40 protein-coding genes and 2 pseudogenes (1 of these 42 cut by a window edge) are annotated in these 57,671 nt (G+C 73.1%); 18 read left to right on the top strand and 24 right to left on the bottom strand.

Features of this window, described 5'->3' with window-relative positions; translation table 11 throughout:
* The first annotated feature begins 29 nt into the window (after window positions 1–29).
* From BLV72_RS41300 to glpK, 4 genes are all read left to right on the top strand, one after another.
* Window positions 30–479 (top strand): Zn-ribbon domain-containing OB-fold protein, encoded by a 450-nt coding sequence (locus tag BLV72_RS41300; RefSeq protein WP_093468905.1) that lies wholly within the window; start codon window positions 30–32, stop codon window positions 477–479.
* The gene (locus tag BLV72_RS41295; RefSeq protein WP_093468904.1) at window positions 476–1,666 is read left to right on the top strand and encodes a lipid-transfer protein; all 1,191 of its coding nucleotides are present in this window, start codon (window positions 476–478) and stop codon (window positions 1,664–1,666) included. The genes BLV72_RS41300 and BLV72_RS41295 overlap by 4 nt, the downstream gene beginning before the upstream one ends.
* A 246-nt stretch (window positions 1,667–1,912) precedes the next feature.
* Window positions 1,913–2,677: an MIP/aquaporin family protein gene (locus tag BLV72_RS41290; protein WP_093468902.1), complete on the top strand. Its 765-nt coding sequence runs from the start codon at window positions 1,913–1,915 to the stop codon at window positions 2,675–2,677.
* Between the two features lie 14 nt (window positions 2,678–2,691).
* Window positions 2,692–4,224: a glycerol kinase GlpK gene (glpK, locus tag BLV72_RS41285; RefSeq protein ID WP_093468900.1), complete on the top strand. Its 1,533-nt coding sequence runs from the start codon at window positions 2,692–2,694 to the stop codon at window positions 4,222–4,224.
* 73 nt (window positions 4,225–4,297) lie between these two features.
* On the opposite strand, the gene BLV72_RS41280 is transcribed toward glpK, so the two are convergent.
* The 4 genes from BLV72_RS41280 to BLV72_RS41265 are packed head-to-tail and all read right to left on the bottom strand — an operon-like array spanning window position 4,298 to window position 8,402.
* Window positions 4,298–4,891 carry a GTP-binding protein gene (locus BLV72_RS41280; RefSeq protein WP_093468899.1) on the bottom strand — a complete coding sequence of 198 codons (594 nt, stop codon included), beginning with the start codon at window positions 4,889–4,891 and terminating at the stop codon, window positions 4,298–4,300.
* Window positions 4,872–5,267 (bottom strand): DUF742 domain-containing protein, encoded by a 396-nt coding sequence (locus tag BLV72_RS41275; RefSeq protein ID WP_059145437.1) that lies wholly within the window; start codon window positions 5,265–5,267, stop codon window positions 4,872–4,874. Before BLV72_RS41275 ends, BLV72_RS41280 begins: the two co-directional genes overlap by 20 nt.
* Before the next feature lie 16 nt (window positions 5,268–5,283).
* Window positions 5,284–5,712 (bottom strand): roadblock/LC7 domain-containing protein, encoded by a 429-nt coding sequence (locus BLV72_RS41270; protein WP_078645849.1) that lies wholly within the window; start codon window positions 5,710–5,712, stop codon window positions 5,284–5,286.
* On the bottom strand, window positions 5,709–8,402 hold the full coding sequence (locus BLV72_RS41265; protein WP_093468897.1) for a sensor histidine kinase: 2,694 nt from the start codon (window positions 8,400–8,402) through the stop codon (window positions 5,709–5,711). Before BLV72_RS41265 ends, BLV72_RS41270 begins: the two co-directional genes overlap by 4 nt.
* 363 nt (window positions 8,403–8,765) lie before the next feature.
* Here BLV72_RS41265 and BLV72_RS41260 point away from each other — a divergent pair, with 363 nt between their 5' ends.
* Window positions 8,766–9,185, top strand: coding sequence for a hypothetical protein (locus BLV72_RS41260; RefSeq protein WP_093468896.1), 420 nt, complete (start codon window positions 8,766–8,768; stop codon window positions 9,183–9,185).
* On the opposite strand, the gene BLV72_RS41255 is transcribed toward BLV72_RS41260, so the two are convergent.
* Both BLV72_RS41255 and BLV72_RS41250 read right to left on the bottom strand, forming a co-directional pair.
* Window positions 9,133–10,335, bottom strand: a complete 1,203-nt coding sequence (locus BLV72_RS41255; RefSeq protein ID WP_093468894.1) for an NAD(P)/FAD-dependent oxidoreductase — start codon at window positions 10,333–10,335, stop codon at window positions 9,133–9,135. The two genes, BLV72_RS41260 and BLV72_RS41255, sit on opposite strands and share 53 nt — an antisense overlap.
* Window positions 10,332–10,694: a bifunctional 3-phenylpropionate/cinnamic acid dioxygenase ferredoxin subunit gene (locus BLV72_RS41250; protein WP_093468893.1), complete on the bottom strand. Its 363-nt coding sequence runs from the start codon at window positions 10,692–10,694 to the stop codon at window positions 10,332–10,334. Before BLV72_RS41250 ends, BLV72_RS41255 begins: the two co-directional genes overlap by 4 nt.
* 151 nt (window positions 10,695–10,845) lie before the next feature.
* On the opposite strand from BLV72_RS41250, the gene BLV72_RS41245 reads away from it, so the two are divergent.
* The 6 genes from BLV72_RS41245 (at window position 10,846) to BLV72_RS41220 (ending at window position 19,399) form a co-directional block, all read left to right on the top strand.
* Window positions 10,846–11,643, top strand: coding sequence for an IclR family transcriptional regulator (locus BLV72_RS41245; RefSeq protein WP_059145443.1), 798 nt, complete (start codon window positions 10,846–10,848; stop codon window positions 11,641–11,643).
* Window positions 11,644–11,967: 324 nt separating this feature from the next.
* A complete protein-coding gene (locus BLV72_RS41240) occupies window positions 11,968–13,053 on the top strand; it encodes an S-(hydroxymethyl)mycothiol dehydrogenase (RefSeq protein ID WP_093468891.1) in 1,086 nt (361 codons plus the stop codon).
* On the top strand, window positions 13,050–15,524 hold the full coding sequence (locus BLV72_RS41235; RefSeq protein ID WP_093468890.1) for a GcvT family protein: 2,475 nt from the start codon (window positions 13,050–13,052) through the stop codon (window positions 15,522–15,524). The genes BLV72_RS41240 and BLV72_RS41235 overlap by 4 nt, the downstream gene beginning before the upstream one ends.
* A gap of 220 nt (window positions 15,525–15,744) precedes the next feature.
* Complete coding sequence (locus BLV72_RS41230) at window positions 15,745–16,956, top strand: aromatic ring-hydroxylating oxygenase subunit alpha (protein ID WP_107417523.1); 1,212 nt, start codon at window positions 15,745–15,747, stop codon at window positions 16,954–16,956.
* Window positions 16,898–18,364, top strand: coding sequence for an aldehyde dehydrogenase family protein (locus tag BLV72_RS41225; protein WP_093468888.1), 1,467 nt, complete (start codon window positions 16,898–16,900; stop codon window positions 18,362–18,364). Before BLV72_RS41230 ends, BLV72_RS41225 begins: the two co-directional genes overlap by 59 nt.
* 363 nt (window positions 18,365–18,727) lie before the next feature.
* Complete coding sequence (locus BLV72_RS41220) at window positions 18,728–19,399, top strand: Ig-like domain-containing protein (protein ID WP_167746505.1); 672 nt, start codon at window positions 18,728–18,730, stop codon at window positions 19,397–19,399.
* 10 nt (window positions 19,400–19,409) lie between these two features.
* Here BLV72_RS41220 and BLV72_RS41215 read toward each other — a convergent pair whose 3' ends face one another.
* From BLV72_RS41215 to BLV72_RS41180, 8 genes and pseudogenes are all read right to left on the bottom strand, one after another.
* Window positions 19,410–24,836: a hypothetical protein gene (locus tag BLV72_RS41215; protein WP_093468885.1), complete on the bottom strand. Its 5,427-nt coding sequence runs from the start codon at window positions 24,834–24,836 to the stop codon at window positions 19,410–19,412.
* Between the two features lie 62 nt (window positions 24,837–24,898).
* A pseudogene (locus tag BLV72_RS41210) lies at window positions 24,899–25,767 on the bottom strand (hypothetical protein).
* Window positions 25,768–25,825: 58 nt separating this feature from the next.
* On the bottom strand, window positions 25,826–27,358 hold the full coding sequence (locus BLV72_RS41205; RefSeq protein WP_093468884.1) for a hypothetical protein: 1,533 nt from the start codon (window positions 27,356–27,358) through the stop codon (window positions 25,826–25,828).
* A 129-nt stretch (window positions 27,359–27,487) separates the two neighbouring features.
* Complete coding sequence (locus BLV72_RS41200) at window positions 27,488–28,471, bottom strand: DUF2891 domain-containing protein (RefSeq protein ID WP_093470835.1); 984 nt, start codon at window positions 28,469–28,471, stop codon at window positions 27,488–27,490.
* A 128-nt stretch (window positions 28,472–28,599) separates the two neighbouring features.
* On the bottom strand, window positions 28,600–29,244 hold the full coding sequence (pcp, locus tag BLV72_RS41195) for a pyroglutamyl-peptidase I (protein WP_093468882.1): 645 nt from the start codon (window positions 29,242–29,244) through the stop codon (window positions 28,600–28,602).
* An 11-nt stretch (window positions 29,245–29,255) separates the two neighbouring features.
* Complete coding sequence (locus BLV72_RS41190) at window positions 29,256–30,224, bottom strand: DUF979 domain-containing protein (RefSeq protein WP_093468881.1); 969 nt, start codon at window positions 30,222–30,224, stop codon at window positions 29,256–29,258.
* Window positions 30,221–30,943 carry a DUF969 domain-containing protein gene (locus BLV72_RS41185; RefSeq protein WP_093468879.1) on the bottom strand — a complete coding sequence of 241 codons (723 nt, stop codon included), beginning with the start codon at window positions 30,941–30,943 and terminating at the stop codon, window positions 30,221–30,223. Before BLV72_RS41185 ends, BLV72_RS41190 begins: the two co-directional genes overlap by 4 nt.
* 141 nt (window positions 30,944–31,084) lie before the next feature.
* Window positions 31,085–31,804: a GntR family transcriptional regulator gene (locus BLV72_RS41180; protein WP_093468878.1), complete on the bottom strand. Its 720-nt coding sequence runs from the start codon at window positions 31,802–31,804 to the stop codon at window positions 31,085–31,087.
* Between the two features lie 236 nt (window positions 31,805–32,040).
* Here BLV72_RS41180 and BLV72_RS41175 point away from each other — a divergent pair, with 236 nt between their 5' ends.
* The 3 genes from BLV72_RS41175 to BLV72_RS41165 are packed head-to-tail and all read left to right on the top strand — an operon-like array spanning window position 32,041 to window position 34,399.
* Window positions 32,041–32,820, top strand: a complete 780-nt coding sequence (locus tag BLV72_RS41175; protein WP_093468876.1) for a LamB/YcsF family protein — start codon at window positions 32,041–32,043, stop codon at window positions 32,818–32,820.
* Window positions 32,817–33,485 (top strand): 5-oxoprolinase subunit B family protein, encoded by a 669-nt coding sequence (locus BLV72_RS41170; protein WP_093468875.1) that lies wholly within the window; start codon window positions 32,817–32,819, stop codon window positions 33,483–33,485. The genes BLV72_RS41175 and BLV72_RS41170 overlap by 4 nt, the downstream gene beginning before the upstream one ends.
* Entirely contained in the window at window positions 33,482–34,399 is a 918-nt protein-coding gene (locus BLV72_RS41165; RefSeq protein WP_093468873.1) for a 5-oxoprolinase subunit C family protein, read from the top strand. The genes BLV72_RS41170 and BLV72_RS41165 overlap by 4 nt, the downstream gene beginning before the upstream one ends.
* Before the next feature lie 222 nt (window positions 34,400–34,621).
* On the opposite strand, the gene BLV72_RS41160 is transcribed toward BLV72_RS41165, so the two are convergent.
* The 6 genes from BLV72_RS41160 to BLV72_RS41135 all read right to left on the bottom strand — a co-directional run bounded on the left by BLV72_RS41160 (window position 34,622) and on the right by BLV72_RS41135 (window position 44,309).
* Window positions 34,622–34,888: a WhiB family transcriptional regulator gene (locus BLV72_RS41160; protein ID WP_078645830.1), complete on the bottom strand. Its 267-nt coding sequence runs from the start codon at window positions 34,886–34,888 to the stop codon at window positions 34,622–34,624.
* Between the two features lie 205 nt (window positions 34,889–35,093).
* Window positions 35,094–38,714 carry a hydantoinase B/oxoprolinase family protein gene (locus BLV72_RS41155; RefSeq protein WP_093468872.1) on the bottom strand — a complete coding sequence of 1,207 codons (3,621 nt, stop codon included), beginning with the start codon at window positions 38,712–38,714 and terminating at the stop codon, window positions 35,094–35,096.
* On the bottom strand, window positions 38,711–39,967 hold the full coding sequence (locus BLV72_RS41150) for an SGNH/GDSL hydrolase family protein (RefSeq protein ID WP_093468870.1): 1,257 nt from the start codon (window positions 39,965–39,967) through the stop codon (window positions 38,711–38,713). The genes BLV72_RS41155 and BLV72_RS41150 overlap by 4 nt, the downstream gene beginning before the upstream one ends.
* The gene (locus BLV72_RS41145; RefSeq protein ID WP_093468869.1) at window positions 39,964–41,193 is read right to left on the bottom strand and encodes a glycosyltransferase; all 1,230 of its coding nucleotides are present in this window, start codon (window positions 41,191–41,193) and stop codon (window positions 39,964–39,966) included. Before BLV72_RS41145 ends, BLV72_RS41150 begins: the two co-directional genes overlap by 4 nt.
* Before the next feature lie 211 nt (window positions 41,194–41,404).
* Complete coding sequence (locus BLV72_RS41140) at window positions 41,405–42,571, bottom strand: glycosyltransferase family 4 protein (RefSeq protein WP_093468867.1); 1,167 nt, start codon at window positions 42,569–42,571, stop codon at window positions 41,405–41,407.
* Between the two features lie 313 nt (window positions 42,572–42,884).
* Window positions 42,885–44,309, bottom strand: a complete 1,425-nt coding sequence (locus BLV72_RS41135; RefSeq protein ID WP_093468866.1) for a hypothetical protein — start codon at window positions 44,307–44,309, stop codon at window positions 42,885–42,887.
* Between the two features lie 314 nt (window positions 44,310–44,623).
* Between BLV72_RS41135 and BLV72_RS41130 the strand changes: the two genes are divergently transcribed.
* Window positions 44,624–46,147 (top strand): PP2C family protein-serine/threonine phosphatase, encoded by a 1,524-nt coding sequence (locus BLV72_RS41130; RefSeq protein ID WP_093468864.1) that lies wholly within the window; start codon window positions 44,624–44,626, stop codon window positions 46,145–46,147.
* Between the two features lie 165 nt (window positions 46,148–46,312).
* Here BLV72_RS41130 and BLV72_RS41125 read toward each other — a convergent pair whose 3' ends face one another.
* Window positions 46,313–47,821 carry a DNA-binding protein NsdB gene (locus tag BLV72_RS41125; protein WP_093468863.1) on the bottom strand — a complete coding sequence of 503 codons (1,509 nt, stop codon included), beginning with the start codon at window positions 47,819–47,821 and terminating at the stop codon, window positions 46,313–46,315.
* A gap of 246 nt (window positions 47,822–48,067) precedes the next feature.
* Between BLV72_RS41125 and BLV72_RS41120 the strand changes: the two genes are divergently transcribed.
* On the top strand, window positions 48,068–49,171 hold the full coding sequence (locus BLV72_RS41120) for an aminoglycoside phosphotransferase family protein (protein ID WP_093468861.1): 1,104 nt from the start codon (window positions 48,068–48,070) through the stop codon (window positions 49,169–49,171).
* Between the two features lie 160 nt (window positions 49,172–49,331).
* Complete coding sequence (locus BLV72_RS41115; protein ID WP_093468860.1) at window positions 49,332–51,356, top strand: N-acetylmuramoyl-L-alanine amidase; 2,025 nt, start codon at window positions 49,332–49,334, stop codon at window positions 51,354–51,356.
* 116 nt (window positions 51,357–51,472) lie between these two features.
* Here the strand turns inward: BLV72_RS41115 and BLV72_RS41110 are convergent, their stop codons facing one another.
* Together BLV72_RS41110 and BLV72_RS52265 are read right to left on the bottom strand one after the other, a co-directional pair.
* Window positions 51,473–51,973 carry a hypothetical protein gene (locus BLV72_RS41110; protein WP_093468858.1) on the bottom strand — a complete coding sequence of 167 codons (501 nt, stop codon included), beginning with the start codon at window positions 51,971–51,973 and terminating at the stop codon, window positions 51,473–51,475.
* Between the two features lie 61 nt (window positions 51,974–52,034).
* Window positions 52,035–54,972: pseudogene (locus tag BLV72_RS52265) on the bottom strand (ATP-binding protein).
* Window positions 54,973–55,220: 248 nt separating this feature from the next.
* On the opposite strand from BLV72_RS52265, the gene BLV72_RS41100 reads away from it, so the two are divergent.
* Window positions 55,221–56,297, top strand: a complete 1,077-nt coding sequence (locus BLV72_RS41100) for an isoafricanol synthase (protein WP_244321263.1) — start codon at window positions 55,221–55,223, stop codon at window positions 56,295–56,297.
* 129 nt (window positions 56,298–56,426) lie between these two features.
* Here the strand turns inward: BLV72_RS41100 and BLV72_RS41095 are convergent, their stop codons facing one another.
* Window positions 56,427–57,671, bottom strand: partial view of an AMP-dependent synthetase/ligase gene (locus tag BLV72_RS41095; protein ID WP_093468857.1) — the 3' portion only. Its footprint extends 588 nt past the window's final position; only the last 1,245 of its 1,833 coding nucleotides appear in the window; its start codon lies off the right edge, out of view; its stop codon occupies window positions 56,427–56,429.

Below are 57,671 nucleotides of genomic sequence, written 5' to 3'. Positions count from 1 at the left end.
TCGTCAGTTACCAGGTATCGGGAGGGGCCGTGTCCCCCACGCGTGTGCCCGTGGTCGACGGGTGGTTCAGCTCCGAGGGCGGGGAGTTCCGGCTGCTGGGGACGGGCTGCCGGGGCTGCGGGGCAGTGTACTTCCCGCGGGAGGACGCCTTCTGCCGCGCCCCGGGCTGCGCGGGCACCGAGCTGGCGGAGGTGCCGCTGTCCCGGCGCGGCCGGGTGTGGTCCTACACCGACGGCCGCTACCGGCCGCCCGCCCCCTATCCGTCAGGACCCGAGGGCGAGTGGCGGCCGTACACCCTGATCGCCGTGGAGCTGGCCGCCGAGCGGATGGTGGTGCTGGGACAGGGCGCCCCCGGGGTGACCGTGGCCGATCTGGTTGTCGGGATGGAGGTCGAGGTGGTGCCCGGGGTGCTGGGCGCGGAGGGCGGGCGCACCCTCACCACCTGGCATTGGCGGCCCGTCGCTGAGGAGGCGTCATGACCGGTGAGGTGGCGGTGCTCGGCGCCGGGATGCACCCGTGGGGGAAATGGGGCCGCAGCTTCGTGGAGTACGGCACGAAGGCGGCGCGGGCCGCGCTCGCGGACGCCGGGCTCGAGTGGTCCGCGATTCAGTCCGTGGTGGGTGCCAACACCGTGCGCTGCGGCTATCCCGGGCAGGTCGCGGGCGCGACCTTCGCCCGGGCGCTGGGCTGGCAGGGCGCCCGGGTCACCAGCGTGTACGCGGCCTGTGCGTCCGGTGCGCGGGCCATCGACACCGCCCGCGCCCAGATCCTGTCCGGTATGGCGGACACGGTGCTGGTGGTGGGCTCCGACGCGGCGCCCAAGGGCTTCTTCGCCCCGGCGGGCGGTGAGCGGCCGGACGATCCGGACTGGCTGCGCTTCCGGGTGCTGGGCGCCACCAACCCCGCCTATTTCGCGCTCTGGGCCCGCCGCCGGATGGCGATGTACGGCGACACGGCCGAGGACTTCGCGCGGGTGAAGGTGAAGAACGCGGCCGCCGGCGCCGCCAATCCGTACGCCCGCTACCGCTCCCCCGTCACCGCCGAGGAGGTCGCCGCGTCCCCGGTGGTCGCCGATCCGCTGCGGCTGCTGGACATCTGCGCGACCTCCGACGGGGCGGCGGCGCTGGTGCTCGGCAGCATGGAGACGGCGCAGCGGCTCGGGATGAGGCGCCCGGTGCGGATCCGGGCGGTCTCATCCGTCTCCCCCAGCCATCCGCGCACCGCACTGGATCTGCCGGACATCGCCACCGACTCGGCCCCGCCGGGCTCCCCCGCGTCCGATCCGTTCCGGCCCTCCATCGCCCGGGCGGCGTACGAGGAGGCGGGGCTGGGGCCGGAGGATCTGTCGCTGGCCGAGGTGTACGACCTGTCCACCGCCCTGGAGCTGGAGTGGTACGAGGACCTCGGGCTGTGCGGGCCCGGGGAGGGCGCGAAGCTGCTGCGCGAGGGGGCGACGGCGCTGGGCGGGCGGATTCCGGTCAATCCGAGCGGGGGGCTGGCGTCCTTCGGGGAGGCGGTTCCCGCGCAGGCCATCGCCCAGGTATGCGAGCTGACCCAGCAGTTGCGCGGGCAGGCGGGCGAGCGGCAGGTGGCGGGGGCGAGCGCCGGAATCACCGTGAACCAGGGGCTGTTCGGGCATGGCTCGTCGGTCGTCGCGGTCCGCTGAGGGGTGCCCGAGCGTCCGCCGGTGCCAGGGCAACGTCCTTACGGTTGTCACGAACACCGTTGCCGTCCATCACCTTGACGCCCCCTGACCACCGGTGAACACTGCTGCGGTGTCAGTCGGCGTCGCCGCGCGCAGGCTCTCTTGACGTTCACCCCCCATGGGCGATTCCGATGCACCCGCACGCTCGAAACGACCCAGCACGGAGGACCGGGGCCACCCGCCCCGGGCGAGGTCCTAGGAGCCGACATGAGCAATGGGGACATCTTCACCGGTGAGGTCATCGGCACCGCGATACTGATTCTCTTCGGGGCGGGCGTCTGCGCCGCCGTCACGCTGAAGCACTCCAAGGCCAAGGCGTCGGGATGGATCGTCATCGCCTTCGGCTGGGGCTTCGGCGTCATGGCCGGCGCCTACACCGCCGCCCCGCTGTCCGGAGCCCATCTGAATCCGGCGGTGACCGTGGGCGTCGCCGTGGACACCGGCGACTGGGACAAGGTGCCGCTCTACATCCTCGGGCAGCTGATCGGCGCCGTGATCGGCGCGGTGCTGGCCTGGGCGCTGTACTACGCGCAGTTCGCCGCCAACGCGGACGAGAAGACCGCCCTTCCCACGCTCGGGGTCTTCTCCACCGTTCCGGAGATCCGGAATCCGGTGGCCAACCTCGTCACCGAGATCATCGCGACGGCCGCGCTGGTGCTGCCGCTGCTCGCGTTCGGCAAGGTCGACGGCATCGGGGTCGGCCCGGTCACCGAGGGCGGCGGCACCGTGGTCCTCGGCTCGGGCATCTCCGTCCTGCTCGTCGCGTTCCTGGTGGTCGGCATCGGCCTCTCCCTGGGCGGGCCCACCGGCTATGCCATCAACCCGGCGCGCGACCTCGGGCCCCGCCTCGCCCACGCCCTGCTGCCCATCCCCAACAAGGGGACCTCCGACTGGGGTTATGCCTGGGTCCCGGTGGTGGGTCCGCTGATCGGGGCCGTGCTGGCGGGTCTCGTCTTCAACGCAGCCTTCTGACCGAAGGAGACGTCATGCCGCATCCGACGGACACCTACGTCGCCGCGATCGACCAGGGCACCACCTCCAGCCGCTGCATCATCTTCGACCGCGACGGCGCGATCGTCGCCGTCGACCAGCGCGAGCACCGCCAGATCTTTCCCAAGCCCGGCTGGGTCGAGCACGACGCCACCGAGATCTGGGCCAAGGTGCAGGCCGTGGTGGCCGGTGCGCTGGCCAAGGCGGGGCTGCGGGCCGACGAGCTGACCGCGCTGGGCATCACCAACCAGCGCGAGACGACGGTCCTGTGGGACCGCCGCACCGGCAAACCGGTGCACAACGCGATCGTCTGGCAGGACACCCGCACCTCCGGACTGTGCGCCGAACTCGGCGGCGAGGTGGGACAGGACCGCTTCCGGGACACCACCGGGCTGCCGCTCGCCAGCTACTTCTCCGGGCCCAAGGCCGCCTGGCTGCTGGACAACGTCCCCGGGCTGCGCCACCGTGCCGAGCTGGGCGAGATCGCCTTCGGCACCATCGACTCCTGGCTGATCTGGAACCTCACCGGGGGCACCGACGGCGGAGTGCACGTCACCGATGTGACCAACGCCGGACGCACCCTGCTGATGGATCTGCGGACCCTCCAGTGGGACACCTCCATCCTGGCCGCCATGGGCCTGCCCGAGGCGATGCTCCCGGAGATCCGCTCCTCCGCCGAGGTGTACGGCACGGCGGTCGGGCAGTTGGCCGGTGTGCCGGTGGCCTCCGCGCTCGGCGATCAGCAGGCCGCCGTCTTCGGCCAGACCTGCTACGGCGTCGGCGAGGCCAAGAACACCTATGGCACCGGCAGCTTCCTGCTGCTGAACACGGGTGACCGCCCGGTGCCGTCCAAGAGCGGGCTGCTGACCACGATGGGCTACCAGCTCGGCGGTGAGCGGCCGGTCTACTGCCTGGAGGGATCGATCGCGATCACCGGGGCGCTGGTGCAGTGGTTCCGTGATCAGCTGGGCATCATCCGCTCCGCCGACGAGATCGAGCCGCTCGCCGCGAGCGTGGACGACAACGGCGGGGCGTATATCGTCCCGGCCTTCTCGGGTCTGTTCGCCCCGTACTGGCGCTCGGACGCCCGTGGCGTGATCACCGGCCTCACCCGCTATGTCACCAAGGCACATCTGGCCCGGGCCGTCCTGGAGTCGACGAGCTGGCAGACGCGCGAGGTGGTCGACGCGATGTACCAGGACTCCGGGGTGCGGATCAGCTCGCTCAAGGTCGACGGCGGAATGACGGCGAACGGCCTGCTGATGCAACATCAGGCCGATGTGCTGGGCGTTCCGGTGATCCGCCCGGTGGTCGCCGAGACCACCTGCCTGGGCGCGGCGTACGCGGCGGGGCTGGCCACCGGCGCCTGGCAGGACCTCGACGAGCTGCGGGCCCACTGGAAGCGGGACACCGAGTGGACCCCGGGGATGTCCGAGGAGGAGAGGACGCGCGAGTACGGCAACTGGCGCATGGCGGTGGAGCGCAGCTTCGGCTGGCACAAGGAAGGGCAGCCGGCCGAGGGCTCCTGAGCCGCGTACGGTGCCATCGCTCGCGAACGGCGGCCCGTACCCCGGACGGCGGGGTACGGGCCGTGCCGCGCGGTCAGCCCCGGGGCGCGGTGGCCAGCATCGCGTGTTCCACCACCGAGATCAGCACATGCTTGACCGACTCGCGCTCCCGGGCGTCGCACAGGACGACCGGGGTGCCCGGGTCGAGGTCGAGCGCGTCGCGCACCGAGTCCTCCGGATAGCGGTCGGCGCCCTGGAAGCAGTTGACCGCCACGGTGAAGGCGATGTCCCGCCGCTCGAAGTAGTCGATGGCGGCGAAACAGTCCTCGAGACGGCGGGTGTCGGCCAGCACCACCGCGCCCAGCGCGCCGGTGGCCAGCTCGTCCCACAGGAACCAGAAGCGGTCCTGTCCCGGTGTGCCGAAGAGGTACAGCACCAGGTCCTCGCGGAGCGTGATGCGCCCGAAGTCCATGGCGACGGTGGTGGTCGTCTTGGACTCCACCCCCGCGATGTCGTCGACCGGCCGGCCCGCCTCGGTGAGCAGCTCCTCGGTGCGCAGCGGCCTGATCTCGCTGACCGCCCCCACCAGGGTCGTCTTGCCCACCCCGAAGCCGCCCGCCACCAGTATCTTCAGCGTGACCGGTTCGACGACATGAGGGCGAACCAGGTCAGAGTGCCCGTAGCCCATTGATCACCTCGCGCAGAATCCTCTCGTCCGGCAGTTCCGCCGGAGGTACGGGCCGCGACACTCGGACGAGTGCGGCGTGGAGCAGATCGCCGATGAGCACACGGATCACGCCGATCGGAAGGTCGAGTTCCGCCGCCAGTTCGGCGACGGACTGCGGACTGTCCCGGCTCAGCTCGACGATGTCGATGTGCTCCGGGGACAGCATCTGGTCGGCGACGGTCCGGTGGTTCGCGCTCTCGGCGACGACGACCGCGATCAGATCCAGCTTCTCCTCCGCGGCGCTGCGGGTGCGTCCCCGCGTCATCGCATAAGGTCTGACCACCGGTCCCGCCGCGTCGTCGAACCACCGGGCGGCGCTTTCCGGGTCTCCGCTCATCTTCCCCCGGCCTCCGTCACCCGCTGGAGCGCGGAGCCGAGCCCAGATGCACGCCCACCCGCTTGACCAGCAGCGTCATCTCGTATGCTATCTGACCCACATCGGAGTCGGCGTCGGCGAGGACGGCGAGACAGCTACCGTCGCCCGCCGCGGTGACGAACAGGAAGGCGTCGTCGAGTTCGACGATGGTCTGACGGACCCGGCCGACGTCGAAGTGGCGGCCGACGCCCTTGGCGAGGCTGTGGAAGCCGGAGGCCACGGCGGCCAGATGCTCACCGTCCTCCCGGGACAGATCGCGTGAGCCGCCGGTGGCGAGCCCGTCCCCGGAGAGCACCAGCGCCTTGCGGATGCTGCCCACTCTTCCGACCAGTTCATCGAGCAGCCAGTTGAGTTCGCCCGATCCATTCGGCGAGCCGTTGGATGCTGCGGCGTTCGATGCGGTCATCGACCGTCCCCCTCATGTGTCGTTCCCGGTGCTGTGCCCGCATCGCCGGATCCGGTGGCCGACTGCCGCCGACCGCGCTGCCAACCCCGTTGCAGCGAGGCCATGGTGGCCCTCGCCTGCTCGGCTTCGCGCTCGGGATCGATCTCGGCAGCGGTTCGGTCCGCCTCGTCCGGGGGTGCGGGGTCGTTCTTCAACTGCGGGGCCAGGCTGGCCTGCCGTACCCGCTTGGGGAGGCCGGAGGCCGCCCGCTGGGTCGGCACCGGGCTCTGCTCCGGGCCCTTGCGCTCCGGCCCCGTGCGCCGCGGGCCCTGGCCCTGGGCCTGGTCCTGGCCCTGGCGTTCGGAGCGGTCGGCCCACGACGGCTGTCCCGGGCCCTGGATACGGCTGTGCCGTCCGCCGGACGTGCCCTCGACCGGTCGGCCGTGGTCGGCGACCAGTACCGGCGGGACACGGCGGGGCAGCGGCGCGGGGCCACCGCCCGGTGCCGGGTCCGGGCCGTCCGGAGTCTGCTGATGCTGCTCCACGGTGGACGGGGCGGGCCCGGTGCGCGTGGACTGACGCGCCTTCAGGCCGCGGGCCCGGAAGATCCCGCCCACTTCCTCGTCCTCGTCGGCGCCATCGTGCCCCTCATGTGCGAAGGACGAGGTCAGGGAGGCGAGCTGCGAGGCCGGCCCGGCCTCGTCCACGGGCCCGAGCCGGACGTCGCCCACACCGCGCCGCGCGGTGTCGGCGAAGCGGCCGCCGGTGTCCCGGCCGCCGCTGTCGCGGTCGTCGGGCTCCCCCCGGCCGCCCTCGTCGGTGAGCAGGTTGGAGGGGATGAGCACGATGGCCGTGGTGCCGCCGTACGGGGAGGGCTGCAGCGAGACCCGCGCCCCCTGCCGCTGGGCGAGCCGGCTGACCACGAACAGTCCGAGCCGGTCGGTGTCGGAGAGCTGGAACTCGGGGGTCTCGGCGAGCCGGAGATTGGCCTCCAGCAGCGCGTCCGGCGTCATGCCCAGACCACGGTCGTGGATCTCCAGGGTGAAGCCCTTGGCGACCCGCTCGCCGTGCACCTGGACGGCGGTGTGCGGCGGCGAGAAGACGGTCGCGTTCTCCAGGAGTTCGGCGATCAGGTGGGTGAGGTCGCCGACGGCCGGGCCGACGGCCGCGATCCGGGGCAGCCGGCGGACCTCGATCCGCTCGTAGTCCTCCACCTCGGCGACGGCGGCGCGCACGACATCCATCAGCTGGATCGGCTTGCGCCACTGCCGGGAGGGTGCGGCGCCGGAGAGGATGACCAGGCCCTCGGCGTGCCGCCGCATACGGGTGGTCATATGGTCCAGACGGAACAGATCGGCGAGCTCGTCGGTGTCCTCGGTGCGCCGCTCCATGGTGTCGAGGAGGGTGAGCTGACGGTGCAGCAGCACCTGGCTGCGGCGGGCGAGGTTGACGAAGACCTCGGAGACGCCCTGGCGGAGCTCGGCCTGTTTGACCGCGGCCTCGACGGCGGCCCGCTGGAGGGTGTTGAGGGCCTGGCCCACCTGGCCCATCTCATCGGGGCCGTAGTCCAGCCGGGGCGCCTCGGTCTCCACGTCGATCTGCTCGCCCGCGCCGAGGCGGCGCATCACGCTCGGCAGCCGGACGCTGGAGACCTCCTGGGCGTCCCTGCGCAGCCGGGACAGATCGCGGACCAGGCTGCGGCCGATCCGGAACGAGACGAAGACGGAGACGATGAGCGCGATCAGGCCGAGGACGCCGGCGATCCCCGCCTTGAGCAACACGCTGCTGGCCACCGGGTCGATGCGCTTCTTGAGCCGGTCGGTGGCCTCGTCGCCCAGCCGGTCGTAGTCGTTGAGGACGGGGTGGGCCGCGGCCTCCCAGTGCTCCTGGTCCAGGGCCCGGATGGCCGTGGCGGGGTCCATCGAGGAGAGCACCTTGCCCTCGGCCACCCGGAGGGCGGCGGGGGCGGCGTTGGTGCGCCGGTAGTCGGCGAAGACCTTCTGCTCGGAGTCGGGGAGGATCGGCAGGTTGATCTCGTAGAGCAGGGTGCGCTCGGCGATGAGGTCGGACATCGCCTGGAGGTCCGCCATCGTCATCTTGCGCGCCGTCAGCGCCGAGACATACAGCGCGTCCTCGCGGGAGAGCGCCTCCCGGGCGCGGATCATGGCGACCAGCGCGCGGCCCTGTTTGTCGAGGTCGGTGTCGGGCACCGCGTGGAGGGAGCTGCGGAAGGTGTAGCAGAGGTCGACGAGCTTGTTGTAATACTCATATGCCTGAGTCGAGGAAATGCCGTCGTCCTCGGCCTTGCGGCGCAGGCTGTCCAACCCGTCGGCGGCCTTGAGGATGTTGTCGAGCTGTTCCTCGGAGTCGTCGTTCATCTTGCCGTGCATATCGCCGTCCGACTCGGCGGCCCGTAGTTTGTCGATGGCCTGGTCGGTTTTGCGCTGCAGGGAGTGGAGCACGGGCAGGGCGTCCGACTGCCGCGGATCGGCCAGCAGGATGAGCGTCTGCCGGCGTTCCTTCTGGACGGCGTGCACCGCGTCCTCGGCCGGCTGGCCCGCCTTGTCGATGATGTCGGCCGCGTCCAGCAGTTGGATCGCCTCGCGACCGGTGATCACCGTGGCGAAGGCCCATATCGCCGTCAGCGACACGAGCGGCACCAGCAACAGCGCCACGATCTTCCTGCGGATGGACTTACCGCGAAAGCGCATGGCCTCCCTAACGTCAACCCCGAATTCCGGGGGCGGTGTTCCGAGTTCCGACAACGAGCGGCGCGAGCCTACTACTGCCAGTTGGACATATCGAAGGCATGTCCACTTGATGCAGGGAACTCCTTACACTGCGTGATCAGGAGTTGTCGGGTGATTCCCCGACTTACCCCCCGCGCTCGGCGCTCTTCTCCCGGGCACCGCATGCGGCCATTCGGCCGCGGTTGGCTGGTTTTCCCCTCCCCAGGGGAACCTCGGGTCGGTGCCATTCGTGATCCAAAGGGGCACACTAGGGGGGCATACAACCCAAGTCCCGCTATCTGACTCGGCCGCACCGGGGCAGCCTTGGAAAGGGGTGGGAGCGTCATGGACGCGATGGACAAGGATCGCGACATCCCGGCACACGGGGCCCGGCCGTTGTGGACCGAGGAGCCGGCGCGCAGGCGGCGGCTGCCCGATCCGGTCCGCGCCGCGGCGGTGCGGGCGGTCATCATCATCGCCGTGACGCTGGTTCAGACGATGGTCGCCCTTCTGTGCACCCTGGCCGGCTCATGGTCCGCCTTCCCCACCGTGCTCGCCACGGTGGCGAGCACGGTGGTGGCGACCTGGGGCGTGCTGGACGTGTGGGTGACCCGGCAGGTCTGGCGCCAGCGGTACGGAGTGGTGTCCCGGCCCAGCAGCACGGCCCGGGAGTTGCGCCGGCAGCGCCGCCGGGCCGGTGAGGCGGAGCCGGTCACCTCCCGGCCGGCTGCGGAGCACGGGCCAGCTCGCGGCGCAGCCGCATAAAGGGCCTGGGCCGGTCGACGCCGAGGGCGGCGGTGGAGATCCCGCCACGTTCGTAGACGGCGAGGAAGCCGCCGCCGTCGGCCGGGTCGCCGTCGACGATCCGGACGGTGTCGCCGGGTGCGCGCCGCCCGGCGTACTGGATACGGGCGCCGTACTGGTCGGACCAGAAGTAGGGCAGCGCCTCGAAGGGTTCGACGGTGGACCCGGCGAGCAGATTGCGGGCGGCGACGGCGCCCTGCAGCATGCCGCTGGTCCAGTGCTCGGCCCGGACGGTGCGCGCGGTGCCCGGCTGGGCCAGCCGGGCCACGTCCCCGACGGCCACGACATTGGGCAGCGCGGTGACACAGCCCTCATCGCACCGCACCCCGTCCTCCAGGGCCAGACCGGAGCCTTCCAGCCACCCGGTGACCGGACGCACCCCGACGCCGACGACCACCACATCGGCGGGCAGCACCCGCCCGTCAGTGAGCTCCACGCCGGTGACCCGGCCGCTGCCGCGCAAGCCCTCGACGCCGGTGCCGCACAGCAGGGCGGCCCCGCCCCGCGCGTGCAGCCCGGCGCACACCCGGGCCATCTCCTCGCCCAGTTGGGGCACCAGCGGCAGCGGCGCGGCCTCCACAACGGTGACATCGAGCCCGAGGGCGGCACAGGAGGAGGCCACTTCGGCGCCGATGAAGCCCGCGCCGATCACCACCACCCGGGCGGTGCCCGCGCGCAGCGCGGCGCGGAGCCGGGTCGCGTCGTCGAGGGTGCGCAGGGTGTGCACCCCGTCCAGCCGCGGAAGCCGCAGCGTTCTGGGGGTGGCCCCGGTGGCGATGACGACGCCGTCGGTGCGCAGGGCGCGGCCGCCGGTGAGACGGATCTCCCCGGCGGCGGTGTCCAGCGCCTCGGCCCGGACGCCGAGCAGCCATTCGGCGTCGAGCTCGGCCTCCTCCTCGGGGTCGGTCAGGGCGAGGCGGCCCGGTCCCTCGCCCGGGTCGCCGTCGCCGGTCAGGAACTCCTTGGACAGCGGCGGGCGGTCGTAGGGGCGGTGGCGCTCCTCCCCGACGACGACCAGCCGCCCGTCGTATCCCAGGGAGCGCAGGCCGCGCGCCGCGTGCAGTCCCGCGAGCGAGGCCCCGACCACCGTGACCGTGGTGAGCGTCGTCATGCCACGGCTTCTTCCGGTGCCGCGTGCACGGGCTCACCGGGAACGGTGCGCACCGCGGGGTGGACATACAGCATTCCGTCCACGACCGTGACAGCGTGGGTCCGTACGGGCTTGCGGGCGGGCAGACAGGTCGGCTCGCCGGACCGCAGATCGAACAGCGCGGCGTGCAGCGGGCATTCGACGTAGCAGCCCTCCAGCCACCCTTCGGAGAGGGAGGCGTCCTGGTGGCTGCAGGTGTCATCGATGGCGTAGAACGCTCCGTCGGTGTGGAACACCGCGATCGCCGCGGTGGCGTCGCCGGACTCGACACGCAGCGACTCACCCTCCGGCAAGTCCTCGATACGGCAGACGGGAATCATTGGCCCCCCTCACGTTGATCGGTATCATGCGTTGTGGATAGTGCACTGAAAAGCGCGATGCGCAACAGAATCCAGATCGGGAAGGCAGCCGTCAAGAGTTCCCCGGACCGAGGGGCCCCACGCAGAGCCACCGGATGGTGAGATCAGACCCATGACGAACACGACCGAGGATCGGGCCGAGGAGAAGCGGGGGGCCGCCGGGGCAGTGCAGTCGGTGGACAGGGCGGTGAGCGTCCTGGAGATCCTTGCCAGGCTCGGCGAGGCCGGAGTGACCGAGATCGCCGACGAGCTGGGGGTCCACAAGTCGACCGCCTTCCGGCTGCTCGGCGTTCTGGAGAACCGCGGACTCGTCGGGCAGGAACGCGACCGGGGGAAGTACTACCTGGGCGCCGGAGTGCTCAGACTCGCCGGCGCCGCCGCCATCCGCCTGGACATCTCGCAGGAGGGCGCCCCGGTGTGCCGGGCGCTGGCCGACGAGACCGGCGAGACGGCCAATATCGCCGTTCTGGACGGGGACGCGGCGGTCAACATCATGCAGGCGCGCGGCGCCGCGGCGGTGACCGCCTTCAACTGGCTGGGGCGGCGCACCGCGCTGCACGCCACCGCGAGCGGCAAGGTGCTGCTCGCACATCTGTCGGGCGAACGCCGGGAGCGGCTGGTGACGCGGAAGCTGCCGCGGTTCACCGAGCACACCATCACCACCTCCGCCGAGCTGCGGCAGCAGCTGGAGACGGCGGCCGAGCGCGGCTACGCCTACTCCTGCGAGGAGTTGGAGATCGGGCTGAACGCGGTGGCGGCGCCGGTGCGCGGCCACGACGGCGCGCTCATCGGGGCGATCGGCGTCTCGGGCCCGGCGTACCGGATGGCGCAGAGCCGGCTGCCCGATCTGGCCGAGTACGCCGTGAAGACCGCCGAGGAGCTGTCCCGGCGGATGGGCTTCCCCGGCTGAGCCGCCACATCACCCCACCCACCCGACGAGGGGGCCGGAGAACTCCGGCCCCCTCGTCGCGTCCGTGGCCAGGGGCGCCGAGGAGCGTGTGACCGACGCGAAACCCCCAGTCAGCGCCGGTTTACAGGCGGTTTTCGCGAACCCCTTGACCGCACGGGGCGGCGACTTTCAGGATGTCTCTCATCGCGCAACATGCCGCGCTATACGCAACTGGATGGTAACCGGCGGCCGTTGGAACGGCCTCGGCCTCACCCTCCATCGAGGCAGTCATGCCAGCTCCCGTGCACCGGTCCCTGCGATCGCAGGAGAACAGAGGAGTGAGCCATGCCGCAAGAAGCCCGCGCCGTCGTCGCGGTCAAAAAGGGCGCCCCCGTGGAGGTGCTCCCCGTTCTCGTGCCCGAACCCGGCGCCGGTGAGGTGCTGGTGGGAGTCCAGGCGTGCGGGGTGTGCCACACCGACCTGCACTACCGGGACGGCGCGATCGGTGACGAATTTCCGTATCTGCTCGGGCACGAGGCGGCCGGAATGGTCGAGGCCGTGGGCCCCGGCGTCACCGGACTCGCACCCGGTGACTATGTGGTCCTGGCCTGGCGGGCGCCGTGCGGCGGCTGCCGCTCCTGCCGCCGGGGCCGCCCGTGGTACTGCTTCGACAGCCGCAATGCCGCCCAGCCTATGACCCTGACCGACGGCACCCCGCTCAACCCGGCGCTGGGTATCGGCGCGTTCGCCGAGAAGACGCTGGTCGCGGCGGGGCAGGCGGTGAAGATCGACCCCTCGGCACGCCCCGAGGCGGCGGGGCTGATCGGCTGTGGGGTGATGGCCGGCTACGGCGCGGCCGTGCACACCGGCGGGGTCTCCAACGGCGACACGGTCGCGGTCATCGGCTGCGGCGGCGTCGGCAACGCCGCGATCGCCGGGGCCTCGCTGTCCGGGGCGCGCCGGGTGATCGCGGTGGACATCGACGACGCCAAGCTGGACGCGGCGACCCGCTTCGGCGCCACCGACACCGTCAACTCCCGTGGTACGGACCCGATCGAGGCCGTGCGCGAGCTGACCGGGGGCTTCGGCGCGAATGTGGTCATCGACGCGGTGGGCCGCCCCGAGACCTACACCCAGGGCTTCTACATGCGCGACCTGGCCGGGGTGCTGGTGCAGGTCGGGGTGCCGGATCCGGAGATGCGCATCGATCTGCCGCTGATCGATCTGTTCTCGCGGGGCGGTGCGCTCAAGTCGTCCTGGTACGGCGACTGCCTGCCCAGCCGCGACTTCCCGGTCCTGGTCGACCTCCACCTCAGCCGCAAGCTGGATCTGGACGCGTTCGTCAGCGAGACGATCACGCTGGACGAGGTCGAGACCGCGTTCGCCAAGATGCAGCGCGGCGAGGTGCTGCGGTCGGTGGTGGTCCTGTGAACGCCCGGAACAAGCGTGTCGTCATCGTCGGTGCCGGGATCGTCGGCTGCTCACTCGCCGATGAGCTGACCGCCCGCGGCTGGCGGGACATCACCGTCCTGGAGCAGGGCCCGCTGCTCGCCCCCGGCGGCTCGACCTCGCACGCCCCCGGACTGGTCTTCCGGACCAGCCCCTCCAAGACCCTGACCGACTTCGCCACCTACACCGTCGAGAAGTTCTCCTCCCTGGAGGTCGACGGGCTGCCCTGCTTCAACCCGGTGGGCGGCCTGGAGATCGCCACCAGCGAGGAGCGCTGGGCCGATCTGCACCGCAAGGCCGGGCTGGCGGCCTCCTGGGGCGTGCGGGGCGAGTTGCTCGGCCCGGCCCAGTGCGCCGAGCTGTGGCCGCTGCTGGACCCGGACCGGATCCTGGGCGGTTTCCACACCCCGGACGACGGGCTGGCCCGGGCGCTGCTCGCCTCCCGCGCCCAGATGGAGCGGGCCACCGCGCACGGCGCCCGCTTCCTGGAGCGGCACACCGTCACCGCCATCGAGCGGGAGGACGGCCGCGTCACCGCCGTCGTCACCGACCGGGGCACCTTCCCCGCCGACATCGTGGTCTCCGCCGCCGGGTTCTGGGGCCCGCTGATCGGCGCGATGGCGGGGGTCCCCGTCCCCCTGCAGCCGCTGGCCCACCAGTACGCCAGGACCGGGCCGCTGCCCGAGCTCGCGGGGCTCAACGACCCCCGTACGGAGGCGAGCCGGCCGATCCTGCGCTTCCAGGACCGCGACCTCTACTTCCGCGAGCACACCGACCGCATCGGCATCGGCAGCTACGCCCACCGCCCCCTCCCCGTCGACCCGGCGCGGCTGCCCGCGTACGACGAGGCCCCGGTGATGCCGTCCTCGCTGCCGTTCACCGCCGAGGACTTCGCCCCCAGCTGGGACGACAGCGTCGAACTGCTCCCCGCGCTCGGCGCGAGCCGGGTCGAGGAGGGCTTCAACGGCGTCTTCTCCTTCACCCCCGACGGTATGCCGGTCATCGGCGAGTCCCGCGAGGTGCGCGGCTTCTGGCTGGCCGAGGCGGTGTGGGTGACCCACTCCGCGGGTGTCGCCCGGGCCGTGGCCGAGTGGATGACGGACGGGCGGCCGGGCATGGACGTCCATGAATGCGATCTGTACCGCTTCGAGGACGCGCAACGCTCCCCCGCCTACGTCGCCGAGCGCGGGGCCCAGAACTTCGTCGAGGTCTATGACGTCATCCATCCGCTGCAGCCGATGGAGCAGCCGCGTCCGCTGCGGGTCAGCCCCTTCCACCTCCGGCAGCGGGAGCTGGGCGGGTACTTCCTGGAGGCCGCGGGCTGGGAGCGGCCGCACTGGTACGAGGCGAACGCCCCGCTCGCCGAGTCGATCGACCTGCCCCCGCGCGACGCCTGGTCGGCCCGCTACTGGTCGCCCATCGCCGCCGCCGAGGCCAGGGTCACCCGGGAGCGGGTCGCGCTGTACGACATGACCCCGCTCAAGCGGCTGACGGTCACCGGCCCCGGGGCGCTGGACTTCCTGCAGCGCATGACCACCAATCAGCTGGCGAAGAAGCCCGGTGCGGTCACCTACACCCTGCTGCTGGACGAGGCCGGGGGCATCCGCAGCGACCTCACCGTCGCCCGGCTGTCGGAGCGCCACTTCCAGGTCGGCGCCAACGGCGGACTGGACCTGGACTGGCTGCTGCGCCACGCAGCCGAAGGGGGCACCTCCCGGTCGAAGACGGGGGGAGTCCATATCGCCGACATCACCCCGGGCACCTGCTGCATCGGCGTGTGGGGCCCGCTCGCCCGGGATCTGGTCCAGCCGCTGACCCGGGACGACTTCTCGCATGAGGCGTTCGGCTACTTCAAGGCCCGGCAGACGTATATCGGCCATGTCCCGGTGACCGCGATGCGGCTGTCGTACGTCGGCGAGCTCGGCTGGGAGCTGTACACCACCGCCGATATGGGGCTGCGGCTGTGGGACACCCTGTGGGAGGCGGGACAGCGCCACGGGGTGATCGCCGCCGGGCGCTCGGCCTTCAACAGCCTGCGGCTGGAGAAGGGCTATCGCGCCTGGGGCCATGACATGACCACCGAGCACGATCCCTACGAGGCCGGGGTCGGCTTCGCCGTCCGGATGGACAAGGGCGATTTCGTCGGGCGTGCGGCGCTCGAGGGCCGCGGCGCGGAGACGGCGGCGCGCAGGCTGACCTGTCTCACCCTGGACGACCCGGCCGCGGTCGTCATGGGCAAGGAGCCGGTGTACGCCGATGGCGTCCCGGCCGGCTATGTGACCAGCGCGTCCTACGGCTACACCATCGGCCGGACCGTCGCCTACGCCTGGCTGCCCGCCGCGGCCGCGGTGCCCGGCGCCCCGGTCCATATCGAGTACTTCGGCGAGAAGGTCCCCGCGACCGTCGCCGCCGAGCCCCTCTTCGACCCGCGCATGGAGCGGATCCGCCGCTGACGCGAGCGCGTGCCGAGAGCGCGTGCCGAGAGCGCGTGCCGAGAGCGCGTGCCGAGAGCGTCCGCGAGCGCGGGAATCGAACCGCTTGGAGGACCCCTGATGGTCCCCACCCTCGCTGTGATCGTCCCGGGCCCCGGCGGCATGGGCCCTGCCCCCGCCCACCCCCTCGAACTCTTCGACCCCCGCCGGCTGATCGCCGCACCCGCCTGAGGAGAACCCCATGACTGTGGCTCCCGAGTCCCCCGCCGCCACGCCCCCCAGTCTGCTCGCCACTCTCCCCGGCCACTGGTACACCGCTCCCGGGATCTTCCGGCGGGAGCAGGAGCACCTGTTCGAGGCCATGTGGTTCTGCGCGGTGCGCGGGGCCGACCTGGACCGGCCGGGTGCGTTCCGCACCGTGCAGATCGGCCGGGAGAACGTGCTGATCACCCGCAACCGGCAGGGTGAGCCGCGGGCGTTCCTCAACATCTGCCGCCACCGCGGCGCCCGGCTGTGCACCGAGGAGTCCGGGACGGTGCGGCGCTCGCTGCAGTGCCCGTACCACGCCTGGACCTACGATCTGGACGGCAGGCTCACCGCCGCCCCCAACCTATCGAAGATGCCCGATATCGACCGGGTCGAGCGCGGACTGGTGCCGGTGCGGCTTCGCGAATGGCTCGGCTATGTCTGGGTCTGCCTGGCCGAGGAGCCACCCTCGTTCGAGGAGACGGTCATCGGGGCGGTGGCCGACCGGCTCGGCGACGCGGCATCCGTGGAGCGCTACGACGTGGCGGGGCTGGCGCTGGGCCGCCGGATCTCCTATGACGTCCGGGCCAACTGGAAGCTGATCGTCGAGAACTTCATGGAGTGCTACCACTGCGCGACGATCCATCCCGAACTCACCGATGTGCTACCGGAGTTCGCCGACGGCCTCGCGGCGCAGTACTTCGTCGGGCACGGCGCCGAATTCGCCGAGGAGGCCCAGGGGTTCACGGTGGACGGCAGCGAAGGGTTCGGCCGCATCGCCGGGATCACCGAGGAACAGGACCGCCGCTACTACGCGATCACGGTACGGCCGCAGGTCTTCCTGAACCTGGTCCCCGACCACGTGATCATGCACCGGATGTTTCCGCTCGCCCCCGATCGCACACTGGTCGAATGCGACTGGCTCTACGCACCCGAAGTGGTGGCGTCCGATCGGGATCTGTCGAAGTCGGTGGAGCTGTTCCACCGGGTCAACGCCCAGGACTTCGACGCCTGTGAGCGCACCCAGCCCGCCATGGACTCCCGCGCCTACCGCGACGGCGGGGTGCTGGTCCCCAGCGAACACCACATCGGCGCCTTTCACCGATGGGTGACCGACCATGTCCCGACCCCGACGCGGAGGAATGCCCGTGACGGACCTCTTCATCGGTGGCCAGTGGACCGAAGCGATCGACGAACGCACCCGTGAGATCCGCTGCCCGGCCGACGGATCGCTGGTGGCGGTCGTCGACGAGGGCGGCGGCAAGGACGCGGCCGAGGCGGTGGCCGCCGCCCGGCAGGCGTTCGACCAGGGGCCCTGGCCCCGAACCCCGGTCGGGGCGCGCGGCGATCTGCTGCTGCGCGTCGCCGATCTGGTGGAGCGCGACAAGGCCGGGCTCGCCCGCGCCGAATCGCTGGACACCGGGAAGCGACTGGCCGAGAGCGAGCTGGACATCGACGGTGTGGTGGCGTGCTTCCGCTACTACGGGCAGCTGGTGCGCACCGAGACGGACCGGGTCGTGGACACCGGCACCGAGCACACCGTCAGCCGGGTGGTCTATGAACCGGTCGGGGTCTGCGCGCTGATCACCCCGTGGAACTATCCGCTGCTGCAGACCTCGTGGAAGGTCGCGCCCGCGCTCGCCGCGGGCAACACCTTCGTGCTGAAGCCCAGTGAGCTGACCCCCAGTACGGCCATCGCCCTGATGCGGCTGCTGGCGGAGGCCGGGCTGCCGGACGGGGTGGCCAATCTGGTGCTCGGCCCGGGCGCCGAGGCCGGGGCCCCGCTCACCGACAACCCCGATGTGGACATGGTGTCCTTCACCGGGGGCCTGCGCACCGGGCGCCGGATCATGGCTGCCGCCTCGGGCACCGTCAAGCGGACCTCGCTGGAGCTGGGCGGCAAGAACCCCAATATCGTCTTCGCCGACGCGGACTTCGAAACCGCCGTGGACTACGCGCTCACCGCGGTCTTCCTCCACTCCGGACAGGTCTGCTCGGCCGGGGCCCGGCTGCTGGTGGAGGACCCCGTGCACGACGCCTTCGTCGAGGAGGTCGTGCGCCGCGCCCGCGGGATCCGGCTGGGCGGGCCGTTCGACGAGCGGGCCCAGACCGGCCCGCTGATCTCGGCCGCGCACCGGGCCAAGGTCGAGGCGTATGTGGCGACGGGGCTCGCGGAGGGCGCCCGGCTGCGCTGCGGCGGCGCCCGGCCGGACGATCCGGCCCTGGCCGACGGCTACTACTTTCTGCCGACCGTCCTCGACCGCTGCCACAGCGGTATGTCGGTGCTGGCCGACGAGTCCTTCGGGCCGGTGCTCACGGTGGAACGTTTCGCCGGTGAGGACGAGGCGGTGCGGCTGGCCAACGACACCGTGTACGGGCTCGCCGGGGCCGTATGGTCCGGCGACGAGGGGCGGGCGCAGCGGGTGGCCTCCCTGCTGCGGCTGGGCACCGTATGGATCAACGACTACCACCCCTATCTGCCGCAGGCGGAGTGGGGCGGGTTCAAACAGTCGGGGAGCGGACGGGAGCTGGGGCCCTGCGGGCTCGCGGAGTACCGGGAGGCCAAGCACATCTGGCGCAATACGCGGCCGCGGCCGCAGGGCTGGTTCGCCTGACCGGTGAATCGCCCGGGCCCGGGGCCGCGCGGCGAGGCGGCGAGGGCGGCGCTGCGCCATTCGGGTGAGCTCCGGTCAAGGACATTGCCCGCACCCCACCGGAATGGGTTACTGAATCCGTCCGATTCCGGTGGGCCGCCCATCCTTTCCGGTGGTGTGGAAGACGCCTTGCCAGATCGGAGCCGTCATGCCCTTTCGCCCGCATGGACTCATCCTCGTCACCGATCCCGGTGAGAACTGCATCGCCGTCGTCGACCCGGAGTCCCGCAGGCTCGTCCCGACGCTCAGCGCACCGATCCCGCTCCCGGCGCGATGCATGCCCGACCGTCGCAGACCGTCCAGCCGGCCTCCACCGCGACGGCCGTGACCACCGCGCCCGACCCCTCGACGGTGGGCGATCCGGTGACCTTCACCGCCACGGTCACGGCCGTTCCGCCCGGCGCGGGCGCCCCCACCGGGACCTCCTCTCCGGACCCCTCGGTGACCGGCCGGGCGGTGACCTTCACCGCCACCGTGGCGCCGACCCCGCCCGGTGCCGGAGTGCCCACCGGAACGGTGACCTTCGACTTCGGCGACGGGACGGCGACCGCCACGGCGTCGCTGTCCGGCGGGGTGGCGACCGTCGTCCACTCCTACACGACCACCACCGGGAGCCCGTTCGTCATCACAGCCACGTACAACGGGACCGAGAACTTCGCCACGTCCAGCGGCACCGACACGCAGACCGTCAACAAGGCGGCCACCACGACGGCCGTGTCCTCCTCGCCGAACCCGTCGACGACCGGTGACCAGGTGACGGTCACCGCGACCGTGACGGCCGTCGCCCCCGGGTCGGGGACGCCCGCCGGGACCGTCACCCTGGCCATCACCGAGCGCGCCCCTCAGGTGGTGACACTGGTGAACGGCACCGCCTCCGCGACGTTCAACCCCCTGCAGAAGGGGACGCATACCGTCACCGCCAACTACAACGGCGACGTCAACTACGCGACCTCCTCGGCGACCACCACACAGACGGTGAACACCGGTCCGGGGTAGCCCGCCGGGCTCACGGCCGGTCCGGCGACTCGACGGGCGCATCCGCGTCCGCCTCGGGGCGGCGGTACATCCGGGTCGCGGTGATCTGACCGTGCACCTGCTGCTCCTCCTCCGGCTCCCGGACCGGCAGCCCGGGCCGCAGATGCTCCTCGACGCTGATGTACTTCAGCCCGGCCCGCAGATCCGCGTCATTGCGCAACCGGATCACCAGCGGGAACTCGGCCAGCGCCGTGGTGTCGAACAGCCCCGTCGTATAGAGGAGCTGGACCCCGAGCGCGTCCGCGACCGCTCGCTGAAGCTCCAGCAGATAGGTGGCGTTGGCGCGGCCGATGGGGTTGTCGAGGAAGAGGGTGCCCGCGTGGCGGTGCTTGTCGCGGCCCCGGTCGTTGCTGCGCAGGGCCGCCATGGTGCAGTACAGCGCGATGGCGGCGGTCAGCAGCTGGCCGCCGGAGAACACATCGCCCATCTGTCCCACCGGCACCCGCTCGGCCCGCAGCACCGCGTCCGGTTTGAGGATCTCGACGGCCACCCCACGCGGCTGGAGCGCGGCATGGACCCCGCGCAGCAGCAGCGACATCCCGTCCCGCCGCAGGTCGGAGTTCTTCCGGACGGCGGAGCGGGTCGCCTCGTCGATGACCTCGCCGAGCCGCTCGGCGAGCGTGGCCTGGTCGGGGTCCTCGAAGCGGATCCGCAGGAACTCCTGCCCCGACCACTCGCCGAGCCCCTCCGGGAGCCGGGAGAGCCGCTGCGCCGAGCGCAGGGTGGCCAGGCAGGACTCGACCAGGCCGCGCAGCCGGTCCACGATGGAGTCGCGGTTGCGCTCCAGCTGCTCCAGCTCGTCGGTGAGCACGCGCAGCCGGGGCGCGAACGCGTCGGCCCAGGCGGCGGCGTGCTCGGGCAGCGCGGCCGCGGGGAGCTCGCGGATCTGCTGGCGGGCGGGGGTGCGCACCTGCTCGTAGCGGGTGGAGTTGGCGTGCCGCACCAGCACATCGCCGGCCTCCCGCACCGCCGACTCGGCCCCCGACAGATCGGCGGCGCAGCCGCGCAGGGAGCGGCGGGTCTCGGCGGCGGCCTGACGGGCCTCGGCGAGATCGCCGGCGTACGGCTCGGGCCGCTCGCCGTCGTCCTCCGCGCCGGGGCCCTCGCGCAGCAGATCCCGCAGCAGGGCCGCGGTCTCGTCGAAGCCGCCCGCCGCGTCCTCGGCGGAGCGGTGGGAGCGCACCAGGTCGGCGTGGGCGGTGCGGGCGGTCTCCAGGGCGTCCGTACGGGCGGCCAGTTCGCCGTTGGCGGTGCGCAGCAGCTCCTTCGCCTGCTCGGCGTCGGCCGGGACCGTCTCCTGGGGCAGCTCGGTGTGGGCGTCGCCATCGGCGGGGGCGAGCCGCTCGGCCTCGCCGCGCAGCCGCCCGAGCTGCTCGCTCGCCGCCGACGCGCGGCTCTCCAGCATCTGGACGAGCGATTCGGCGCGGGCGGCGGCGGCCTGCCGGGAGGGTCCGTCGGCGCCGTCGGTGCCCTCCAGGAGCTGGGCGGCGCGGGTGCGGACCTTGTTGGTGAGCCGGTCGAGGGAGGCGAGGGCGGCGCTCTCGTCGCTTTCGGCGCGGGCCTGTTCGGCACGCAGATCGGCGCCGACGCCGACCTTCTCGTAGACCTGGGAGGCGGCGCGGTACGCCTCGCGGAGCGCGGGCAGCGAGGTGGTGGGGGGCTCGGCGTCCTCGCCGAGGTCGTCGGGGGCGCCCGCGATCTCCGCGCGCTCGGCGCGCAGGGCGCGGGCGGTACGGTGCGCGTCGTCTGCCGCGCGCTGGGCGGCGCGCCGGTCCTCGTCGGCGGAGCGGGCCCGGTCCACACAGCCCGCGGCGCGCTCCTCGTACTCGGCGGCCTCCTCGGCCAGTTCGCGCAGCCGGGTCTGCCAGGTGGCGCGCTCCCGCAGCCGGTACGCCAGACCGGCCAGCGCGTCCGCCACCCGGCGGGCCCGCTGCGCCGCCTCCTGGCGCTCGTCCCGGACACGGGCGGCCTCGGTGGCGGCCTCGTCGGCCTCCGCCCGTACCGTACGCGCCTCCACCAGCTCGCGCTGCGCGGTGTCGGCGGCCTCCCGGCCGGTCTCCGCCGCCGCCGCGAGCTCCGCGAGCCGCCCGGGCGGGCAGCCGGTGCGCCAGGAGGCGAGCCGCGCGGACAACGCCCGGTCCCCGGCCAGCCGGCCGGCGAGCGCCCTGATCTCCTCGTCCCGCTCGGTGGCGCGGGCCCGCAGCTCGCGCCGCTCGTCGTCGGCGGCGCGCTCGTCGTGCATCGCCGGGTTCGGCGGCACGAGGAAGACCCCGCTGTCCTCGGCGCCGGGGGCGGGCGTCGGCGCGAGCAGCGCGGCGGACGTCCCGACGGCCACGGCGGACCGCGGCAGCAGCGACGCCTGGCCGAGGGCCGCACGGGCGCGGGCGTGGGTGTCGGGGTCGGTGATGACGACGCCGTCCACCAGCTCGGGGCGGGCCGCGAGCACGGCGGCGTGGTCGACGGGGTCCACGGCCTGGGCGAGGTAACGCCAGCCGGGGAGGGCGGGGATGCCCTGCTCGCCGAGGTATTCGACGGCCGCCAGCACATCGGGGCTGGGCGGCAGCAGGCCCCCGTCACCGAGCGCGCGCAGGATCCGCGCGTCGTCGGCGGCGGCGGTCCGCAGCTCGAAGAGCTGACGCTCGGCGGAGGCCACACTCTCCTCGAGGAGCTCACGCAGCGCCTCGGCGTTGCGGTCCAGCTCCTCGGCGGTCAGCGGCCCGTCACCGAGGGGCCGCTGGGCGGGGCGGCCGCGGTCCCGGCCGGGGGCGCTACCGGGCTCGGGGGTCCAGCAATCGGAGTCGTCGGTGGGGGCGGTGTTGCTGTCGGTGGTGTCGGGGTCGTCGGCGTCGTCGGTGCCGGGGTCGGCGTGGATGACATCGGCGGGGTCGGCAGCAGCCTCCGCTTCGGCCCGACCGTCGTCGCCGTCCCCGACCCGAGCCGATACCTCCCCGGGCGGCCGGGAGTCGGCCGCCACGGCCCGGGCGCCGCCGCGCGGGCCGTCCGGACACGGGGCGTCGTCGATCTCGTCGATCTCGTCGATCTCGTCGATCCGCACCGTCACCCGCCCCGCGGGCCGCGACTCCGCCGCGAGCGGACGACGCCAATGGCCCTCCCCCGGACCCGCCTCCGCGTCCTCGCCAAGGGCCGTTCCCCGCGGAGCGGAATACGTCTCCTCGGCCTCACCCACCGATTCCGCATCCGCCCACCGGTCGCCAACGGAGGCGGCATCGTGTTCGCGGGTGTCGGTGTCGGTAGGTGACTCCTCGAAGGCGTAGGCGTGGTCGGTGGGCGCGGGCTCCCCGTCCAGGGGGATCGTGCGGGTGGAGGCGCGGAAGGCGGCGGGGAGTTGGGAGAGGCCGATGTCGTCCGCGTCCTCCTCGTCCACGCGGACCGTGATCCACCCGGCCCGGCCGGAGTCGGTCGGCAGGGCGCGGGTGCCCCGCCGACCCACCGCGCCCGGGTCCGGAATGCGCACCGTCACCCCGCCCGCCGCGCGCGCGTCCGCCGCCGAGGGGCGGGCGGCGGCGCGCGGGGCGGGGACGGCGGCGGAGGGCTGTGGCAGGCCCAGCAGTTCGATCAGACGCTGCTCCGCGCCCAGCGCCTCGGCGGCGCGCCGCTCCGCGTCGTACGCGGACTCCGCGGCCCGCGCCGCGTCCACCGCTCGCGCCGCGGCCAGGTCGGCGCGGGCCTCCTCGGCGGCGGCCGTCTTCGCGTGGTCGGCGGTGCGCCGGGCGGTCTCGCGGGCCTCGTCGAAGGCGGCGACCGTGGTCTTCTCGGCGTCGCTCGCGGCGAGGGCGGCGCGGGCCGGGTCGGCGTCGGGGGCGGAGTCGTCGAGCCAGCCGGCGCGGACGGCCTCGGCGGTCTCCTGCTCGACCTCGGCGAGCCGCTGGCGTAGATGCTCGGCGTCGCTGCGGGCGCGCTGGGCCGCCGTGGCGGCGGAGGTGGCGTCGCGGTGGGCGGCCTCGCCGGCCTCCTGGAGGGCGGCGGAGCGCTCCTCCTCCTCGCCCGCGACCCGCTCTCCGTCCGCCGCCGCCGCGTGCAGGGCGCGGACGAGGTCGCCGGCGGCCTTGGCGCGGGCGGCGAGCGCGGGGGCCGCGTCCCGCTCGGCCTCGCGGATGGCGGCGGCCACGCGCGCGGAGCGGTCGGCGGCGGCGCGGTGGCGCAGCACCGTCTCGGCGGCCTGCCAGGCGGAGTGCAGGGTGCGGGCGTCGTTGAGCTCGCGGCGCTGCGCGGCGGCGCCCTTCTCGGCGGCGGCGAGCGCCAAGGAGGCGTGGCGGTAGGCGAGTTCGGCGGCGACGAGGTCGCTGCGGCTGCGGGCCTCCTCGGCGTCGGTGACGGCCTGGGCCGCGGAGCCGACCCGCTCGGCGAGCTCGGCGGCGCGTGCCCGCTCCTCCGCGCCGCGTGCGGACAGCCGCCGGGCGAGCGTACGGGTGCGGCGCTCGGCGCCCGCGTGCACACCGCGGGCCTGCTCACGTCGCTCGGCGGCCTCCGCGATGCGCTGGAGCAGATCGAGCGAACCGGCGGTGAAGTCGCGCTCGGCGGTCAGCTCGGCGCGGCGGCCAAGCTTGTGGGCGAAGCCATGGACGAGGTCGGCGAGCCCGTCGGTGTCGCGGGTGTCGGTGACGGCGCGCAGCAGGAGGTCGGTGAAGTCGGAGTCGTTCTTGACCGCGAAGAGCCCGGCGGCCTCGCCCTCGTCGGCGTTCATCTCCCGCTGGTAGCGGAAGAGTTCGGGGTCGAGGCCGAGCTCGCCGAGGTGTTCGTTCCAGCGCTCGTGGATCTCCACCCAGACCACGTCGAGATGCGGATACGCCTTGCCGGCCTCCGTAAGGGCGTCACGGAAGCCCTTCATGGTGCGGCGGCGGCCACGTGCGGTGGAGGCGCCCTCGACGGAGGGTCGCACCGCCGCGGACTCGGCGACCGGCAGCGAGTCCAGGCTCATTCCGGGGCCGGGCCGGAAGGAGTACCACGCCTCGGCGAACTTCCGCGGGTCGTTGGAGACCTGACGGCCGCGCCATTCGCTGACCTTGCCGACGACGACGGTCTCACCGGTGACGGTGTGCTGCCACTCCAGCGCGACATGTCCGCAGTCGTCGGCGAGCAGGAACTTGCGCAGCACGCCGGAGCTGGCGCCGCCCAGGGTGTTGCGATGGCCGGGCAGCATCACCGAGAAGATCAGCTTGAGCAGGACGGACTTGCCGCCGCCGTTCTCCAGGAAGAGCACACCGGCGGGGGCGGGGCGGCGCAGCGGGCCGACCGGCTCCTCCTCGAAGAACTCCGCCTGGGTGGGCGCCGGGCTGGGCACCGGCTCGCCGACTCCGCGCAGGTCCAGCACCGTGTCGGCGTAACGCGCACCGGCCGGCCCGATGGAGTAGAGGCGGATCCGGGACAGCTCGTACATGGCGGCGGACTCTCGTTGTCGGAAGGGGTGGTGATGTCGGGCGGGCGGGGACGGGGCGGGGTTCAGGAATGGAAGGGGAGACCGGCGTCGGCCACCAGATCGAGGTCGTCGCCCTCGTCGGGGGCAGCAGGGTCGCGCTGCCGTCGCTGACGGGGACGACACCGAGCTCCAGCAGCTCGGCCATGGCGGCGGTGGCCGCCATGTCGCGCACCTGGAGCTGATAGCGGGCGGTGGTGCGGTAGGTGCCGCCGGACTCGTCCCCGGTGCGCTGCAGAAAGCCGGAGTCGACCAGGAAGGCCAGGGCCTTGCCGACGATGCCGGTGGTGGAACCGGCGAGCCTGCGCGCGTCCTTGGTGGCGCCGGTCGCGCTGCGCCGGGCGTAGACCCGCCAGGCGGATTCCAGCCCGGGCGCGCCGGTGGCGGGGTCGGTGTTCTCCCCCTGCTCCTCGGCGCGCTCCTCCAGCCGACGGCACGCCTGGCGGACGAAGGCGTCGACGCCGTTGACGGTGACCCGGCCGATATAGCCGTCGTCGGCGAGGTCCTCGGGGCGGGGGAACGCCAGGGCGGCGACGGCGAGATGGGCGAGGCCGTGCAGAAAGCGGTCGGCGGAGTCGGTGGCGGCCCGGCGGGCGTAGTCGCCCATGCGGACGGCGAAGACGGAGTCCTCGGCGGCGGTGACGGCCATTCCGGCGCGGGTGGAGACCTCCAGCACGATGAGCCCGAGCCCGGCGGCGACGGCGTCGGCGAGGCGCGCGAAGGCCGGTTCGTCGCGGTGGCGGCGCAGCAGCTCGGCGTATTCGACGTCCCGCGCGGGCAGCAGCTTGGGCTGGAGCCCGAAGGCCACCAGCCGTGCGGCGTCGGCCGCGTCGGCAGGCGTGATCCCGGGCGCCGCCGGGGCGGGTGCCGCGTCCGGCGTCGTGATGTCGTCCATGTCGTACTCGGTCACGGCTGAACCTCCTCGCGCGGGGCGTCTTCACTGGTCATGGCCATCAGGCCACCTCCGCCCGGTCGGCCGCCATACCGACCGCGTCCAGCAGGGCGGTACCTACTATCAGGTCGGCGCCGCCGAACTCGGGGTCGTCCAGCTCGGTGCCGTCGTCCACGGCGAACAGCAGCCGCTGCTCGCCCTGGCGGTAGGCGGTGCCGACCGGGGGGCTGGCGGCGTGGACGGCGAGGAGGGCGATCAGATAGGGCAGTTCGGGGTCGCGGCGGCGGGCGTCGGCGAGCAGCCCGGACAGCCGGCGGGGGGCGTCGGCGGGCAGCTCGAGCAGCTCCATGGCCACCGCGAGCTGCTCCTCGCTGAAGCGGCTATCGTCGGGGGTGGCGATGAGGTCCGGCTCGGGCATCTCGGCGCCGAGGTGCTCACGCTCCACGGGCGGGGTGAGCAGCATCTCGACCAGGTCGCCCATGCGCACCGAGGTCGGGGTGCGCAGGCCGGTGCCGCGGGCGAAGAACGCGTCGGTGACCCGGCCCGCGCGGTCGAGGGGGAGCGGGAGGACGGGGGCCAGCAGCTGTCCGTACAGGTCGTATCCGGAGCGCGGGGCGGGGGGTGCGAAGGCTTGGCGGTCCTGCTCGGCGCGGAACAGCGGACCGGCCTCCAGCAGCCGGGACTGGAGCTGGGTGTGGCGCCGGATGCAGTCCTTGACGATGTCGACGAGCTCGGCGGCGCGCCGCTTGTGCTCGGCGCTCTCCGCCTCGTCGCGCGCCTTACGGATGTTGGTGAGGATCGCGTTCTCATGGCGGTAGCGGTCGGCGACGTGGTCGAGCGCCTCGCTGATCAGCTCGGGGACGGTGCTCAGCCAGTCGACGGCGCGGACGTTGCGCCGGGTGGCGTCGAGGGTGCGGCGCAGCGTCTCCGAGTACTGCACGGTGCGGTAGCGGGCCTGCTCGGCGGCGAGTTGGGCATCGGCGAGCCGGCCCCGGCTGATGAGGACCTCCAGTTTGACCTCGGCGGCGATCTGGGCGCTGGTGACATCCGTGTCCAGCGCGCCGACCAGGACGTTGACCGCCTCGTCGGTGGTGCGCAGATAGACGCTGCCGCCGGGGCCGGGCACCTCTTCGATCAGCTTGAAGTCATAGTCCCTGCGGACATAGACCCCATCGGGCCCGAAGGTGCCGTAAACGGCGCGGAAGCCGCGGTCCACACTGCCGACGTTGATCAGGTTCTCCAGCACCCAGCGGGCGACCCGGTCGTGCTCGGCGGCGGGGCGCCCGGGGGCCTGGGCCGCGACGCGGGGCAGCAGCCTGGCCACTATCTGCTCGTGGTCGGCGCCGGTGTCGAAGTCCATGTGGAGCGTGACCAGGTCGATGGCGGCGAGGGCGACCTCCGCCATCGCGTACACCCCGTACTCCCCCGCCAGGTTGGCCTTGCGCGCGTCGAGGTCGTGCAGCGGCGCGGTGCAGGCGAGCGCGCGCAGCCGCCGGGCCAGGCCCTCGTCGGCGGCCGGGCCCGGGGCCGGCCGGGCGGCCCCTTCAGCGGTGTTGAGCTGGGGCGCGGCGGCCCCCGGGGGTGGAGATGTCACGTCGCACAGAGTAGGCGGTCGCACCGACAACGTACGAAACGGCACGGAGATCCCGGTATGACGCTCCCGATCCCCGGGCGTGCACGCGCGTACACCGGCGCGTCCCCCGCACCTCACCGATCCGTCAGTCTACGGCTCACCGGCCGGTGGTCCGTCCAGGGCGAGCGCCGCGAAGGTGGCCAGCCAGTGATCGCCGGTGAAGTCCCCGGAGTCGGTGGCCGGGAGCCCGGCGGCCAGATGGTCGCGGGCCGCCGTCCGCAGTACGTCCGCCCGCGGATCGCCGTGCGGCAGGGCGGCGGCCAGGCGGCGGAGCGCGGCGGCCCGGCTGAGGATGAGGCCGAGGAGATGACCGATCTGCGGGTCGGCGGGGTCGGAGACGACGGGCGGGGTGAGCACGGTGACGGGCGCGCCCCATTCGACGCCGGGCAGGAAGCGTTCCAGCCAGCGCGCGAACTCCTCTTGCGGCAGCACCCGGCTCATCGCCTCGGCCTCGGTGAGCGCGGGCGAGAGGAAGTCCTGTCCGGAGGGCTCCCAGTGGACGGGGGCGTCGTGGTCGTCGGCGAACCAGCCGAGGACGGCCTCGGTGACCGGTTCGACGATGGTCTTGACGTCGGCGGCGGCCGCGCTGTCCAGGACCAGGCCGAGGGCGAAGGCGCTGTTGGTGTGGACGCCGTGCCGCACCGGGTAGGTGGCGCGCGCCAGCCACTCGCCCAGCAGCGCGCGGACGGCGTCGGCGGCCGGTTCCAGGGCCTTCGCCCAGCGCTCGCCCGCGGGTCCCGGGAGGCTCCGGCACTCGGCGGTCAGCGCGAGCAGCCAGGCCCATCCGTAAGGACGCTCGAAGGAGGGATGGGCACGGAGATAGTCCGCCTCGGCGGCCAGGGCATCGACCGTAAGGTGCCCATCGAGTACGGCGGTGACCTCCTCGGCACGGATGCGGTCGGGGCAGCGGCGCAGCAGCCGGACCAGCAGCCAGTGCATATGGACCGCGGAGTGCCAGTCGTAGGAGCCGTAGAAGGCGGGGTGGTGGTGGCGCGGCTCCACCAAGTCCTCGGGTCCGCGCAGCAGATGCGCCGGAGCGTTGGGGTAGGCCCGGGTGACGTTGGCGGTGGCCAGGGCGGCGAACCGGGCCGCGTACCGGCCGAGTTCGCTCGCCGTCTCGTCCGGCCCGTCGGATTCGTGGGGCTCGTCGGAGTCGTTGGGCTCGTGCGGCTCGTGCGGCTCGTTCAATGCGTGGGGCTCGTTCAATGCGTTGCTCCCTCGGCGATGCGCAGGTCGGTCCGGGTGCGCACGGCCGCCCCGATGATCGCCCGCAGCGCGTCGGCGGACATCTCGGCGGGCAGTGCGGGTTCGGCGCGGTCCACGACCTGTTCGGGCGCGTACGGGAGGTGGACGAAGCCGCCGCGCAGGGCGGGCCGCTCGGTGGCGATGAGATGGGCCAGGCCGTAGAAGACGTGGTTGCACACGAAGGTTCCGGCCGTCTGCGAGACGGCGGCCGGAATCCCGGCCTCGCGGACGGCGGCGACACACGCCTTGACGGGCAGGGAGGCGAAGTAGGCGGCGGGGCCGCCCTCGACGACCGGTTCGTCGATGGGCCGGCGTCCGGCGTTGTCGGGTATCCGGGCGTCGTCCACGTTGATCGCGACCCGTTCGACGGTGACGTTGGGGCGCCCGCCGGCCTGGCCCACGCACAGCACCAGATCGGGGTCGGCCTCCGCCACGGCGGCGGCCAGGTCCTCCAGCGCGGTGCCGAAGACGCAGGCGAGCTGTACGGCCGTGACCTCGGTGCCGGGCGGCGGGTCGGCGGCGACGAGGGAGACGGCCTGCCACGACGGGTTGACGTCCGAGCCCGCGAAGGGCTCGAAGCCGGTGAGAAGTACTCGGGTCACAGCGGCCCCCTTCAGAAGGCGAAGAGCGAGATGATGGCGATGTTGCAGACCAGCAGCGCACCGGCGGTGGGGATCTGCGCCTTGATGGGCCCGTACTGGTCCTTGAGTTCCAGCAGCGCGGCGGGCACCAGGTTGAAGTTGGCGGCCATGGGGGTCACGAGCGTGCCGCAGAAGCCGGCCAGCATGCCGACGGCGAGGACGACGGGCGGATCCCCGTGCATCTGCTGGATGAGCACGGGCCAGCCGATGGCGGCGGTCATCACCGGGAAGGCGGCGAAGGCGTTGCCCATGATGATGGTGAACAGGGCCATTCCGACGCAGTAGACGGCCACGGCGATGTACTTCTGGCCGTCCGGCAGCAGCTGCTCGGTGATCTTGCCGACCTGGGTGCCGACCCCGGCCACCTGGAAGATGGAGCCGAGCACGGCGAGCAGCTGGGGCAGCAGCAGCGCCCAGCCCATGGACTCCAGCAGGCTCCGGCCGGCGTGCAGGGGCACCGAGGGCCGCCGCTCGCGCACCACGACCATGGCGACCAGCAGCCCGACGATCGCGCCGAAGCCGAGGCCGAGAATGGTCTCGCTGCCCTCCTCCAGGACCGGTTCGCCCCCGATGTGCCAGTGCTTGACGGCCGAGGCGCAGACGACGGCGACCAGCGGGATGGTGAGCGCCGGGACGAACAGTTTGCTGCCGAGCCGGGCGGCCGTGGCGACGCGCTGCTCGGTCGTGGTGGTGCGCGGCACACCACGCCCGGTGAGCGGGAAGCCGCCGAGGCAGACCATGGCGAGGACGGCGACGCCCAGCGGTTCGGCCGGGGCCTTCTTCTCCACCACCCAGCTGCTGTAGAAGAAGCAGCCGCCGAGGAGCCCCCAGAAGGCGGCCGAGCCAAGCCGCTTGGGGTTGCTGCGGTCGACGGCCATCTGGGCGGCCATGGCGAGGAAGACGGCGCCGACGAGCCAGTAGAACCACTCCGCCTTGATCACTTGGCTTCCTCCGCGGTGCGGCTGCCCTCGGCAGCGGATCGGCCGCCGGGGGCGGCGAGGTCGTGGTCCAGGGAGCGGTCCAGGCGCAGCAGCCGGAAGCCGTGGATGAGGAACGCGCAGACGGCGGTGGGGATGGCCCACAGGGCGAGCTGCAGCGGCTCCAGATGGGTGTGGTAGGTGGTGTTGACGAAGCCGGTGATCAGCAGGATCGAGCCGATGGCCAGGAAACAGTCCTCGCCGAAGAACAGCCCGACCGTGTCGGCGCTGGCGGAGTACGAGCGGACGCGCTCGCGGACCCGCTCGGGCAGCGGGCCGTGGCGGCGTTCCGCGGCGCCCTCGGCCATCGGCGCGACCATGGGCCGCACGCTCTGGGCCGGGCCGCCGATGCTGGTGAGGCCGAGCGCGGCGGTGAGCTGGCGCAGCGCCAGGTAGAGGGCGAGGAACCGGCCGGTGGTGAGCTTGCCGAGCCGCCCGATGAGGGTCCGGGCCTGTTCCTGGAGGCCGTTGCGCTCCAGGAGGCCGATCACGGGCAGGGTGATGACGAAGATCGTCACCGAGCGGCTGGAGGCGAAGCCGTCACCGAAGGCCGCCAGGATCCCCTGGGGCGAGAGTTTGGCCAGCAGTCCGGTGGCGATGCCGGCGACCCCCACCACCAGCAAGGGGTTGCGTCGTGTGGCGAAGCCGAGGATCACCACGAGGACGCCAAGGAGAACGATCATGCGTCCCGCCTTCCGCGCAGAAGGACCTCACGGGGGGCGTGAGGAGAGTGCACCGGAGGCTAGGCGTTCGTTCAACGATCCGACAAGAGCCTGAAACGAACTTGTTCCGGCTCCGTCGGATCGTTTACCGCTGGGAAACCTCTATCGCCGGGACATCTTCCGCCCGTAGGCATCGGCCAACTGCCCCTGGGAATCGTCCAGATAGGAGGCGAGCAACCGTTCCGCCTCCACCGCGTCGCCGCTCTGCAGCACCTCCAGGATCTGGCGGTTGCGCACCAGATAGGGGGCGTGGAAGCGGCGGGGGTCGGCCATGACATGGAAGACCAGCCGGAGCTCGGCCAGCACCCCGCGCATGAGTTCGTCCGCGCGGGGACTTCCGGCGAGGGAGACGATCGCCTGATGGAAGCGGATATTGGCGGTGGACAGGTCCTGCCAGGCCCGGTCCCGCGCGGCGCGCTCGCCCGCCAGGACCGCCGCCTCGACCGCCTGGACCGCGTAGGGCGGTTCCCCCAGGCCGCGCACCGTCGCGCATTCGACGAGCCGGCGCACGCGGTAGATGTCATTGAGGTCGTCGACCGTGACGACGCGGACGAACACCCCGCGGTTCAGCTCGTGCACCAGCAGCCGCTCATGGGTCAGCAGGCGGAACGCCTCGCGGAGGGTGTTGCGCGAGACGCCGAGCGCGCCGCCCACGCTGTCCTCGGACAGCCGGGTGCCGGGCGGGAAGAACCCCTCGGCGATACGGTCGCGCAGGATGTCGGCGACGCGCTCCGCCGTGCTGGTGCGCCCCAGCAGGGCCCGGTCGGCCTCGAGCCCGGCGGCGAGACCGGAGGCCTGGGGGCACCCGGCCGCCTCCGGCATCCCCGGCGACTCGTCCGACGATTCCCCCGCCGATTCACCGGACCGGCGATTCACGCCTTTTGTCCCGTTCGCCACATCAGCCCCTGTTCGGTGTCTCGTTCGTCCCGTATAGCGAGAAGTCAAGCCCAGAAACCGTCACCGGACAACAGACATCTTGTCGGATCGTTCAACGATCGCTTACCTTGTGGTGCCATCCATAGCCCCTCACGTATCCCCCACGCCCCGAACGGACGGATATGACCGCATCCTTGGCGAACCTGTCCATCGATCTCAACGCCGACCTCGGCGAGGGGTTCGGCCGCTGGGAGCTCACCGACGACGAGGCCCTGCTGTCCATCGTCACCAGCGCCAATGTCGCCTGTGGCTTCCACGCCGGGGACCCCTCGACCATGCGCCGGGTGTGCGAGCTGGCCGCCGAGCACGGGGTGCGCATCGGGGCCCAGGTCTCCTACCGGGATCTGGCCGGTTTCGGCCGGCGCAGCATGGACGTCCCGCCGCGGGAGCTGACCGACGAGATCGCCTATCAGATCGGCGCGCTGGAGATCTTCGCCCGCGCCGCCGGGGCGCGGGTGCACTACGTCAAGCCGCATGGCGCGCTCTACAACCGCAGCGTGCACGACGAGGCGCAGGCCGCCGCCGTGGTCGAGGGCGTCCGGCTGGCCGCCGGGGGGCCGCTGCCGGTGCTGGGGCTGCCCGGGTCCCGGCTGCACGAGGCGGCCCGCGCGGCCGGGCTGCCGGTGATCGCCGAGGCGTTCGCCGACCGCGCCTACACCGCCGCCGGGACCCTCGTACCGCGCGGCGAGCCCGGCGCCGTGGTCCACGACCCGGACACGGTGGTCAAGCGCGCCCTCGGCTTCGCCCGGGACCGCGCGGTGACCTCGATCGACGGACAGCGCCTCGAGGTGGACGTGCGCTCGCTGTGCGTCCACGGCGACACCCCCGGCGCCGCCGACCTCGCCCGCCGGGTGCGCAGCGAGCTGACGGCCGCCGGAGTGCGCGTGGCGGCGTTCACATGACCCTGCGGTCCCTGCCCGTCGGCGAGCACGGGCTGCTCATCGAGGTCGACAGCGGCGAGGCGGCCGAGGCGCTCCACGCCGAGCTGCTGCGCCGCGCCGCCGCGCGGAAGCTGCCCGCCGTACGCGAGATCGTGCCTGCCGCCCGCACCGTGTTTCTCGACGGGCTCGCCGACCCCGGGCGGCTCGCCGCCGAGCTGCCGGGCTGGCGGATACCGCCGCTGGACCGCGGCGACAGCGAGATCGTCGAGGTGTCCGTGCGCTACGACGGGCCGGATCTGGCCGAGGTCGCCAAGCGGTGGGGGGTGACGCCCGAGGAAGCCGTAAGGATCCACTCGGGCACCGAGTTCCGGGTGGCCTTCTGCGGCTTCGCGCCCGGCTTCGGCTATCTGACGGGGCTGCCCGAGCGGTTCCACGTGCCGCGCCATGCGACGCCCAGGACCCGGGTGCCGGTCGGCTCGGTGGCCCTCGCGGGCGGGTACACGGGCGTCTATCCGCGCTCGTCCCCCGGCGGCTGGCAGCTCATCGGCACCACGGACGCCGTGCTGTGGGACACCGCGCGGGAACCGGCGGCGCTCTTCACCCCCGGCACCCGTGTCCGCTTCATCCCGGTACCGGGTACGACGGGTCCGGCACCGGGCCCGCCCCCGGAAGGGACCGCGCCATGACCGACAGCGCCTTCGTCGTCGTCCGGCCGGGAGCCCTGACCACCGTCCAGGACCTGGGCCGCGTCGGCCTTGCCCATCTGGGGGTGCCCCGCTCGGGTGCGCTCGACCAGCCCGCCCACCGGCTCGCCAACCGCCTGGTGGGCAACGCCGAACGGGCCGCGACCCTGGAGACCACGCTGACCGGCTGTGCGGTGCGGCTGCGCCGCCCGGCGACGGTCGCGGTCACCGGCGCGCCCTGCCCGGTCACGGTCGACGGCCGCCCCGCCGCATGGGGAGCGGCCGTACGGGTGCCGGCGGGCGCGCTCCTGGAGGCCGGGGCCGCCGCCCACGGGGTGCGCAGCTATGTGGCGTTCGACGGTGGTGTGGAGGCCGAGCCGGTGCTCGGCAGCCGGGCTACGGATGTGCTCTCCGGGCTGGGCCCGGCGCCGCTCGTGGACGGCGCGGTGCTGCGGCTCGGGGCGCCGGGCGGGCCCGCGCCCGATGTGGACGGGGTGCCGCATCGGGGCGTCGCACCGGAGCTGGTGCTTCCCGTGGTGCTCGGCCCGCGCGACGACTGGTTCACCCCGGCGGGGCTGCGCACCCTCACCACCGGGGACTTCCGGGTCTCGGCCGCGAGCAACCGGATCGGTCTGCGCACCGAGGGCCCTTCGCTGGAGCGGGCGAGGGACGGTGAGCTGGCCAGTGAGGGGATGGCGCTCGGCGCGCTCCAAGTCCCGCCGGACGGACGGCCGGTGCTCTTTCTCGCCGACCATCCGACGACCGGCGGCTACCCGGTGGTGGGCGTCGTGCCGGAGCCGTATCTGGCCGCCGCCGCGCAGGCCGTCCCCGGCACCCCGGTGCGGTTCACCCCGCTGGGCCGGGCCTCCTGGGGACCGCCTGCGCGGCGGACCGGCGCGGGCGGCCTCGGCCATTAACAGGCCCTTGCGCCAGGAGGTGTCCGGCGGGGTGTGAGGCCTGCGGCGGGCTGCTCCCCTCCCCGCCCCTTCCCTCAACTGGGGCTCCACCCCAGACGCCGCTCCTCAAACGCCGGAGGGGCTGGAAGGCGGGGCCTCGCCCCAGGCTCCGCCGCGTGGGCGACCGGCCACGGCACAGCCGCGGAGGAACGGCCGCACCTCGCGGCACTTCCCGCGGAGCGCTCAGCGGGCCCGCCGTGCGCCGACCCGCTCCCTGCGCTGCACCTTGCGGCGCAGGGCGCGGCGCTCCTCCTCGCCGACGCCGCCCCAGACCCCATGGGTCATCCCGGTCTCCAGCGCGTACTCCAGGCATTCCTGGATCACCGGACAGCGGTGGCAGACCTCCTTGGCCCGCGCCTCCTGCTGCTGGGCCGCCGGGCCCGCCACCCCCACCGGGAAGAACAGCTCCGGGTCCTCGTGCGTGCATTCGGCCTTCTGCCACCAGGCCATGGCTGCCCCTTCCGTGAACGACGGTGCTGAAAGTCGCCCGCCGTCGGGCTCACACGCATGGTTCGCGAGCGGGCGCCGCCCGGGAATCATGCGGGCGCGTCCTAGCGGGCTCTGATATGGGTCGGGTTTCCGATCGCGGCGGCGGCAAACGGATCCGAACGCGCCATGCCCCACATCGGGTTTCCTCGGTGAGCCCCAGGTGGCCTCAGCCCGTCCTCGGGGGCGTCCGTTCCGCCGGGCCGTAACCGCCGCCGCCCGGCGTGTGGATGACCAGGATGTCCCCCACCCCGACGTCCGCCGCGTCGCGGCCCTCCAGGCGGTCCACCGTACCGTCGGCGCGCTCGATCAGATTCGCGCCCAGCGCGCCCGCCTCGCCACCCGCCATGCCGTACGGGGGCACCCGGCGGTGGCCGGTGAGGAGGGCGACGGTCATCGGCTCCAGGAAGCGGATGCGGCGGGTGACGCCGTGGCCGCCGCGCCAGTGGCCGCGGCCGCCGCTGTCCCGGCGGATCGCGAAGCTCTCCACCCGCACCGGATAGCGCCACTCCAGCACCTCGGGGTCGGTCAGCCGGGAGTTGGTCATATGGGTCTGTACGGCGTCCGCGCCGTCGAAACCGTCTCCGGCACCGGAGCCGCTGGCGACCGTCTCGTAGTACTGGACGCGGTCATTGCCGAAGGTGACGTTGTTCATCGTGCCGGAGCCCTCGGCCTGGACGCCCAGGGCCGCGTACAGGGCGCCCGTGACGGCCTGGGAGGTCTCGACGTTCCCGGCGACCGTGGCGGCCGGGAAGGCGGGCGCCAGCATCGAGCCCTCGGGGATGCGGACCTCGAGGGGCTTCAGGCAGCCGCTGTTGAGCGGGATGTCCTCGGCGACCAGCGTCCGGAAGACATAGAGCACGGCCGCCATCACCACCGAGCTCGGCGCGTTGTCGTTGCCCGGCCGCTGGGGCGAGGTGCCGGTGAAGTCCAGGAGGGCGCCGCGCGCCGCGCGGTCCACCGTAAGGGTGACGTGGATGACCGCTCCGCTGTCGGTCTCGTAGCGGTACGAGCCGTCGCTGAGGCCGGTCACGATGCGGCGCACGGACTCCTCGGCGTTGTCCTGGACGTGGCCCATATAGGCGTGCACGACATCGAGACCGAACTGCCCGATCATCCGGCGCAGTTCCTGGATGCCCTTCTCGTTGGCGGCGATCTGGGCGCGCAGATCGGCGAGGTTGGCGTCCGGGGCACGGGACGGATACGGCCCGCCGGTCAGCAGTTCACGGGTCTCCCGCTCGCGCAGCGCCCCGTCCCGTACCAGCAGCCAGTTGTCGAAGAGGACGCCCTCCTCCTGGATGGTGCGGCTGAAGGCGGGCATGGAGCCGGGGGTGATACCGCCGATCTCGGCGTGGTGGCCGCGCGAGGCGACGAGGAAGAGCAGTTCGTCCCCGGCCTCGTCGAAGACCGGGCTGACCACGGTGACATCCGGCAGGTGGGTGCCTCCGTGGTACGGGTCGTTGATCGCGTACACATCGCCGGGCCGCATCGTGTCGCCGTTGCGCCGCAGCACCTCCTTGATGGACTCGCCCATGGAGCCCAGGTGCACCGGGATATGCGGGGCGTTGGCGATGAGATTGCCCTCGGCGTCGAACAGGGCGCAGGAGAAGTCGAGCCGCTCCTTGATGTTGACGGAGTGGGCGGTGTGCTCCAGGCGCACGCCCATCTGTTCGGCGATGGCCATGAAGAGGCTGTTGAAGACCTCCAGCATCACGGGGTCCACCTCGGTGCCGACCGCGGTGGTGCTCGGCCGCGGCCGGACCCGGGTGAGCAGCAGATGGCCGGCTTCGCCCGCCGTGGCCTGCCAGCCGGGGTCGACCACGGTGGTGGCGTCCTCCTCGGCGATGATCGCGGGGCCTATGACCCGGTCCGACGGGCGCATACGGTCGCGCTCGTACAGCGCCGTCCGCTGCCATCGCCCTTCCGCGAACATCCTTACGGTCGTCACGGGCGCCAGTTCGCCCTCCCTGGGCGGCCGTTCCACGGCATGGCCGCCGGTGGGTCCGGACGCGCCGACCGCCTCGACCGACACTGCCTCGACGACCAGCGGCTTGTCCATGGTGAAGGCGTAGCGCTCGCGGTGTGCCCGGACGAAGTCCTCGGTCATCGCGGAGACGGAGCCCAGCGGGACGGGAATGCTGGAGTCGGTGCCCGCGTACCGCAGATGGGCCCGGGCGACGGTGTCCAGGGTGTCCTCCGGGACACCGTCCGCGAGCAGTTCGTCGCGGGTCTGGCCGGCCAGCCGCCCACACAGCTCGCGCACACGCGGCAGCGTCTCCTCGCCCAGCTCCGCCTCGACGGCCTGCTCACGCATGGCGGTGGCGTCGGCCACCCCGATGCCGTACGCGGAGAGCACCCCGGCGAGCGGCGGCACGATCACCGTGCCGATGCCGAGCGCGTCGGCGACCGCGCAGGCGTGCTGGCCGCCCGCGCCGCCGAAGCTGGTGAGCGCGTAGCGGGTGACGTCACGGCCGCGCTGTACGGAGATCTTCTTGACCGCGTTGGCCATGTTGAGCACCGCGATGTCCAGGAAGCCCGCCGCGGCCTCCTCCGGTCCGCGCCGGTCGCCGGTCGCCTCCGCGATCTCCTCGGCGAGCGCGGCGAAGCGCTCCCGGACCGTCGCCGCGTCCAGCGGCTGGTCGGCGTGCGGGCCGAAGACCGCGGGGAAGTGGTCCGGCTGGATGCGGCCGAGCATCACATTCGCGTCGGTCACGGTCAGCGGGCCGCCGCGCCGGTAGCAGGCGGGGCCGGGGACGGCCCCGGCCGAGTCCGGCCCCACGCGATAGCGCCGGCCGTCGAAGTGGAGCACCGAACCGCCGCCCGCCGCCACGGTGTGGATGTTCATCATCGGGGCGCGCATCCGCACCCCCGCGACCTCGGTGCCGAAGACCCGCTCGAACTCGCCCGCGTAGTGCGAGACATCGGTCGAGGTGCCGCCCATGTCGAAGCCGATGACGCGGTCGTGTCCGGCCTCGCCGGAGGAACGCGCCATGCCCACCACACCGCCCGCCGGTCCGGACAGCACCGCGTCCTTGCCCCGGAAGTGCGCGGCCTCCCGCAACCCTCCGTTGGACTGCATGAACATCAGCCGGATGCCGCGCAGTTCGGCGGCCACGTCCTCCACATAGCGGCGCAGGATGGGCGAGAGATACGCGTCGACCACGGTGGTGTCGCCGCGTGACACCAGTTTCATCAGCGGGCTGACCTCGTGGGAGCAGCTCACCTGCGGGAAGCCGAGGTCGCGCGCCACCTCGGCGAGGGCCCGTTCGTGGTCGGCGTGCCGATAGCCGTGCAGCAGGACGACGGCGGCGCTGCGGAAGCCGTCGTGGTGGGCGGTGCGCAGCGCCTCGGCGGCGGCGTCGAGGTCCAGGGGGTGGACGACCTCGCCGTGGGCGTCCACCCGCTCGGGAATCTCCACCACCCGGTCGTACAGCGCCTCGGGGAGCAGGATCCGGCGGTCGAAGAGACGGGGGCGGTTCTGGTACGCGATGCGCAGGGCGTCCCGGAAGCCTTCGGTGACGAGGAGGACGGTCGGCTCGCCCTTGCGCTCCAGCAGGGCGTTGGTGGCGACCGTGGTGCCCATCTTGACGACGTCGATCCGGTCGGCCGGGACCGGTTCGCCGGGGCCGAGCCCCAGCGTCTGCCGGATCCCGGCGACAGCGGCGTCGGTATAGCGCCCGGGGTGGTGGGAGAGCAGCTTGCGGGTGATCAGGCGGCCGTCCGGACGCTTGCCGACGACGTCCGTGAAGGTTCCGCCCCGGTCGATCCAGAATTCCCAGCGACCCGTCACCCCGCCATTGTCGCAGCGGGCGGCGGTGTGTCGGCGATGAGCGGGTCGGCGGGCGGGGGAGACGGCGGCGTGGTGGGGACAGGCCGCGGGGCGGCGGACGAGGGCGCGGGCCGCTCGGTGAGTGGGCCGGTGGGCGGATGGGGGAGCAAAGCGGGCGCCGGGCCGCTGGTCACCGCGGTGAGCGCGGCGAGAGTCGCCCGCCGGTCCCGCTCCTCGAGCAGATGGGCGGTGCCCCGGAGGCGGTGCCTCCACTCCAGGGCGGCCAGCGCGACCAGGCCGGGCAGGAGGTCGGTGCAGCGGTCCGCGATCCAGCGGGTGCCGCGGGTCGCCATCCACCACGCGGAGGCCGCGCGCGAGGGCGCGGGGCCGTCGAGCTCCAGGGACGGCGAGGCGCCGGTCGCGACGGACCGGGCGCGCAGGGCGCTGTGGAACTCCCTGGCCAGCAGCCGGTGCCCGAGCTCGCTCGGATGCAGCCGGTCGACGCTCCACGCCCGCCGCTCGGCGACCCAGCCGTGGTCGCCGAGCTCCACATGGACCGCCTCGTACCGCTGGGACAGCGCGTGCACCACAGTGTTCACCGCGCGCATCCGGCGCCCCAGCGGGCGTGCGAGCGCGGACGGCAGCCCCAGCATCCGCCCGGGGTCGGGCAGGCAGGCGGTGAGCACCACGGCGCCGTCGGCGCGCAGCGCGCCGATCGTGCGGTCGAGGGCCTCGGCGACCCGGTGGATGTCGAACGAGTCGCGCAGCGTGTCGTTCCCGCCGACCACGACCGAGGCCAGATGCGGGCGGGCGCGGCGGGCTTCGGCCAATTGCTCATCGGCGACATCGGCGGCCAGCGCCCCGCTGCGGGACACATTGACGAACTCCACCGGCTCATCGGGATGCGGCCCCGTCGCGGCCGCCAGCAGCGCGGCCCAGCCACGCCATCCGCCGCCGGGCGCCGGGTCGCCGAGCCCCTCGGTGAGCGAGTCGCCGAGGGCGGCGAAGCGCAGCCTGCGCGGCTCCGCGCCGTCGCCCGGGCCCGGCGTCGGGCCGGGCGGCCGCCCTGCCGGGTGCGGGGCAGTGGTGGAACCCTGCCCCGCACCTTCCGTCTCTGTCTCCGTCTTCGTCAGGACGGCCTCCTTGAGGACGGCCTCCTTGAGGACGGCCTCCTTGAGGACGGCCTCCTTGAGGACGGTGTCCGTGACGACGGCCTCCGTACGAGACGGTTCCGTACCAGCGCGGTCCCCCGTGTGAGCGCCGGCTGCGCTCACCGCACACCGCCGACTGCCCGGTGCGCCGAGACCGCCGCGGCGGCCGGCAGCGCCGCGGCCGGGACCCGGCCGCCGTCGGCGGACCGGACGCCCTCGGTGGACGCGTCATGGGCGGTCAGGAAGGAGGCGACCGCCGCGGGCCAGCCGTAGCGCTCGGCACGTGCCCGGGCCGCCGCCCGGCGGAGGGGCTCGGAGCGGGCCAGGACGCGCTCCACGGCGTCCGCGAAGGCCGTTCCGTTGTCCGCGGCGGTCTCGCCCGCGGCGCCGACGATGTCGGGCAGTGCGGAGAGCGCGCTGACGACGACGGGCGAACCGCACGCCAGCGCCTCCAGCGCCGCGAGGCCGAAGGTCTCCGCCGGGCCCGGCGCCAGCACGACATCGGCACTGGCCTGGATGGCGGCGAGCCCCGCCCGCTCCGCCACATGACCGAGGAAGGCGGCCGGAAGCCCCTCGGCACGGGCGCGGGCCTCCAGCCGCGGCCGCAGCGGCCCGTCCCCGGCGACCACGAGCGCCGCGGAGACGCCCCGCCGCCGCAGCTCGGCGAGCGCGTCGAGCGCCCGGCCCGGCCGCTTCTCGGGCGAGAGCCGCGAGCACATGGCGAGGAGAACGGCCGCCTCACCACGGTGATGGTCCCGCAGCGCGGCGTCGTGGTGGGAGGGGTGGAAGTGGCCGAGATCCACGCCCAGCGGGGCGCGTACGACATTCCGCGCGCCGATCCGTACAAACTCGCGCGCCGCCCATTCGGTGGTGCAGACGATCCGCGAGTACGCCCGCGCGGTACGGAGGTTGAGCCGGTCCGCGGCGCCCTGGGCGAACCCGTCCGGCACGCCCCAGGTGCGCAGCACGGCGTCCGCGCTCTCGTGGGAGACCATCACGGCCGGTACGCGGGCGCGCCGCGCCCACTCCCCCGTCCAGCGGAGGGTGGTGCGGTCCGACACCTCGAGCCGGTCCGGCCCCAGGCCGTCGAGCAGCCGGGTCAGCCGCCGCCGGTCGGTCAGGACGCGGTAGCCGCCGGTGCCGGGGATGGTCGGCCCGGGCAGCGTGATCACGCGCCCCTGCCGGGTCTGCTCGTCCGAGACCCGCTCGCCCGGCACCACCAGGACGGCCTCGTGTCCGGCCGCCTGATAACCGGCCCCGAGCTCGCGCAGCGCGGTGCGGAGGCCGCCGGAGGCCGGGGTGACGAAGTTGGCCAGCCGGACGATGCGCAGGCCCTTGCCGTCGCTCATGCTGCTCTCTCCTCCCACAGAACTCACGCTGCGCGCCTTTCACTCGCTTCTCCGCCCACGCGGCCCAGAGGCGCGGGCATCGCGACCACATGCCGCCCGGCGGCCACGCGTGCGGCGCTCGTAGCGCACCTTTCACTCGCTTCTCCGCCCACGCGGCCCAGAGGCGCGGGCATCGCGACCACATGCCGCCCGGCGGCCACGCGTGCGGCGCTCATGCCGCGACCGCCGTACGGGCCGCCAGCACCTCGGTGTAGTGGTCGATCAGCTGGTCGCCGATCGCCTCCCAGGTGCGGCCCTCGACCGCCTCCCGGCCGGCGTGCCCCAGTGCCGCGCGCAGCTTCGCGTCGGCCGAGAGCAGCGATACGGCGTCGGTCACCTCGGTCGTGTCCCCGGGCGGCACCAGCAGCCCCGTACGCCCGTGGTCGACGAGGTCGAGCGGGCCGCCCGCCGCGGGTGCGACCACCGGGACGCCGCTGGCCTGGGCCTCCTGCACGGTCTGGCAGAAGGTCTCCTGGGGCCCCGTGTGGGCGAAGACGTCCAGCGACGCGAAGACGCGGGCCAGGTCGTTGCCGGTGCGGCGGCCGAGGAAGCGGGCCCTCGGCATGGCCGCCCGCAGCGCGGGTTCGCTCGGCCCGTCGCCGACCACGACGACCTGGACGCCGGGCAACTGGCTCAGCGGCGCGAGCAGCTCGACGTTCTTCTCCGGGGCGAGGCGGCCGATGTATCCGACGATCAGCTCACCGCCGGGGGCGAGGGAGCGGCGCAGCTCCGGGTCGCGGCGCGAGGGGTGGAAGCGCTCGGTGTCGACCCCGCGCGGCCACAGCCGGATCCGCGGCACGCCGTGCTCCTCGAGATCGCGGGCGGAGGCGGTGGAAGGAGCCAGGGTGCGGTCGGCGGCGGTGTGCACGGCGCGGATGCGCCGCCAGGCCGCGTTCTCGCCCGCGCCGAGGTAGGTGCGGGCGTAGGAGCCGAGGTCGGTCTGGTAAACGGCCACCGCCGGTATCCGCAGCCGGAGCGCGGCGGTCATCCCGCGCGCACCCAGCACGAAGGGGCTGGCGAGGTGGACGACGTCGCTGTGGTGGGAGGTGATGGCGGCGGCGAGCTTACGGCTGGGGAGCGCGACCCGCACCTGCGGGTAGCCGGGCAGGGGCAGGGAGGGGATGCGTATGACGGGGTACGGATGCGAGCGGTCGAGCTCCCCTTGGCTCTCGGGTGGACCGCCGGCCGTGGCGGGCGGTGGACCGCCGGGGGGACCCGCCGGTGCGATGACCAAGGGGTGATGACCACGGCGGTGGAGATGGTCGGCCGTCTGCAGCGTGCAGTGAGCGACGCCGTTGATGTCGGGTGGGAAGGATTCAGTCACGATGGCGACACGCATACCGGTGTTGTCGGCGTACGAAGGGTGGCTCCGGCATCGTGCACGTTTCGCGCCGTAGAACGTCCCATGAGCGTTGGCCTTCGCGCTCCCCGGGCCCTGCTCAGGACCCCGGCGAGATCACGTCAAACCCGCATGAATCCGCCTCAATGAGCGACCGGTCACTCGGCGTGAAACTGTCGCCCGGGTGAACACCCTGTTCGGGCGGCGCGGAGGTACGGAGGGTGACGATCCCTTCACCCTGCCGGGGAAGACGCGTCTGCCGCGCCCGAGGTTGCGCCCCGCGCGAGATCGCGCTCCGGGGCGGCCGGCACCGTCAGAATTCCGGGGTTTCGGGCCCGATGCGGCTGCGGACCGCCGTCTGGACCTCGGCCTCCTCCGCCGGGTCGGCGGCCAGCCGGCGGAGCTGTTCGACGACGCGGGTGTCGGCGGTGGCGGCGTGGCGGGCGGCGAGTTCGCGGGTGCTCTCCTCGCAGTCCCACAGGCATTCGACGGCGAAGCCCGCCGCGAAGGACGGATCGGTGGCGGCCAGCGCGCGGGCGGCGCGGCCGCGCAGGTGGGAGGAGGCCGTCTCGCGGTAGACATGGCGCAGTACGGGCGCGGCGCAGGAGATCGTCAGGCGCCCGGCGCCGTCGACGAGCGTCCACAGGATCTGGGCGTCCGGGCCCTCGGCCCGGACCGTGCGGCGGAGGGCGGCGAGCACGAGCGGGGTGTCGTACTGACCGCCGCGGCAGGAGAGCATCGCGGCCGCCGCGTCACCGAGGGCGTCGGGGCGGTGGGCCCAGACGCGGGCCCGGTCGAGGGCGGAGATACTGCGCATGCGTTCGAAGGCGGAGAGGGCCGCCTGGGAGACCAGCTCCGAGGCATCCGGCTCGGTCACGGCCACCTCGATCAGGTCGAGCACCTCGGGGTCGCCGATCTCCGCGAGATGCCGCAGCGCCGCGGCGCGGGCGGCGTCGGGGGCCGACGCGGCGGCGGCGAGGAGCTCGGGCCGGTCCTCGGGACCGGCGACGGCGGCCAGGCAGCGGGCCGCCGCGTCGGGGCGGCGGGCGTCCGGCTTCAGGTCGTGCTCCCGCTGGGCCCACAGCAGGATGTCGTGGACGCTCCATCCGGGGCGCGGTCCCGAGGGCCGCATCTGGCGCTGCCACCGGTCGAAGGCGCCCTGCTCCGCCGCCGCGCGCACCCGCGGCCCGTGGTGCGGATCGCCGGCCCACAGCCGCCAGGGCCGGGGCTCGTAGGCACCGCGTACGACGGCGGCCAGCTCGGCGTCGCCCTCGGAGGTCTCGGGGAAGCGGGCGAGGACCGCGGGGGCCAGGCCGCGCAGCCCGGGGTCGTCGTCGCGCAGGGCCAGCTCGTCGAGGGCCCATTCCCAGTTGCTGCCGGCCGCGGTGTAGCGGCGCAGCAGCCGCAGGGCGTCGGCCCGGCCGTAGGCGGCGAGGTGGCCGAGGACGGAGAGGGCGAGCCCGGTGCGCGCCTCGTCGTCGTTGACCAGGTCGTCGGGGTGGAACAGATGCTGTTCGATTTCGTCGAGCTCGGCGTCGAGGTCCAGACAGAGCCTGGCGTAATAGAGCGAGCGGTTCTCGACCTGCCAGTCACGGCGGGGGTCGCGCAGCACACAGTGGTGCAGTGCCGCGAGCGCCTCGGCCCGCGGCGCGGCGAGGGCATGCAGGGTCCCGTCGCCGCGGCCTCGCTGAAGGAGGCCGAGCAGGGTGCCGCTGGGCGCTATGTCTGGATCGAACATGAGGTCAGCATCCGGTGCGGGAGGTTCGCTGGCAACGGGATTTCCGTCGATCGGCATTCTTGCCGATGTCCTGGCGCCGTATGCCTGATGAACGGCGTGGGACTGAGGGACTCCCGAGCGCCGCAGCCTACCCGGAATCGCGCCCTCCGCCGACTCCCCGCCGATATGGCCCCGGAAGGCCATCGGCATATGCCGCAAGCACCACCGGATCGGGTATTGCCAAACCGCTTACGGGATGTCGCAGCCTGTGCAAGAGTCGTTACCGGTCCCTCCCCTCAAGACCCGGCCGCGCCGCGCCCGTATCGGAGAACGTCATGCCGTCCCCCCGCTCCGCGGACCATCCCGCCGTTCCACCTCCCCAGCGTGACACGGTCGACGCCCTCATCTCGCAGACCCAGCGGCTCCGCGGCGGGCTTGACGCCGTCCGCCGCGACACCGTCGCGGACCTGGGCGGTACGGATGACGCGCAGGTGCGCTGGCAGCGTGCGCTGTGCGAGCTCGCCGTCCACCAGCTGGACGATCTGGACCGGCATCTGGGCGAGCTGCGCGAGGGACTGCTCGCCGATCCCCCCAGAACGGACGAGGGGACCGAAGCCGACGCGACGGAGACGGGGACGGAAGCCGACGCGGGGGCGGCGGCCGAGGCCCCGGCCGAAAGTGATGGCACCGGGCGCGGTTCGCTGTTGAGCCGGGTCGGCAGCGCCGAGTGGAACCTCCTCTCCGACGAGGTGACCTGGTCCGACGAGCTGTGCCGGATCTTCGGCCGCGACCCGGCGGACGGCGGGCTCACCCTCGACGAGTTGCCCTCCTGGGTCTTCTCCGAGGACCAGCCGATCCTGACCGCGATGGTCACGGACTGCCTGGTGGACGGAAAGCCGATCGACGGCGAGTTCCGCGTCGTGCGCGCGGACGAAGTGGTGCGGACCGTCCATATGGCGGGCGAGCCGGTGCTCGACACCGACGGCAGCACCGCCTCCATGTGGGCCGTGCTCCGGGACGTGAGCGAGCTGCGCCGCAGCGAACGGGCGGTGCGCGAAAGCCGGGACACCCTCAGCCACCAGCGGCGGATCGCGCGGACCGAGCGCCGGCTGGCGGTGGAGGTGCAGGAGGCCGTGCTGCCGCCGTGGCGCGGCTCCCTCCGGCTTCCGTCCGGTGACGGCTTTCCGGGCACCGCCCCGGCGGCCGACGGCGCCGCCCTCGACATCGCCGCCCACTATCTCCCCTCCGAGTCCAGCGCCCAGATCGGCGGCGACTGGTACGACGCGCTCGAGCTGCCGGACGGACGGACCCTGCTGAGCGTCGGCGGTCTCACCGGCCATGGCGTGACCGCGACCTGCGGTATGGCCATGCTGCTGGGCGCGGTGCGCGGCATGGCGGTGGCCGGGATCGAGCCGGGCCCGCTGATGGGGCGGCTCAACCAGCTGCTCGCCGTCTCCTCCCAGCCCGCGCTGGTCGGCGCCGCCTGCGGGCAGTACGACCCGCGCACCCGCACCCTGGTGTGGGCACAGGCCGGGCACCCCGCCCCGCTGCTCTTCCGCGACGGGACGGGGCGCCCGCTGCGCTCTCCCGACGGCGTGCTGCTCGGCGCCACCACGGGCGCCACGTATACCCAGTCCGGGGAGCGGCTGGAGCCGGGCGATCTGCTGGTGCTGCACACCGGACGGCTCGCCCAGGACGCCGAGGGCGCCACCGAGCGGCTGCTCGCGCTCGCGCCACGGCTGACCGCCGCCCATGGCGCACAGGAGTGCGTACGGACCGTGGCCGAGGCGTTCGGCGACGAGCCACGCGAGAACGACGCCTGTGTGCTGATCGCCAGGGTCACCGGTGCCCGCCCATGACGCGGCTTCCCGCGTCGGCGTGGCACGGCGATCGGCCCTCGTAAGGCGCGGTGATCGGCCCTCGTAAGGCGTTGGCTTCCCGTGCGGGTGACGTGTTTCGTCAAGGTTGACTCGTCGTAAGGCGTTGCCCCTTCGTCGGGCCCGTGGCGCGGCGTGGCCCGGCCGCTAGACGACCGCGCTCCGGGCGATGGAGCCGGACCCTTTCAGCCCCGGGCCGCCCTTGCTCGCGCCACCCTTCGGCATCACCTGCTGGATCTCCTCACGCAGCTCCCGGATGGCCGGTGTCGTGGAGTACCGCCCGGTGAGCCGGTACATCTCGCGCAGCCGGTCCCAGGTGCGATGCGAGGAGTTCTGCTCGATCGTCAGCAGGGCCATCCGGGCATAGCGCTCGGCCTGCTCGGGATCGCCGCCGATGAAACAGGACGAGGCGATGGAGATGTGGTCGAAGATCTGGGACCGCTGGCGCCCGCCCTCCCGCATCCGCAGCGCCTTCTTGGCATGGCTCTCGGCGATGCCCGCCACCCCCGGCTCATGCTCGGCGAGGGTGCGGTAGACCAGCCCCTGCATCCCGTACAGATCCGCCTCGTTGAACAACTGCATCCAGCTCGGCGCCGGACCCTCGTCCCGGTCCGAGATGAACAGCTCCTCCGCCTCGCCCAGGGCGCGGCGCACCGCCTGGCCGTTGCCCTTGGACGCCTGCGCCCATGCCTCGATGGTGCAGAACATGGCCCGGGTGCACGGCAGCGCGGCCTCGCCCGCACCGGTCTTGGCCAGCTTCATCAGATCCAGGGCGTCGTCCGGGCGGCCCAGGTGGACCATCTGCCGGGCGGCCCTCGAGAGCGCCTCGCTCGCCCGGGGGCGGTCGCCGCCCTCGCGGGCCGCGTGGGCGGCGATGACGAAGTACTTCTGGGCGGTGGGCTCCAGGCCGACGTCATGGGACATCCAGCCGGCGAGCACCGCCAGGTTGGCCGCCACCCCCCACAGCCTGCGCTGCAGATGCTCGGGGTGGCGGTAGGCGAGCATGCCGCCCACCTCGTTGAGCTGGCCGACCACGGCCTTGCGCTGGAGCCCGCCGCCTCGGGCCGCGTCCCAGGCGCGGAAGACCTCGACCGAGGTCTCCAGGGCGTCGATCTCCTGGGAGCCGACCGGGGCGGCCTCATAGCGGTCGAAGCCCACGGGCTCGACGGACAGGGGATTGTCGGTACGGGGCGCGTCGGTGGCGAGGGTGGGGTCGGAGAGCAGAAACTCGCTCATGGCACCGGTGATGGCGGATCCTGCGGCGAGCGCGGCGCCCGCACCCACCAAGCCGCGTCGGTTGAACATAAGGTCCATTCCCGTGAATTCGGTGAGGACCGCGGCCGTGGACTCGGGCGGCCAGAGCAGCCCGTCGGCGGGCTGCCCCTTTCCCGAGCGCCCCCCTCGTCCGAACCCGAGATCCTCAGTGGTCACGACTCGACCGAGACGCTCGGTGAACAGGGCAGCCAGCACCTTGGGCACGGGATCGCGCGGCGTCTCGCCGGTGTCGATCCAACGCCGCACCCGCGAGGTGTCGGTCGCCAGCTGCGGATGGCCCATGGCCGCCGCCTTCCGGTTCACGAGCCTCGCGAGCTCCCCCTTGGACCATCCGGCGAGGCCGAACAGGTCCGCAAGACGGGTGTTGGGTTCCCTCGTCACGTCAAGCCCCCAGGTTCCTCGGCTGACTTGACAGTAACGGCCCCGTCACGAGCCGTGCGACTATTCGCCAGGGTTCGCCAGGGTCCGCCAGATGGTGTGCCACCCGCACAGGGGTGTGATGTAGGAGTGCGTTACCCGGCCCCGTGGCGGATCGAGCTGAACCGACCGCATTCCCCAGGGTGCGGCCCCGCCTCGGGGCCGGGTGCGTACGCAACTCGTCGGCACACGAAGGGATCTGTATCGCCCATGTACGCAGCGTCGTCCTCCGTGTCCGTCCCGCCCCGGCCGTACCGGCGGCAGCTGCCCGGCTCCGGGCCGTACCTCGATCCCGCCCACGGCGGCCGGGCCCGGCGGACCGCCGCCCTCGGCACCGTGCCGCCTCGCGGGAGACTCGACTTGTCCGGTCCACAGGGTGCGCAGCTGCGCACCGCGATCACCTCGGTCCATCGCATCTGTCCGGAGTTCAACCCGGTGCAGGTGCTGCGGCGCAGCGGACGGTCCGTGCTCCTGATCGGGGCGACCGGGCGCAGCACCGCGGTGGCCAAGTGCCTGCTGGACCACTCCCCCGCGTGGGCCGAGCGGTTCCGCCGGGAAATAGCGATGTACCGGGCGTTCGTCCGGCAGCGCCCGCCGGTGCGGGTGCCCCGGCTGATCGCCGCGGACCCGGACAACTGCGCGCTGGTCATCGAGCGGATGCCCGGGCGGATCGCGGCCACGCAGCGCCACCCCACCGAGCCCCCGCCGCGCGCCGATCTGGGGGCGGTGCTGGGCGCGATCCGCAGGGTCAACCAATGGCGGCCGCCCGCCGATCTGTTCGACGCCCCCATCGACTACGCCGGCCGGCTGACCCGCTATCACGAGCTCGGGCTGCTGACCGACCGGGACATGGGCGATCTGCAGAAGCTGCTGCGCGGCGTTTCGCACGCCTGGGGGCGGCAGACTCCGGCGCAGTTCTGCCACGGCGACGCCCTGTTGAACAATGTCCTGCTCTCCCCCGCGGGCCCGGTGCTCCTCGACTGGGACCACGCGGGCTGGTATCTGCCCGGCTATGACCTGGCCACGCTGTGGACGGTGCTGGGCGACGCGCCCGTCACCCGACGCCAGATCAGCCAGTTGGCGCAGGCCGCGGGCCCGGCCGCGCGGGACTCCTTCCTGGTGAATCTGATGCTGGTGCTGACGCGGGAGATCCGCCAGTACGAGACCGCGGTGCAGCGCACCATGCACGATCCCGCCCCCGTGGTGCCGGGCGCGGTCCCGGCCGGTGAGGAGCAGCGGCTGCTGCTGCGCCGGCTGCATGACGACTGCGCGATGGCCCGGCGGGCGGTGCGGGCGGCGGTCGGCACCCGCTGAGCGGAGGCGGATGGCGGCAGGGGCGCGTCACCGGTCTGGACCGGTGACGCGCCGCGGTCGGGCTGACATGCGAACACGCGTCTGGGTGACGGCGATTGACGTCACGCCTGGCAGCGCATATCTCTAAGTGGCTCGGCCCGGCCCGCTTGAGGAGGCTGCAATGCCAGAATCCGCACAGGACAGCGCCCACGACGCGAACAGAAACCCGTCCGGCCCCACCCGGAGAACCACATTGCGGACCGCGGGAGCCGCGGCGTCCGCCGCCCTTCTGCTCCCGCTGGTCTCGGCGACACCCGCCGCCCATGCCGACCAGCCGCGGGCCGACGGTCCTCCTGCCGACGGCGGCGCCCTGCAGCGCGCCTTCGCGGCCGCGGCCGCCGAGTACGGCGTTCCGGTCAGCGTGCTCCTGGGCGTCTCGTATCTCCAGTCGCGCTGGGACGGCCACCGCGGCGCGCCCAGCGTCACCGGCGGCTATGGGCCCATGCATCTCACCGACGCCCACACCGCCCTGCTCACCGCCCCGCACCACAGCCAGGGCACCGAGGACGCGCGCGGCGACCTCGCCCGGCCCCTGAGGGTCCCCAAGGCCACCGTTCCCGAGCCCCGGCAGCTGCCCGCCCGGCTGCGCACCCTCGGCCGGGCCGCGGAGCTCACCGGGCTCTCCGCGGAGGCGCTGCGCGCCGATGAGAGCGCCAATGTGCGCGGTGGCGCGGCCCTGCTGGCCGCCACCCAGAAGCGGCTGGGACTCCCGCCGAGCGAGGACCCCGCCGGCTGGTACGCGGCGGTGGCGGCCTACTCCGGCGCCGATGACGCCACGGCCGCGGCCGTCTTCGCCGACGAGGTGTACGAGGTGATCCGCGGCGGTGCCGCGCGGACGACCGCCGACGGCGAGCGGGTCTCCCTCGACGCGGCGCCCGCTCTCGCACCGGACACCCGGCAGCTGCGGACGCTCGGCCTGCCGTCCCGTGCCCGGGATCCGCAGGTCGAGGCCCCCAAGGAGGTGTCCTGCGAGTGGATCCCGGCGCCCTACGAGGAGTTCGGGGACAACGACTACGGCAACCACGACCTGGGCGACCGCCCCGCCTCGCAGTCCATCGACTACATCGTCATCCATGACACCGAGGGCTCCTGGGACACCACCATCAAGCTGGTCCAGGACCCCACCTATGTGTCCTGGCAGTACACCCTGCGCTCCTCCGACGGGCATATCGCCCAGCATGTGCCGCTCAAGGACGTGGCCTGGCACGCGGGCAACTGGTACGTCAACGCCAAGTCCATCGGCCTGGAGCACGAGGGGTTCCTGACCGCTCCGGACGCCTGGTACACGGAGGCGATGTACCGCTCCTCGGCGCGGCTGGTGCGCTATCTCGCCAAGCGGTTCGACATTCCGCTGGACCGCCAGCACATCCTGGGCCATGACAATGTGCCGGGCACCACCACCGCCACCATCGCGGGCATGCACACCGACCCCGGTCCCTACTGGGACTGGGCGCACTACTTCACCCTGCTCGGCGCGCCCTTCCGGCGCACCGCGGGCTCCTCCGGCGGGCTGGTCACCATCCGCCCCGACTACGACACCAACCGGCCCGTCTACACCGGCTGCGAGACGGCGGGCGAGGAGTGTGCCCCGCACGGCTCGGCCGCGGTGCGGCTGCACACCGCGCCGCGTGCGGATGCCCCGCTGGTCAAGGACATCGGGCTGCGCCCGGACGGCTCCGACTCGACGACCGGCGTCAATGACACCGGTGCCCGCGCCACCACCGGGCAGCAGTTCGCGGTCGCGGGCCGTGAGGGCGACTGGACGGCGATCTGGTACCTCGGCCGGCGGGCCTGGTTCCAGGACCCCAAGCGGCGGCCGACGGCGGTGAGCGCCAAGGGGCTTGTCGTGACGCCCAAGGCCGGGGTGGCAGAGGTTCCGGTGTACGGCCGCGCTTATCCGGAGGAGGGGGCGTATCCGGAGGGTGTGCCGGTGCAGGCGGTCTCGCCGCTGCCGTACAAGCTGCTCGCCGGGCAGTCCTATCCGCTGGGGCTGAGGACGCGGGGCGAGTATCTGTGGGCGACCACCTTCGATCCGGCCGGTCACAAGGTGGTGCGCGGCCAGGACGTGTACTACCAGATCCAGTTCGGGCACCGGGTGGCGTTCGTCCGGGCCGCCGATGTGACGGTCCGGCGCTCGGGGAAGTGAGCCCGACGGGCCGTCAGTCCGCCGCGGGAGAGTGGTAGACGGGCCATCCGGGGGTCGTGAGCGACCGTGTCGGCCGTGTGCCGTACGGGCGTCTCACGGCCCCTCGGCGGCACTCCTCAGCCCTGCTGGAACATCTCCGCGGGCAGCGGCTTGAGCAGCCGGTACAGATCGTCGGTGATCGGCCGGTCCCAGCTGGCGATGGTGACCAGCACCCCGTCGCTGCGGTCGAACTGGGCGCAGGAGATCCGGCCCTCGGAGAGCTTGATCCGGCGGACGATGAGGAGGTTGTCCTCATGCATGACCGGGCTGTCCTCGGTGTCCACCACATGGACCGGCTCGTCGTTCCCGAGCGCCGCAAGCAGCTGGGCGACCTCGAACGGCGGCTGGCCCTCCGCGACCTCCCGGGCCGGTGACCCCTCGGGCAGATTGCCGATAATCATCGCCGGGCCGCGGCCGCCGAACAGGTCGTAGCGCAGGAAGACGCCCTGGCAGGTGCCGTCCGGAGCGGGCAGCAGCCCCGCCCCGAGATCGCCGGGCCAGTCTCCCGGGTCCATGGCGAGGACATCGAAGTCCGGCCCGGTGGGCGTGGCGGCGCTGCGGCGGCGGAGGAAGGACATGCGGACATGGTACGTGGCCGCGTGCCGGTTACCGTGCCGGGGAGCGGGCGGGCCGCACCCCTCATCCGGGGTCGGGCGCCGGGCGCGGGGGCAGGCCGACCGTGGGGGTGATCAGCCGCTTCGCCAGCCCGGCGCGGTCGGTGCCGACCTTACGGTAGACATCGGAGAGCAGCCGGGCGACCTCACGCTCCTCCAGCCCCGTCGCCTCGCTGATCCGGGCGTCCGGCCAGCCCTCGGCGGCCCGCTCGGCGACGGCCTGCTCCTGGGAGGTCAGCGGGCTGGTGTGATCGACCCGCAGCTGCATGGGGCGCAGCCCGGCGGCGGACAGCTCGTCGCGGGCCCGGGCCGCGAGCGCGTCGGCCCCGCAGCGCACCGCTCCCTCCAGACCGCGGTAGAGCCGGTCGCCGGCCTCCTGGGGCAGGCCGATGCGGCGCAGCGCGGCGCCGTGGTCGACCAGCGCCACGGCCAGGTCGTAGGCGGCCGGTGACCGCATCAGATGGCTGACGGCCTCGGCCAGCAGCTTGATCCGGTCGGGCCCCTGGGTCACGGTGGCCGCGGTGTGCAGCGCCTTGCCGATCGCGGAGTGGGTGCCGAACTGACGGGCGCGGCGCACCGCGTCGTCGGCGACCTCGGCGGCCTGCCGGGGATCGGTCAGCGCGAGCGTCTGGGCGAGGTGGAGCTGCCAGGGGCACCAGGCGGGGTTGCGCATACCGCGCCCGTCCATGCGGCGGCCGACCTCGCTGAGCTGGTGCCGGGCCTCGCGGTGCAGATTGGCGGCCAGCAGCAGCTCGCCGCGGACCGCCGGTACGTCGGGGCAGAGCGTGGCCTGCGGCAGGGTCTCGCCGCGGTGCCCGGCCGCGAACTCCTGTGCCTCATGGACCCGGCCCCGGCAGATCAGCGTTCCGATGAGGGTGCCGACCGCGGTCCAGTGCGCGGGTGTCGAGGAGCCCACCAGGTCGGCGATCCGCATCCCCTCCCGGGCCAGCTCCTCCGCCTCGCCGAGCGCGCCGCGGCGCAGCCGCGCGTACCCGAGCAGAGTGAAGCCGAACGCCAGATGGGAGCCGCGCCAGCCCTTGCGCTCGCATTCGGCGATGCCCTTGTTGAACAGCTCCTCGGCGCGCCCGGGCTGGTCGCAGTGGAGGAAGACGAGGGCGACCAGGATGGGCACCTCGAAGCCCCAGTCGTCATCGGTCCAGCTGAGGCCGTCGCCGAGGGCCTCCTCCGCGTAGTGCAGCGCGGTGGCGACCGGCTCGCCGCGGGTCATCGCGTCCCAGGCGCGCAGTCCCAGCAGATAGCGCTCGGCCATGCCGCGGCCGGTGAGGTGGTCCGCGAGCCGGGCGAGGCGCCGGGAGCGGGCGGGAGCGGGCGGGCGACTCCTTCTCGTCGGCGCGGAACATGTTCCACATCAGCTGCTCGGTCTGCATCCGCAGCCGGGTGCGGGCGCTGGTGGCCCGGCCGATCTCGGCGGCGACGACCTGGGCGGCCTCCTCCATACGGCCGCTGTGGCCGTATGCCTGGGCGAGCCGGTAGGTGATCGCCTCGCGCAGGTCGGGGCCGAGCGCGGGCTCTTCCAGCGCGGCCCGCAGATGGTTGACGGTGACGTCGGGCTCGGTGAGCTGGGCGGCGCAGCCCAGCTCGTACAGCACGGCGGGGCGCTCCTCGAGGGCGGGTGGTTCGCGCAGCGCCCGGGCAAGACAGCGGCGCCCGGCGTCGGGGGCTCCGGCGCGCAGATACTCCCGGGCGGCGGCCCGCAGATGGTGCACCACCCAGGGGTCGCCCTCGGGGTGCATCTCCAGCAGATGCCGGCCCGCGGCCGCGGAGCCAAGACCCGCGCCGAGCACCACGGTGGCGGCCTGGCCGTGCATGGCCACCCGCAGGGCGGCGGGGATGGCCTGGTAGACGGCGGTGGCGATCAGCGGGTGAAGGTATTCGAGGGGCCGGGTGCCGTTTCCGGGGCGCGGCGGGGCCAGGATCCGCGCGTCGACGAGCCGCGCCACCACATCGACGGCCTCGGTCTCGCTGAGCCCGGCGACATTGGCGGTCAGCGCCGGGGTGGCCTCGATACCGAGGACGGCGACGGCCCAGGCGAGGCGGACGGCGGCGGTACCGAGGCGGGTCAGCCGGTCGTTGAGCCCGCTGTCCTTGGCCGAGGAAACCAGATCGCGCAGCGCGGGCAGGTTCTCCGACTGCGGTTTCAACCGGCGGTCGCGGATCTTGGCGGTGAGCTCGGTGATCTCCCAGGGGTTGCCGCCGGTCATCGCCCAGCACTCGCGGCAGAACGCGTCGTCGGCGTGGTCCCCGAGGACCTCCCGGACGATCCTGCCGACTCCGCTCGGGGTCAGCGGCGCCAGCACATAGGGACGTGATCCCTGGCGCTCGACAAGAGCCCGTATCACGGCGACGTCGGCGGTCAGGCCCTCCGGGCGGTAGCCGACGGCGAGCAGCAGGGGCAGGTCGGCGGTGCGCGAGGCGAACCGGGTCAGCCAGTCCAGCGATTCGGGGTCGGCCCAGTGGACATCGTCGAGGATCATGACGACCGGGGCATGTTCCACGGCGAAGCGGGTCACCAGCCAGTCGAGGCCGTCGCGGACGCCCTGCGGATCGGGCGCGCCGCCGTTGCCCGAGACCACCAGGCCGACCGCGGGCGCCACGATGTCGTACCAGCCGCCGAGGATCCTTCGGTGCTCGTCCTCGCCCGTCGCCGCGAGCACCGGCTGGAAGAGCTGGCGCACCACTTGGAAGGCCGCGCCCTGTTCGTGCTCACCGCCACGGGCCCGGAGCACGGTGCAGCCGCGTGCGGCGGCCCTCCGGCGCGCCTCGCCGAGCAGCGCGGTCTTGCCGACGCCGCCGGGGCCCTCGAAGGCGATCACTCCGCCGCCGCGGGTCTCGGCCCGGTCGGCGGGGTCCGTCCCGCACAGCTCGGTCAGCGCGGCGTCCACCGCGCGCAGCTCCCGATCCCGCTCCAGCAGTGTCCGGCGCGTCAGGTCCTGTTGGCTCATGTCCTCCGCCACGTTCTTCCCCTCCGGCAGGTGACGCCGAGCGTAGCGCGGATGGCACGCTCCGTAGCCCCCAATGGGGGGTTTTCCGCCGGGCATTGCCAGTGGCACACGCCATTTCACTGCCTCCTCTATCGATGCCACGTTCCGCACGCGAGGATGACCGGATTCACCGGGTTGGCCAGACGCCGCGCACGCCTGTGGTATGTGCGGCCTCGGCCGCCCGACCAACGAAGGGGGCGGACACGATCATGCACGCGCACGCTTCGCGACCACAGGCCCGGCAGACGACACTGCTGCGCCGGGCGGCCCTGTTCGACTTCCCGGCCTCCGCCGACCTCAGTCCCGGCACCGAGGCGGCCAGGCAGCACACCATCCAATGGCTTTCGCGGTTCGGCGTCTTCGAGGACCGCGCCTCCGTCGCGGAGTACGACGCGCTCCGCTTCGACGTGCTGGCGGGCCTGTTCTACCCCCGGGCGACCGGCGCCGATCTGAACCTGGGCAGTGACCTCGTGGGCTGGTACTTCGTCTTCGACGATCAGTTCGACGGCGAACTGGGCTCCCGTCCGGAGGCCGTGGCACGGCTGGTGGCGGACGTCATCCGGATCACCGAGGAGGACGCGGCGCACGGCAGGGCACAGGACGGCGAAGGGCCGCTCCTGGAGAGCTTCCGCGACCTGTGGCGCCGGATCAACTTCGGGCGGCCGCAGGTGTGGCGGGACCGCTTCCGCCACCACTGGCTGGAGTACCTGCACTCCTACCACCACGAGGCCCTGGAGCGGACCGGCGCCCTGCCCGGGGCCGGCGGGGACGCACCGCGCTCGGTGGAGGCCGTGCTGGCGCTGCGGCGTCACTCGATAGGCGTACAGCCCTGTCTCGACCTGAACGAGCCGTTCGGCGGCTACACCCTGCCGCCCGCGCTGCACGGCGGTTTCCCGATGGCGCGGATGCGGGAGGCTACGGACGATGTGGTGGTCTTCACCAATGACATCGCTTCCCTGGACAAGGAACTGGCCGTGGGCGACGTCCACAACAGTGTCATCGTCCAGTGGGAGCGCGCGGGTGGTGAACTGGAGGACGCGGTAGGCCATATCGCCGACCTGGCCAACGCACGCTATCGGTGGTTCGAGAAGACCGCGGCCAGGCTGCCGGCGCTGCTCACCGAGGCGGGGGCGGACCCGGGCACCCACCACTTCGTGCGGCGCTATGTGGACGGCATGCGGCATGTGATGACCGGCAATCTGGGCTGGTCGCTGCGTACGGCACGCTACGACGAGCGGGGCACCGAGGCGGTCAGCGGGGGCGGCAGCGGCCCTGGGCCCAGTTGACCGGCGCGGAGGAGCTGATCCGCGCGGGGCGGGGCGGGGCGCTGCCACCTCTGGGCAGCGGCTCGGGCTCCCGTTAGCCGGCGCCCGGAAGCCGACGCGGTCAAAGCGCTCTCACCTCATATGGGGCGCTCAGCTCGCGTAGAGCTGCTCGATCTGTGCGGCGCAGACCTTGTAGACCGCGTCGCGCCGCAGTTTGAGCGAGGGCGTCAACAGCCCATCCTCCACGGTGAATTCCTTCGGGAGGATACGGAAGGCCCTGATCGACTCCGCCCTGGACACCGAGAGGTTCGCCGTGGAGACCGCCTGCTGGATCTCCGCGTGCAGCGCCTTGTTCGCCGACGCGTGCTCCCGACCGACGGGGAGCCGCGCGCCGACCAGCTGGTGCCAGCGCGCCAGCATCTCGGCGTCCAGGGTGATCAGCGCCCCCACGAAGGGGCGGTTGTCGCCCACCAGGACGCACTGCGAGATCAGCGGATGCGCCCGGAGCCGCTCCTCCAGCGGCAGCGGGCAGACGCTCTTACCGCCGCTGGTGATGATGATGTCCTTCTTACGGCCGGTGATGGTGAGATAGCCCTCGCCGTCGAGGAATCCGACGTCTCCGGTGTGCAGCCAGCCGTCGCGCAGCGCGGCCCCGGTGGCCTTCGGATCGTCCAGATAGCCCTCGAAGACGGTGCCGCCGCGCACCCATACCTCGCCGTCCGGCGCGATACGCACCGTCGTGCCCGGCATCGGGCGGCCCACCGTGCCGTGCCGGGGACGGCCGGGCGGCTGGGCGGTGATCGCCGCCGTGGTCTCGGTGAGGCCGTAGCCGTTGTAGACGGTGATCCCGGCGCCGGCGAACGTCAGCCCCAGCTCCCGGCTGAACGGTGAGCCACCGGTGACCGCGTAGCGCACCCGGCCGCCCAGGACGGCTCTCAGGCGCCGGTAGACCATGCGGTCGAAGACGGCGTGCATGGCCCTGCGTCCCGGGCCCGGGCCCTTCCCGCCGCCCTGTGCCCGCTGCTCGACGGCCGCGGCGTAGCGCACCGCCGTGGCCATGGCCTTCTGGAAGACCACGCCCCTGCCCGCGTCCTGGGCGGCGGTCCGCGCGGCCGCGATGATCTTCTCGAAGATGTAGGGCACCGCGAAGACACAGGTCGGGCGGAAGCTCTGGAAGGACGGCAGCAGGGCGGAGGGGGTGAGCTCGGGTTCATGCCCCATGAGGATGCCGCCCCGCACACAGAGCACTTGGACCATCAGCCCGTAGACATGCGCCAGCGGGAGGAAGGCGAGGATGGCGGGCTGCACCCCGGGCTCGGCGAACAGCCCGCTCCAGCCCGCGAACAGGGTGTCGCATTCGGCGGCGAGATTGGCATGGCTGATCATGCACCCCAG

Source organism: Streptomyces melanosporofaciens, assembly GCF_900105695.1.
Lineage (GTDB): Bacteria > Actinomycetota > Actinomycetes > Streptomycetales > Streptomycetaceae > Streptomyces > Streptomyces antimycoticus.
Note: the sequence above shows the minus strand (reverse complement) of the source record. Positions and strands in the feature narration are given on the sequence as shown.

Coding starts and splice junctions, on each gene's coding strand:
- BLV72_RS41295 (WP_093468904.1), top strand. CDS start 476: ATGACCGGTGAGGTGGCGGTGCTCGGCGCCGGGATGCACCCGTGGGGG.
- BLV72_RS41290 (WP_093468902.1), top strand. CDS start 1,913: ATGAGCAATGGGGACATCTTCACCGGTGAGGTCATCGGCACCGCGATA.
- glpK (WP_093468900.1), top strand. CDS start 2,692: ATGCCGCATCCGACGGACACCTACGTCGCCGCGATCGACCAGGGCACC.
- BLV72_RS41280 (WP_093468899.1), bottom strand. CDS start 4,891: ATGGGCTACGGGCACTCTGACCTGGTTCGCCCTCATGTCGTCGAACCG.
- BLV72_RS41275 (WP_059145437.1), bottom strand. CDS start 5,267: ATGAGCGGAGACCCGGAAAGCGCCGCCCGGTGGTTCGACGACGCGGCG.
- BLV72_RS41270 (WP_078645849.1), bottom strand. CDS start 5,712: ATGACCGCATCGAACGCCGCAGCATCCAACGGCTCGCCGAATGGATCG.
- BLV72_RS41265 (WP_093468897.1), bottom strand. CDS start 8,402: ATGCGCTTTCGCGGTAAGTCCATCCGCAGGAAGATCGTGGCGCTGTTG.
- BLV72_RS41260 (WP_093468896.1), top strand. CDS start 8,766: ATGGACGCGATGGACAAGGATCGCGACATCCCGGCACACGGGGCCCGG.
- BLV72_RS41255 (WP_093468894.1), bottom strand. CDS start 10,335: ATGACGACGCTCACCACGGTCACGGTGGTCGGGGCCTCGCTCGCGGGA.
- BLV72_RS41250 (WP_093468893.1), bottom strand. CDS start 10,694: ATGATTCCCGTCTGCCGTATCGAGGACTTGCCGGAGGGTGAGTCGCTG.
- BLV72_RS41245 (WP_059145443.1), top strand. CDS start 10,846: ATGACGAACACGACCGAGGATCGGGCCGAGGAGAAGCGGGGGGCCGCC.
- BLV72_RS41240 (WP_093468891.1), top strand. CDS start 11,968: ATGCCGCAAGAAGCCCGCGCCGTCGTCGCGGTCAAAAAGGGCGCCCCC.
- BLV72_RS41230 (WP_107417523.1), top strand. CDS start 15,745: ATGACTGTGGCTCCCGAGTCCCCCGCCGCCACGCCCCCCAGTCTGCTC.
- BLV72_RS41215 (WP_093468885.1), bottom strand. CDS start 24,836: ATGTACGAGCTGTCCCGGATCCGCCTCTACTCCATCGGGCCGGCCGGT.
- BLV72_RS41185 (WP_093468879.1), bottom strand. CDS start 30,943: ATGATCGTTCTCCTTGGCGTCCTCGTGGTGATCCTCGGCTTCGCCACA.
- BLV72_RS41180 (WP_093468878.1), bottom strand. CDS start 31,804: ATGCCGGAGGCGGCCGGGTGCCCCCAGGCCTCCGGTCTCGCCGCCGGG.
- BLV72_RS41175 (WP_093468876.1), top strand. CDS start 32,041: ATGACCGCATCCTTGGCGAACCTGTCCATCGATCTCAACGCCGACCTC.
- BLV72_RS41170 (WP_093468875.1), top strand. CDS start 32,817: ATGACCCTGCGGTCCCTGCCCGTCGGCGAGCACGGGCTGCTCATCGAG.
- BLV72_RS41165 (WP_093468873.1), top strand. CDS start 33,482: ATGACCGACAGCGCCTTCGTCGTCGTCCGGCCGGGAGCCCTGACCACC.
- BLV72_RS41160 (WP_078645830.1), bottom strand. CDS start 34,888: ATGGCCTGGTGGCAGAAGGCCGAATGCACGCACGAGGACCCGGAGCTG.
- BLV72_RS41145 (WP_093468869.1), bottom strand. CDS start 41,193: ATGAGCGACGGCAAGGGCCTGCGCATCGTCCGGCTGGCCAACTTCGTC.
- BLV72_RS41140 (WP_093468867.1), bottom strand. CDS start 42,571: ATGCGTGTCGCCATCGTGACTGAATCCTTCCCACCCGACATCAACGGC.
- BLV72_RS41135 (WP_093468866.1), bottom strand. CDS start 44,309: ATGTTCGATCCAGACATAGCGCCCAGCGGCACCCTGCTCGGCCTCCTT.
- BLV72_RS41130 (WP_093468864.1), top strand. CDS start 44,624: ATGCCGTCCCCCCGCTCCGCGGACCATCCCGCCGTTCCACCTCCCCAG.
- BLV72_RS41120 (WP_093468861.1), top strand. CDS start 48,068: ATGTACGCAGCGTCGTCCTCCGTGTCCGTCCCGCCCCGGCCGTACCGG.
- BLV72_RS41115 (WP_093468860.1), top strand. CDS start 49,332: ATGCCAGAATCCGCACAGGACAGCGCCCACGACGCGAACAGAAACCCG.
- BLV72_RS41110 (WP_093468858.1), bottom strand. CDS start 51,973: ATGTCCTTCCTCCGCCGCCGCAGCGCCGCCACGCCCACCGGGCCGGAC.
- BLV72_RS41100 (WP_244321263.1), top strand. CDS start 55,221: ATGCACGCGCACGCTTCGCGACCACAGGCCCGGCAGACGACACTGCTG.